The sequence below is a fragment of the Stenomitos frigidus ULC18 genome (assembly GCF_003003795.1).
Lineage (GTDB): Bacteria > Cyanobacteriota > Cyanobacteriia > Leptolyngbyales > Leptolyngbyaceae > Stenomitos > Stenomitos frigidus_A.
In genome coordinates this window covers 115,343-173,013 of the sequence record NZ_PVWK01000084.1, presented here as the reverse complement: position 1 = coordinate 173,013, position 57,671 = coordinate 115,343, and the positions used below count along the sequence as shown (strand labels likewise).

Genomic DNA, 57,671 nt, shown 5'->3' with positions numbered 1-57,671 from the left:
ACGGAATCATTGTTGGCATCGTAGATACGGCCAAAAATATCCGCGTTGACGACAGGCTTGCCAGATTTGTTTTCAGTTTTACCAGTCACGATAAAGCAGTGAGGGAAAATGCTGGCAACCCCGCTTCTGACAGGCTCATCTACGAGTTCGGCCGGGCAGTCGTGATAAGAAAGGTCAAACAGTCTAATTTGAGTCAGTGCCAGAGCAGGTGGAGTACTCCAGGTCGTGAGAAGCCACAGCAACCCTGTAGCAAGAATCGTGGCAAACGCTCGGAAAGGCATAAAGTGTGAGTCGCTAGAAGCAGTGGGCGCATGACTTCGTTGCAGCGCTCAGAAGTCATGACTCAGCTTAGCCCGAATTGAGAATAAATAAGCTGGAGGATGCTTTTTGAAAGTTTTGTCATAATAAGAAATTAATTTTCAGTTAACGATCGCTACGATCGATTAACCTTCTTACTTACCACAACTAGACATCCTCTAGCCTGATTTCGTCTACGACTTGACACCTAGTGCATGACTCACTCTGAGATCGAAGCAGCTCTAACCGCGGCATTTAAGCAATGTGAAGCCGCTTTACATCCGCTGAGTGATCGCCAAAAGCAAATCTTGCTTCAAGCGGTACGGGCCGCGATGCAGTTTGAGCAGAATGGCAAACTAGGTCACGATCGTAGTTTTAAGGCCGCTGTCGGAAACGCTGAATTAGGCTTAAGCAATCCTCTAGAGCAGTTAACGCCTGAAGAACGGCAGACGTTTCTAGCTTTTGTGGAATTACAAGAACGCCAGAACCAACCCTGGAAGATCACACTGCTAAATGATTGGTTGAGCGGTAGAAGCTCTGGAGCAGTGCAGTTCATCCGGGAGCGCTACGGGATTCAATGGGTCGAGCAAATTACGCCGTTACATCTTGCAGACTATATCGATTTAGAGAACGATGATGGACCGCGGCTGAAAGTGGGCGATCGCATTGAGGTCACCAATGGGTTGTGGGAGTGGGTCCAAGAAACGGGACCGTGTAGTCGAGAATGGTTTCCCTGTACAGTGGTCAGTGTCAACCCAGCGCTGGAGGCTAGTGGGATTGACCCAGCCTCCACTGAAAATGCGAGCGAAGGTGTAGACAAGGCTAAAGGTTCAGGCAGCAGTGAGATCAGCTGCATCATCCGCTTCGAAGACGGCACTGAATACGAGATTCAGGGAGTATATGACTGGAATCGACCCAACTGGCGCTGGTTAGACCCATAAACCATTGCACATCACAGGTCTTAAACGTGTGTGCGATCGGTCAAAATCTCGTACCCGTCGTCGGTCACTAAAACAGTGTGCTCAAATTGGGCAGAGAGGGAGTTATCAACCGTTACCGCTGTCCAGCGATCGGCAAGGGTGCGCGTAAAGCGTGACCCAGCGTTGAGAATCGGTTCGATCGCTAACGTCATGCCTGCACGCAACTTGACATTAGGCATGCTGTGAGTGCGGAAGTTAAACACCGAAGGCTCTTCGTGGAGATTGCGGCCGACCCCGTGCCCGGTAAAATCTTCCACAACTGTAAAGCCATTTGCCTTGACATGATCTTCGATCGCGCCTGCCAGATCCAGCAAATGAGCCCCCGCTTTTACCTGCTCAATGCCTTTGTAAAGCGCCTCTTCAGCCACACGAATCAAAGTTGCCGCAGCAGGAGTAACGTCACCCACTGCAATGGTGATGCAAGAATCGCCGTGGAAGCCCTGGTAGTAAGCACCTGTATCGACCTTCAGCACATCGCCAGTGCGAATTACTTTCTTGCGACTGGGAATGCCGTGTACCACTTCGTTATTGATCGACGAGCAAATCGAAGCGGGGAAGCCGTGATAGCCCTTAAAGCTAGGAGTGGCACCCATTTCACGAATACGCTTTTCGGCATGAGCATCCAGATCAGCCGTCGTCATGCCAGGTTCAACCAGCTCTGAGATTTCTTTCAGCACCGTGGCAACAATGTGGGCAGCCTCTCGCATGATATCGACTTCACGAGGCGATTTGAGCTCAATGCCGCGGCGCTGTTTGTTGGGCGAGGGCAGAGCAGGTTGGTTGAGCAGTTGGCTAAAAATATTCATGCGATCGCAACAGAATGTGCAGGCAAAACGAATCGGATTAGGAGGTGAAAATAAAGCGTTGTTTGCGGTCAGTGCACCAAAGTCTATGTGGCTGACCTCTTTTAAGGTAACTCAAATTGTCAGTCTAGTTGGTGCTGATTTAGTTCCACTAGATAGCGCGATCGTGACAGTTCCATAGGGCGACTAGCATGGCTATGTCCCTACGTTCGATCGGACAATGAGCGTTCCCGTCATTCCCGCCTCAGCGTGGCCGGGAATCACACAACGGAGGGGATACGTGCCTGGTTTAATGGGAACAAAGACCCATTCGGCTTGAGCACCGGGTTTTAGCTCCAGTTCGTGAATGGCGCCCTTTACTTCCACCTTGCCCGCATCTACTTTCTGTGACCAGATGCTATCGGCAAAGTCTTTAGCGGTGAAGTAGTGCTTCTGGCTGCTAGGATTGCTCAACACTAGCTTGTAACGCTTGCCAGGAGAAAACTCTAGGCTGTTAGGGATAAATTTTAATGCGTTTGCGGCACTCCCCAAACTGACATTAATTTCAATCGCTGTCTGCTTTGTCATATCCCCAATAGGGGGCGTTAGCGGCACAGCAAAGACGGGTAAGCTCCATAAAAGCCACCCTAAAATGAATAGACCTAAGAGATAACGTATGAATTGCCTCATCAGCTTGCGAAGCGAATTAATTTCTAACCTAGCAAATTATGCTGTAGAAATTCGATCACTTGTCGAACGTATTCTTATTCTATAGCTGCTGTAAAAAGGTGACTGAGCAACTTATTACAGCAGCTATAGGCGGTCTAAAGCATTTAGTAAGACGGCACTATGCCTCACCTGCTGCCTACTTTTGAGATGCTGCTGCCTTGCCGGGTCCAGCCGTAACGACAACAACGCGGTCAGCATAGAGCAGGCTCTGAATTGCCTGGTTGACTTGTGCCAGAGTGACCGCATTGAGCTTGTCGGTGTATTCGCGAATCTCATTGGTACCCAATCCGTACACAGCATCCATCAAAATCGTGCTGGCAAGGCTGTCGGGATCGGCAAGCTCCACTGGATAACTGCTGGTGAGCGATCGTTTCGCAGCGGTGACTTCAACTTCGGTCACGCCTTTTTCACGGAATTGCTTCAAAAGGCTGAGTGTGCTGGCGATCGCTTTGTCTGCATCCTCAGGAGCGGTCTGCATCGTGATGAGAAAAGGACCAGAGGTAATGCCTGCTTGAAAGGTACTATAAATGCCGTAAGTGAGCCCTTGGCGATCGCGAATTTCGGTACCTAAACGACTAGACAGCGTATCACCACCCAAAATTTGGTTCATGACAAGCGCTGCATAGTAGCGAGGATCTTTGCGATCAATCCCGTTGTAGCCAATATAGGTAATGGATTGTGTCTTACCAGGCAAGACAGGATTCACGCGCGTCACTGTTTGAGGCAAGGGCACTTTTGGGAATGCAAGCGTCGCGTCTTGGGTTGGGTCTTGCCAGGAACCAAGTTCCTGGTTCAGCAGCGCTCGTACCTGACTGGAGTCAAAATCACCGACCAGAGATAACACGGTGCTATCGGGATGATAGTGCTGCTGGTAAAACTGCACTACATTGTCACGAGTAATCTGCTTCAGGCTGGCTTCGGTCGGAAAGGTGTGGAAGGGATGATTTTCTGGATAGATGGTCTGCTGGAAAACACGCCGCGCTAGTCGAGCAGGATTGTCGAGTTCTAACTTGAGGCTACTCAGTGCTCGTTGACGGCTCAGTCCCAATTCGTCGTCTGGGAAACTAGCGTTCTGCAAGACAGCGCCCAACACTCGTACCAGCGTTGGTAGATCGGCTGCCAGAGCATTACCACCGATCGCCACACCCTCTCGATTGGCGCTGAAACTCAAACTAGCGCCCCGGTTTTCGAGCCTTTTGGCGATCGCCAGCGCATCGTTTGTCTTGGTGCCATTCATCAAGTTTGCAGCCGTCAAGCTTGCCAATCCCGCCGTGCCTGCTTTATCAAAGGCTGTACCCGCTTTGACGTACCCGCTGAGAGTAAGGGTGGGCGTACTGCGATCGGGCAGCAGCAACACGCTCAGTCCATTCGCTAAATTCAGCTTTTCGGGCAATGCTTGCGTTCCTTTTTTGTCGCTAGCCGTCGTTTTCGGCAGATATTTCGCTACTTCTGCGGGGTCAACTGGCGCACCGGGGCTGAAGTTTTCCGCCGTCTGTGAGAAGTTGCTGCTAGTACCTGGTTTGCCGTTTAGTTGAGTCGGTTCAAAGAAACCAACCGTACGGTTCGCAGGCGTGAGGTAGGTTTTCGCTACACGTTGGACATCTGCAGGTGTGACGGTCGCGATCGCAGCTTGCAGACGATCGCTAAATTGGTAGTCACCTGTAGAGGTTTGATCATCACCCAACTGCTGTGCCTGACTGGTGATATCCCGATTTCGCAGCGCGATCGACGCTTTGAACTGCGTTTTGGCGCGATCCAATTCTTCTTGGGTGACACTTTGGTCGCGTAGATCAGCAAGCGTTTTCTGGAGCACCGTATCAATCTGCGATAGTTCCTTGCCCGGAGCCGCCGTCACAGAAAATTCATACCATCCAGCACCAATGAGATTGGCGGCATAGCCACCTGCATCGCTTGCTAAACCAGACTCCACAAGTGCCTGATAGAGGCGTGAGCTACGCCCCCCTGTCAGGATGTAGTCCATAATCTGCAACGCTGGTACATCAGGATTCCCAATCGGGGGTAAGGGATACACTTCGTTGAGTAGTGCAGCGCTGCCCGGCTCTTTTAACACGATCGGTTTTTTGGTTGCACCGACTGCTGGCTGTGGGGCGGCTGGTTGTAGGGCTGCTGGCTGTTTAGCGGCTAACGATGGCTTTGATGGCTTCGAGCCAGGTACTGCCCCTGCGCCTTTAGGTACCTTGCCAAACGTTTCCTTCACTGCTGCCAGGGTTTGATCAGTCTTAAAACTACCCACAATGACCAGCGTTGCATTATCCGGCCTGTAGAACTTGCGGTAGTAGTCTCGCACTTGCTTCACGGTAAACTTCTGGACATCTGCCTTCGTGCCACCAACAGGCAGTCCGTAGGGGAGATTCGGAAAGGCCGCCTTCATCACCGATCGTCCTAAGCGGTAGCTGGGATTATTTTCATACCCCTGCAGTTCCGAAATCACCACTCGTTTTTCACTGTTTAACTGCTGTTCGTCAATCAGCGCATTGGTCATCCGGTCTGCTTCCAGCACCAGCAGTGCCTTCAACTTATCTTGCTCAACGGTACCGAAGTAAGCAGTTTCGTCGTAACTCGTAAAAGCGTTGGATTCACTACCCAATGCACTGAAAAAGCGCCCAAACTGAATCGGACGCTCCTTCGTACCCTTAAACATCAAATGCTCTAACTGGTGAGCAATACCACTGATACCAGGAGTTTCATTGCGTGACCCAACACGATACCAAACCTGTACCGTGACGACTGGAGCGGTATTGACTTCTTTAATCAAAACAGTCAACCCATTCTCTAAGACCGTTTTGCGGACAGTGGCAGCCAACGCGTCCGAGGGCAGTTTCGCGGTTGGCTGTGGTTTCGGCGTCAGTTTGGTTTGAGCAGCAACATTGCTGGGGATCGCCGTCTGACTCATGACAGGCATGCCCGACAGCAAAACTAGACCGAAGCAAAGACCAAACAGCAGGCTAGGAAGACCGTAGCGACGGAGGAGTGTAGGAAGAGGCATAAGTGTGCGGACAATACTCTGAAAAACTTATGGTAGCAAGTGCAGCGAAGCGACTAACTTGCCTACTCTCAATCTAATCCATCCGCCATTGCAGTCAGGTGACAGCGATGTAAGGCTCACTAGAAGCTGCTAGTGACAGTTGGCCTAGTGTATAAGCATTTTTTCGTGAGCGAACACTAAGCAACTCGCTTCTGTGTCCAGCCACCGACCACTAACAACCAATCACTTTATCTAAACTGCTGGCGCGTGATCAAGCTGGCAGTAAGGACGGCTATAGCTTAATGGTAGTTCCAACGCATGTCTTTCTAATAGCTGAGAGTCACCAAGAATACGCTCGGTAGGACCATCAAAAACAATACTGCCTTCACTGAGCACAACGGTGCGATCGCACAACTCCAGCGCCAGATCTAAATCATGCGTCGCAATCAGCTGTGTTAAAGGCAGGCTATCGAGTAGATGAATTAACTCGCGGCGACAGCGGGGATCGAGTTGAGCAGAGGGTTCATCAAGGATCAGTACTTGGGGCTGCATCGCGAGCACACCCGCGATCGCCACTCGCTTCTTCTCCCCACCCGATAGGTTATTAGCGTTCCGAGGTCCATAGTGACTTGGATCTAAGCAAACAGCTTTCATTGCCGCTGCTGCACGATGTTCCAACTCATGCCCCTTGACACCCTGATTGAGCGGCCCAAACGTCACGTCCTCCCAAACCGTTGGCATAAACAACTGATCATCTGGGTTCTGAAAAACCAGCCCGACAAAGTTACGAATGGCTTTCAAATTTTGAGGTTCCATTGTTAATTCACCGACCACGATCGATCCCGTTTGGGGAATCAGAAGACCATTAAAGTGCAGCAGCAACGTCGATTTACCAGACCCATTTGCCCCTACAAGAGCGACTCGTTCAGTGGCCTTAATTGAGAGATTGATCGCTTTCAATGCCTGCGTACCGTCAGGGTACTCATAGTTCAGGTTGCGAATATCAATGGGATTATGGTGCATGAAGGCCGCAGACTAAACGATTGAAAAGAGATAAATACCTTGTCCAAGCACCGTTAAGACAGCCGTGAGGGTTAAAGCAATAACATCACGCCGATTGCCAGACTTCGAGACCGTTACAGGCGGCAAGCCCTCATAGCCACGAGATAACATCGCTTGATGCACGCGCTCGCCTCGTTCAAGAGTACGGATAAACAACGACCCAAACATATTGCCAATGACCAGTCGCTGCCAGTGCTGACTACCCATCAAATTGCGAGACAGTGCCGCTCGCTGCATCGATTGAAACTCACTGATCAAAACAGCAATGTAACGATACATTGAAGCCAAAATTGCCACCAATAGCGGTGGCATGCGCAACACAGTTAGCGCGTGGAGCAATTCTGGAACAGAAGTCGTCAAGACCAAAACATTAGCTAGCAAGAGCGAGAGCAACGCTTTAATCGTCACGCTACCCAGAACCCAGAGCCCCTCTGTTGTAATCTGTAACCAACCCCAATGCCATAGCACCACGCCACCGCCACGAAAGAGAGTGCCCAGCAAAACAACGCTGATAAAAACTGATTCAACCACGACCCGTTTGAACAAAACTGATAGGGTGGCGCGGCTTAACAAGACGATCGCCCCAACACCAATCGCATAGATTGTCCAAGTCCACCAACGACCGTTTGGCGTCAGCGCGATCGCAAACAGCAGGAGCAGCGTACACAAAACGCGAGTCTTAGGAACAAGGTGGTGCCAGGGTGATGCCTGCTTACTGTCAACATCAAGATGAAAGGCACCAATGTGTAGTAACATCCATGCCATCCTTTAGGTAAAAAAGCACCAACAGTAGAAAATTATTTGTCCGAAACTGAATCTTCAGGGGGCACACCAGGTCTACGTACCAGTAGCTTACCCGCTCCCCAGGCAAGCCCAAACGTCACCAACGTTCCTGCCAAACCCGCAAGCGGTGTAGCAATCTGCTCAGGCACATTTCTAACAGCGTACTCGTCAAAAATAGCGTAAAAAGGCAGTTTGTGAGCAGGCTTGTCTGTCAACTCTTTCTCGCCAAACTTAAGATCTTCAGACACCCGATCCAAGCCGTCTGGATATTTACTTGCAAACGGCGATAGAAAAATTGCAATCAGCAGCGCAATACCCAGACCAGTAACCATAAGAGCGCGATTGCGCTGCTGATAAAGACGGTTATTCATAGCGACAATCTTTGAATGTGAGCATCTAGCAGGTCAATATCTAGCAGGTCAATTAACGCGGTACGAGCGGTTCTGAGGCCAATGATCGTGTTTTGCGTGGCGGATCGTAGAGTAGGTCAGGACGCGATCGCCAAATAAAACTGATGGTGGTCACAGAAATGATTGCCTCACCAATGCCAATCAAGATATGCCAGGAGGTCATCGCCGTCAGAGCTACTGCTAATGGCACTGTTCCAGATAAGGCGAGCTCGATCGCGCAAATCATAGAGGCGAAAACGACACTCACCCAGGCGGCGATCGCGACACCAATAAGTGTGCCTCTGAGTGCATTGCGTCCCAGCACAAAGCGAATTGATCGATACAGGTAGTAACCGCCAAAAGTGCCGATGAGCCCCATGTTAAAAACATTTGCCCCTAAAACGGTCAACCCACCATCCTGAAACAAAGCCCCTTGCACGATAAACACGACCGCCATAACGAGCGATCCTGCCCACGGCCCCAAGAGAACACCTGCTAGCGTACCGCCCAACAGATGACCCGACGTTCCACCTGGAATGGGAAAATTAATCATCTGTGCAGCAAAAATGAACGCAGCACAAACACCCATCAAGGGCACCGTTCGATCCTTATATTCAGATTCCACGCGCTTCAGCGACACCGCAATCAAGGCAATCGCCACCACCCAGGTGATCAAGCTGATGGGCAAGCTAAGAAACCCATCTGGAATGTGCATTGCCAACTGAGAAGGCATTACCCATCGCCACAGCTGGATAGATGAGAGATAAGGCACAGCAGCCTCAACTGTAATCAAAACAATCTCCTCTTAATTAGTAGAAAAATTGAAGCACCGCAAAGATTACTGAAGCACTGCAAAGAGTAAAGTAGCCTGGTCAGCAGACGCCGTCCGTCACACAGGCAACGTAATCTAATAAATTACTCTCTAACAAACACAGCTAAGAATTCAATCCTCCACGGGGGGATTTATAAGGCGGCGGCAGCAATCATTTAGCCATAAAGCGCCTTTATAGCGTTTTATAGACCTCAAAAATTTATTCCAGCCATTCTAGAAAGCAGCGTCTGGTTTGGTGCAGCTTCGGTAACCAGACCAATTTGGTCAGGCCTCTAGACTTAAACAATTCTTATGGTCTATGATTGTAGGCTGTGAGTTTTCACCAAATCTATGCACGCCCAAGAAATAATCCGCTCCATTGAAGCGGAGCAAATGAAGTCAAATTTACCGACTCTCTACATTGGCGACACCGTTAAAGTTGGCGTCATCATTCAAGAAGGCGGCAAAGAGCGGACACAGCCCTATGAAGGGGTTATCATCGCTCGTCGCGGAGCCGGTATCAATCAAAACATCACGGTTCGCAAAACCTTTCAGGGCGTGGGCGTAGAACGGGTCTTCCTGATTCACTCTCCTCGCATCGACAGCATCAAAGTGCTACGTAGGGCTAAAGTCCGCCGTGCCAAGCTTTACTACCTCCGCGATCGTATTGGTAAGGCAACTCGCCTCAAGCAGCGGTTCGATCGACCCCTTCAATAAGCTGCTAGCCCTTAGTTGTTAGTTGTTGGCAGCGAGTTTATGTCACAACCAACTGTTTAACAGCTAGCAACTAAGAACGCACAGCCGAACTGATAGACTAAAGGTGTTGATGCAAAAGCTTGAGTACGAGCGCTCTTAGTTCAGTTGGTAGAACGCAGGTCTCCAAAACCTGATGTCGGGGGTTCAAGTCCTCCAGGGCGCGCTCATTCAGTAGCATGATCGCCGTCAAAAAGGGATAGTATCGGCAACATTTCTATGTGATTCTAGTAATCGTTGCGATGTTGCTCTATAAGAGCTTCCCGAGAGGCTTCCGACGTAGAGCAATTTCATTGGCGCGAACCAGTCGCTAAACTGGGTTACATTAGTGGTACGATTGCCGCCTTTCCAGTCTGGTGCAATCGCAGACTTAGTTGGAAGTAAGGTGGTATGGTCAAACCTGCACTGTAAGAGAGAGGAAGAGGCCGTGGCAAAAAAGGACGAAGTTGAGGTGCAGGAAGCGAAATCAGGATTCGCGATTTCAGCATTTCTGCAAGAAACAAAGGACGAGCTTGACAAGGTTGTTTGGCCTAGCCGCCAGCAGCTGATCAGCGAGTCTATTGCTGTCATCTTGATGGTGATCCTTTCTGCAACTCTAATTTATCTCATTGACAATTTCTTCGCTTGGGGAGCCAAGCAGGTGTTTGGATGACTTTTGCAGCAGACGAATTTCAACAAAACTTGGCACAAATCGACACTGATGATGCTTCTGACGAAGCGCCCTCTCAAGGTGGTCGTTGGTATGCCGTTCAGGTTGCTTCTGGCTGCGAGAAACGCGTTAAAGCAAACCTGGAGCAGCGCATCGAAACGTTGGATGTTGCCAATCGCATCTTTCAGATCGAAATTCCTCAAACCCCTGCGATCAAGCTACGTAAAGATGGCAGTCGCCAAAATACAGAAGAGAAAGTCTTCCCCGGCTACGTGCTTGTCAATATGCTCATGGATGATGACACCTGGCAGGTTGTCAAAAACACACCCAATGTGATCAATTTCGTCGGTGCTGAGCAGAAACGGCGGTACGGTCGTGGACGAGGGCATGTGAAGCCCCTGCCATTGGGTAACGCTGAAGTTGAGCGTATTTTCAAGCAAGCTCAAGAGCAGGAACCTGTAGTCAAGATCGATATGGCTCCTGGAGACAAAATCCTGGTGCTTTCTGGTCCCTTTAAGGACTTTGAAGGTGAGGTCATTGAGGTTAGTCCTGAACGCAGTAAGCTAAAAGCACTGCTTTCCATCTTTGGGCGAGACACACCAGTGGAATTGGAGTTTAATCAGATTCAGAAAGAGAGCTAGTAGAGTCAATGGCAAAGAAAGTTGTTGCAGTCATTAAATTGGCAATCACCGCTGGGAAAGCAAACCCAGCACCTCCAATTGGTCCCGCGTTGGGTCAGCATGGGGTCAACATCATGATGTTCTGCAAAGAATATAATGGTAGAACCGCTGATCAGGCAGGGATGGTCGTGCCGGTTGAAATCTCAGTTTACGAAGACCGCAGTTTTACGTTTATTCTCAAGACCCCTCCTGCGTCAAAGCTAATTGCCAAGGCTGCCGGGATTGAGCGTGGGTCTGGCGAAGCAAATCGCAAGAAAGTGGGTTCCATCACTCGCTCTCAACTTCAGGAAATTGCTCAGGCTAAATTGCCTGACCTCAATGCAAATGATATCGAAGCAGCAATGCGGATTGTTGAAGGTACTGCCCGTAACATGGGTGTTACTGTCAAAGAATAGTCTGAAGTAGCAAAGCCTGGAACCTCAAATTGAGATCCCACCTTTGTTTGCTCTCATCTAAAATGTTCCAACGTGTAAACCAATAGTGGGGGAGAGGCAACGCTTCGTTAGTACCCCAGGAGAATCTTAATGGCGAAAGTATCTCGAAGACTGCAAGAACTTCAAAAGAAAGTCGAGGAGCGTGCTTACGAACCTCTGGAAGCGCTAAATCTGCTCAAAGAGACGGCAACGGCTAAATTCTCCGAGTCAGCAGAAGCGCACATCCGCTTGGGGATCGATCCAAAATACGCTGACCAACAGCTGCGAACAACTGTCGCTCTCCCAAAGGGTACAGGGCAAACCGTTCGCGTTGCGGTGATTGCTCGTGGTGAGAAAGTCACTGAGGCAAGCAATGCAGGCGCTGATTTGGCTGGCTCGGAAGAGCTCATTGCCGAGATTCAGAAAGGAGCGATTGACTTTGACCTGTTGATTGCGACGCCAGACATGATGCCCCAGGTGGCAAAGCTGGGTAAGCTTTTGGGTCCCCGTGGTTTGATGCCATCGCCTAAAGGTGGTACAGTTACCTTTGATTTACCCCAAGCGATCGCCGAATTTAAAGCAGGAAAATTAGAGTTTCGAGCAGACAAAACAGGCATCGTTCACGTGATGTTTGGCAAAGCTGCTTTTCCGACTGAAGACTTGCTGGTCAATTTGAAGGCATTGCAGGAAACCATCGATCGGAACCGACCCTCTGGTGCGAAGGGTCGCTACTGGCGTAGCGTTTACGTTGCGTCTACAATGGGTCCTTCCATCGAAGTTGATATCAGCTTGCTCCGTGACTTGAAATTTGGAGACGCGGCATAAAGCTCTCGCTGTTGACTGTTAGTTGTTAAACTAGAGGTTAATTAACAGTCGACTCTCCGTTAAACAGTAATCAAGAGTAAGCTGACTAGACGTTACTATTTGCAGTCAACAACTGAATAGCAAAGCCAGAGACAGCAGGTGCTTAACGCTTAATTCCCTGCTTAGGTTTTCGTTTTGTATTTTCTAATGTCAATGTTGCTCCGTTCAACATGACATGAGGATACGGCGCAACCCCGGCTTTTTAACCGGGGTTTTTTGATCTGGCTTTGTTTTTTAAGACTGATACGCAACGTTGAATGACACCAACACCCAGATAAAGGAGGTGAGACACATGGGTAGAACATACGAGGGTAAAAAAGCAATTGTCGCTGAGCTCAAAGAATCGTTGAGCTCGTCCCAGCTAGCCGTGGTGATTAATTACCAGGGGCTAACAGTTGCAGAAATTACAGACTTGCGGAAGCGGCTTTTGCCAACCGGTGCAACCTGTAAAGTGACTAAAAATACACTGATGCGGATTGCCGTCGAAGGTGATGCAACGTGGGAACCAATGACAACGTTGCTGTCAGAGTCAAATGCGTTTTTGCTCATCAAAGATGATGTTGGCGGGGCGCTGAAAGCGTACCAAGATTTCCAGAAGGCAACCAAGAAGACAGAACTTCGCGGTGGCGTCATGGAAGGGCGTGCATTGACTGAAGCCGATGTTAAAGCGATCGCCGACCTTCCATCGAAAGAACAGCTTATTGCGCAAATCGCCGGAGCGATCAACGGCGTCGCAACCAAATTGGCAGTCGGAATCAACCAAGTGCCGACGTCGTTGGCACGCGCCATTCAGGCAGTTGCCGACAAGGACAAAGAAGCCGCTTGAACCCGCTTCTAATGGTTAGTTTTAGTTCAATGCTAGAAACTAAACGCTAACGGCCAATCACTGACAATCCACAACTAACAACTCAGGAGATGACACAATGTCTGCAACAACCGATGAAATTTTGGAGAAGTTAAAAACACTGACGCTGTTGGAAGCGTCGGAACTAGTCACGCAAATTGAGGAGGCCTTTGGCGTTAGCGCAGCGGCTCCTGTCGGCGGCATGATGATGGCGGCTCCTGGTGCTGCTGCTCCAGTTGAAGAAGCCGAAGAACAGACTGAATTTGATCTCGTACTAGAAGAAGTTCCTGCTGACAAGAAGATCTCGATTCTGAAAGTCGTACGGACTTTGACTGGTCTGGGTCTGAAAGAAGCGAAAGATCTGGTGGAAGCCGCACCGAAGGCCGTTAAAGAAGGCGTTGCTAAGAGCGATGCTGAAGATGCTAAAAAGCAGTTGGAAGAAGCTGGCGCTAAAGTTTCGATCAAGTAGTCGAAGCCAATCACTTGACCTTGAAGTTAAAACTTCACATCAAAAAGGGGACGTTCTAACGTCCCCTTTTTCTGTTTTCAGTTAAGGGCTTCTAATCTCGATCGCTCAAAGAATGTAGAGCAATAAAAAGAGGAAAATCCAAACAACATCAACAAAATGCCAGTAAATTTCAGCTGCTTCGACACCAAAGTGTTTCTCGTTGCTGTAATGTCCTTGTCTGAGCGATCGCCACAGCACTGCCAAAATCAGAACCAGTCCAAACGCCACATGTAGTCCATGAAAGCCAGTCAGAACATAGAACGTACTGGCAAATAAATTGGTCTTCAGTCCAAACTCTAGATGGAAATACTCATAAAGCTGACCGGCTAAAAAGATTGCTCCCATCGCCGCTGTGAGCGCGAACCACTTCTGCAAACCCTTCACGTCATTCTTTTTAATCGCCGTATCCGCATTGTGGATGACGAAACTACTAGAAATCAAAATAATCGTGTTGAGTCCTGGCAGCAGTAGCTCTAACCTTGGGGTCCCTTCAGGAGGCCAACTTGGCGCAACCGAACGGAATGTCAAATAGGCTGTAAAAAGCCCCAAAAAGATCATCGCTTCTGCAATCAAAAAAATAGTGATGCCGAAGAGCCGATAATCGTGGTGCTCAGCGTGATGAGCGACAACCTCGGTATGGTGATGATTCAGAACCGTTTTAGTGGAATCGAGGGTGGAGCCTGTCATGATAAAAGGTATTGGGTTTTAGTTTCTAGCCGTTAGCCATTAGTCTGTGAGCCAAACTAAAGGCTCATTGACTCATGACTACGATCGATCATCAGGCGACACTGCTACAGCCGGGTCGGGATCGGCTCTCAGCACTGAATTGGGACCCGCAGCAAGAGCCGGATCTTGAGCATCCGAAAACGGAACATCCACAGGTGTGGCGCGATCGCCAAAGCCATAGTCGTATGGCCCCGTTGCCAACACTGGATCAGCTTCAAAGTTTTCGACTGGCGGCGGCGAACTGGTCATCCATTCCAGCGTTAACCCTTTCCACGGATTGTCTCCGGCTTTAGGTCCATACATCCAACTCCAGATGACGTTCACAATAAAGGGTAGCGTCGAAACGGCAAGGATATAAGCACCGATCGTGCAAATGAGGTTGAGGAAAGCAAATCTGGGTTCGTATTCGGCGATCCGGCGATTCATGCCCTCTAGACCTAATTTGTGCATTGGCAAGAAGGCCAGATTGAAGCCAATCAGGTTCAGCCAAAAGTGCACCTGTCCCCAGGTTTCGTTTAGCATCCGGCCAGTCATCTTAGGGAACCAGTGGTAAAATCCAGCGTAGATACCAAAGACACTGCCACCAAACAAGACGTAGTGGATGTGCGCCACGATGAAGTAAGTATCGTGCACATGGATGTCAAACGGCACGGCGGCAACCATCACGCCGCTAATGCCACCAATCACAAACATCGATAGAAACCCAAGCGCAAACAGCATGGCACTGTTTAGACGCAGTTTGCCGCCCCAAATTGTTGCTAGCCAACTAAACACTTTGATCCCCGTTGGCACTGCGATCACCATTGTTGTGATCATGAAAAACATCCGCAGCCAGGGTGGCGTACCGCTGGTAAACATGTGATGTGCCCAAACAATCAGCCCCAAGAAGCAGATGGCTAGACTGGAGTACGCGATCGCTTTATAGCCAAAAATCGGTTTACGGGCATGCACCGGCAAAATCTCAGAGATCATGCCAAACACCGGCAGGATCATGATGTAAACCGCTGGGTGGGAGTAAAACCAGAACATATGCTGGTAGACGATTGGATTCCCACCACCCGTTGGGTTAAAGAAGGCTGTACCGATCAGCAAGTCAAATGCCAACAAAATTAGCGCTCCGGCAAGCACAGGAGTCGCGATCAGTGCCAGCGCGGATGTTGCCAACATTGCCCAGCAAAACAACGGCATCTGGTTGAAGCCCATGCCTGCTACCCGCATCTTGAAAATGGTAGCGATGAAATTAATCGCTGCCAGAATCGATGATGTGCCAAGGATCAAGACACTCAGAATCCAGATCGCTTCACCTGCCTGGTCTGTTACCAAACTGAGGGGCGGATAGGATGTCCAGCCAGCACCAGGAGCCCCAACAAAGAAGCTGCAAAGTAACAGAATGCCCGCTGGCGGAATCATCCAAAAGGCAAGGGCATTCAGCCTGGGAAACGCCATGTCCCGCGCTCCGATCAAAAGAGGCACCAAATAGTTGCCAAAACCGCCCGTGGTGCCCGGCACAATCCACAGAAAAATCATCACCGTGGCATGCACCGTGAACAGGCTGTTGTAGACCTCTCGGCTCACAAAGTCTACTTCAGGCGTCGCTAATTCGGTGCGGACAGCAGTCGCCAAAGCGCCACCGATCAGGTAGAAAACAAACGTCGTCACCAGGTATTGAATCCCAATTACCTTGTGGTCTGTACTGAAGCTAAAGTAAGTCCGCCAATGAGTCCCGGTTGGTTCGGAACCATGAGCGGGAAGGTTGGCAGTTTCTTGTAGCTGTGCTTGGGTCATAAGAGTAAATCCATTGCGATCAGCTCATCGCTCATTGCTTTTACAGGTAAGCGCACTAGCATCTCGATCGAGGGCTAGCTTGCAGAAGAGACATGGGCAGAAGCAGAGTGCAGTTGATGCAGCAGTTCAGGACGGACACCCAAGCGATCGGCGTAAGGAGCCAGAAACTCATCCGGCGCTTGATCAGTAGGGTTGACCGCGATCGTCTGTTCCAGCCCATTCGCACTAGCGACTTTCTGTTCTTGAACCCAGGCAGCAAAATCGGCAGGTGACTCCGCAATCACTTTTGTGCGCATGGCACCGTGATAGGGACCACAGAGTTCAGCACAAATGACGGGATATTCACCGATTCGATTGGGCGTAAACCGGAGTTCAGTAGGCTGACCAGGGACTGCATCCTGCTTTAACCGAAATTCAGGTACCCAAAACGCATGCAAAACATCGCTTGCAGAGATGTCCAGCAGCACTTCGCGCCCAACCGGAACATGGAGTTCGCCGGCAACAACGCCACTATCAGGATAGGTAAAAATCCAGGCATACTGTAAGCCATTTGCCTGAATCACAAATTCTTTCGACGGGTTTTCCTTCCCAGGCATTGAGCCCACACCGGGAGTGATTGATGTTTCAGAGCCACCTTCTTTTTGAATTACTCCACCAGGAATGGCTCCTTCAGCCTGGGGGTTGGCATCTGACGACGCCTCCGCTAACAGGTTTGGCATTCCTTCATCTTGACTGGCCGGGAGTGGTGCGGCGATCGCCGCACCAGGCATGTTTGCCATCTGATGTGTTGGCTGCCCATGCGCGACTGAGTGTTCCATTGGATTTAAGCCGCCGATCTGGCTGTAAACCTCGAAGCTATAGATTGCCAGACCCAGGACGATCACCGCCGGAATCGATGTCCAAAGAATCTCTAGAGGAATGTTGCCATGAACAGGCGACCCATCTGTCTCATCACCAGGTTGACGGCGGAACTTAAACACCGCCACAAAAATAACGCCTGTAACAAGCAAAAACAGACCAGTACCGATCATCATCATTGTGTCAAACAGCCCGTCAATCAGAGGTGCTGCTTCGGACGCTTCGACAGGCATCAAACCGTGGTTTTGACCAACCCAGACGCTAATCAGGGTCAGCAGAATGCCAGCTAGCATCGTGGTAATAGAGCTTGGGATATTCACAATACAAGTCCGTCTAAACAATGTCGATCGTTTAGAGACACGACGCAGAGCAACAGAATGAATCTTGAGGAGAATCAAACGTTGGAAGGTGCAGCGCGTTCTCTATGCGATCCTCAGATTTGTCCTACCTACAAGGTAAGGCAGTGGTCTCAGAAACGGAGCGATTATTGATTATCCTTATAGATTTCTTCAGGATCGCTGTTGGTCAGCGACTCACTCTTCAGTAAAGCGCGCTAGAGGCGCAATTCACGATTGCGGCCTGCGTCGATCTAGGCACACTCTAGGGTGCCATCCAAGCCTTAAGCTCCTTTTTGCAAAACGTGATACTGCAAAAACTGCATAATCCGAAGAAATTCCAAAGGGGCGGGGACAAATGCAACCACGTCATTAAAGTGATAACAAGTACGTGAAGCGTAAGCGTTGTGAGTGTGACAAAACCCGCTTTCAGAAATGTAGTGCTAGGTTTGGAGTACATGATTACTCCTGAATTTCGCTTCGCCACGTTTAATTTTGTGAGTTTTTTAATTTTGTGAGTTTAAGGATAAGCCGATGGCTGATGCTATCTTCCATCAATCCCCTGCTGAATCATCTCGCCCTCGATCGCGAGTGAGTCGCTTTGCTTTCGCAATGGCTGCAGAAACGCTGTTTCTCATGGCGTTGGGTAGCGCTACCCGTGTGATGAACGCGGGTCTTGCCTGCCCCGATTGGCCCCTCTGCTATGGTGAATTGGTGCCCCGACAGCAAATGAATTTCCAGGTTTTTCTAGAGTTGTTTCACCGCTTAACGGCATCATCGATGGGCTTCTTCGCGATCGCCCTCGCTGCTACTGCGTGGTGGTACCGTCGCTCACTGCCTCGCTGGACACCCTGGGCAACCACGTTTGCTTTAGTTCTCGTTGTGGTTCAAGGTCTTCTCGGTGCGCTCACCGTGACTGAATTGCTCCGCTTTGATATCGTCACCGCACACCTGGGGACAGCGCTACTATTTTTTGTGACGCTACTGGCGATCGGGGTTGCTCTGATGCCTCACAAAGGCATAGGGACGGCTGAAAAGCTTCCCTGGGTCGGGCTTCTAGCAGCAGTTTTAGTCTATGTACAAAGTATTCTCGGTGCGCTAGTTGCCTCCCAATGGGCGTTACATCAATGCCTTAACGATTCTGGACTTTGCCTGGTGATGCATAGCCATGTTGCGGGTGTCGTACCACCCACGCTGGCAACGCTGGCGCTAGTGATTTTGGCGTGGCGGACTCCAGCCCTACACCCCACCTTGCGAAGGTTAGCAAGCATCGCCAGTGGTCTAATAATGCTTCAGATTCTTTTGGGAGTGGCGACGTTCAAGCTAAGGCTACAAGTGGAACCGCTAACGGTGTCGCATCAGGCGATCGGCGCAGCTTTGCTAGGAGCGTTAGTAGCATTTACTGTACTGGCACTGCGTGATGGCTCCCCCGCAACGGTTGATGAATCAGTCGAACCATTCTCTGCAGCTGTACAGTCGGCGGCGACTAGTAGCTTTCCTGGTGATCGCGCAAACGGTCAACCTGCTTGACCGCTGCCAATCGAGTTCGATGACATCAAGCTGATGGCGTACGGCCAAGCAAACGAGGTTTAGTTAAGTCTCGCAGCTGAACAGCTTCCAGCGATCGCTCCTCCAAAGTTACAACTCCAGTGCCGGTTTGTTTTTTAAAGGTCTGTCTTCTTTTAGGAAAGAGCGAATGCAAGAAACTCTCTTAACTGGTATCTCCCGCCAACACGAAAACGTTTTACAGGTCATTCAAAGCTATTACCAGCTCACCAAACCTCGCATCATTTTACTACTGCTGATTACAACGGCTGGCGGCATGTGGATTGCAGCCAATGGCGAGGTGAGTCCTGTCCTTTTGCTGGTGACATTGTTTAGCGGTGCTTGCGCTGCTGGTGCTGCCAATACCATCAATTGCTTCTACGATCGCGATATCGATTACATCATGGAGCGGACTCGTCATCGTCCCCTGCCGTCAGGACGGATACAGCCGCGTGATGCGCTGATTTTTGCCATTACCCTTGCAACGCTTTCGTTCACGCTGCTGGCTGTTTTTGCCAATCTTTTAAGCGCTTGCCTAGCCATGTCCGGCATCGTCTTCTACGTGCTGATCTATACCCATTGGTTGAAGCGGCACAGCACGCTCAACATTGTCATCGGGGGCGCTGCTGGTGCAATTCCGCCGCTGGTTGGCTGGGCTGCGGTGACGGGTGATTTAAGCTGGGCAGCGTGGGTACTGTTTGCCATTATCTTTCTTTGGACACCACCCCACTTTTGGGCGCTGGCAGTCTTGATTCGGGACGATTATGCCAAAGTCGGTGTGCCCATGTTGCCTGTGGTCGTTGGCAATGAGCCAACTGCCCGCCAAATTTTTTATTACACGCTGGCATTGATACCTGTCACCCTGCTGCTGGTTTACCCATTACATGTGATGGGTGCTGTCTATGCTGGTATTGCCTTGCTGCTGGGAGGCGTTTTCGTGCAAAAGGCATGGCAGCTGCTGCAAACACCGTCAGATTTAACCGTTGCGCGATCGGTCTTCAAGTATTCCATTCTGTACCTTATGTTCCTCTGTGCGGGTATGGGACTCGATAGTTTGCCCATCACTCACCACGTTACCGATGTTGTTGCTGCAAACGTACAGACTTTCATCAGTTCGTTCCAAGCTTAGGCGTGACAGCCTGGACGATCTTCAAGCAAACCGTTACCGTCTTTCCACTGTCGCTCAACGCTGGAAGGATGTGAAGCTAACGCCCTCAGACCTTAGGAAACTCAAGTTTCCTCCCGTAGACATATGCCATGAAATGTTTCTACGGGGATTGAACCGTTGATCAAGACACGATCGCAGTGCTTTGATCGCATCTCTCTACACAAGTTCGCGATGGCTTCAACTACGATAAGATGAGGGTATGTTGAGATTTGTATAGCTTGGGGGGAGTAGTATATGGCTCCTGCGGTGTTGATTGAAAACCTGAAGAAGTGTTATGGCTCTGTAGAAGCTGTGAAAGGTGTCTCGCTTCAGGTTGAGCCAGGAGAAATCTTTGGTCTCTTGGGTCCCAACGGTGCGGGTAAAACAACCACTCTACGCTGCCTATGTACGTTGGCTGAACCTGACTCTGGCAGAGTGGAAATCTGCGGTATCTCTGTCATTGATCAGCCTCGCCTGGCTCGACAATACTTAGGCTACATTGCTCAGGAAGTGGCTTTAGACCCGGTGTTGACAGGACGCGAACTGCTTCAACTTCAGGCAGCGCTTTACCACCTTCCTCGCGCGATCGCTAAAGAACGTATCGCACTGGTTCTCAAATTGCTGGACTTAGAACGTTACGCCGATCAAAAGACTGGCACTTATTCAGGTGGGTTGAAGAAGCGGTTAGATTTGGCGGCGGGCTTACTCCATCAGCCTCAGGTACTGGTTCTGGATGAGCCGACCGTTGGGCTTGATATCGAAAGTCGGCTGGCTGTTTGGAATTTTCTTCGTGGGTTGCGGGCAGACGGTACGACTGTTCTAATCACCAGCCATTATCTTGAGGAAGTGGATGCACTTGCCGATCGTGTTGCCATTATTGACCAGGGTACGGTGATTGCAACGGGCAAGCCCTCAGCGCTCAAAGACGATGTCGGGGGCGATCGAATTACGCTTCGGATCCGTGAATTCTCGCCGCTTGAAGAAGCGGAACAAGCAAAAGTACTGCTTCAGTCGTTGCCATCCGTTCAAGAAATTATCATCAACAGCGCTCAGGGTAATTCGCTGAACCTGGTTGTTCACCCTCAGAGCGACGCCCTTGCTGCGATCCAGCAAGCCCTGCAAACGGCTGGCTTACCCACCTTTGGTATTGCTCAGTCCCGTCCCAGCCTGGATGATGTTTACTTGGCAGCGACTGGGCGCACTTTACTGGACGCCGAAATTGCAGCCACTGGCAGTCGCGATCCGAAAGCAGAGCGGAAGCAGAGTATGCGCTAATGGAGACGGGTGAACCAATGCAACCGGAGAGCGGCTTTAACAGTATGGCCGCCAGCCGCGCGACACCGTTGGGAAACCGTCCCTGCATAATCCCTGGATTTAATTTCACTGCTTAGTATGCAGCCCTTAGTGCCAACCTCACTTTCAAGGTTCAACTTATGAGCACAACGTTTACACCATCTAAAACTGAACTGAACAAACGCACTGAAATTCAACCCAACTCAGCGTTGAGTGATTTTCTGCAGGAGACTGGGGCGCTGACCCGTCGTCTCTTCATTCAGCTCCAACGTCGTCCATCGACCCTGATTGCAGGTATTATTCAGCCGATCATGTGGCTGGTATTGTTCGGAGCGCTGTTCCAAAATGCGCCACAGGGTCTCTTTGGGACAGATGTTACCTACGGACAGTTTCTGGGTGCAGGCGTAATCGTCTTCACGGCGTTTGGTGGTGCTCTCAATGCGGGGCTACCAGTGATGTTTGATCGCGAGTTTGGTTTCCTTAATCGGCTGCTGGTAGCGCCATTGGCATCTCGCTTTTCGATCGTCGTGGCATCCGCCATTTTTATCACCACGCTGAGCTTCATTCAGACAGTGGCGATCGTCACCATGAGTGCCCTGCTGGGAGCAGGTTTGCCAAATACGCTGGGGTTAGGTTTGGTTGGCCTGATCGTGTTGCTGCTGGTGTTGGGCGTTACCGCCTTGAGCTTAGGGCTTTCCTTCTCTCTGCCCGGTCACATCGAGCTTATTGCAGTTATTTTTGTCACGAACCTGCCGTTACTGTTTGCCAGCACTGCATTGGTTCCCCTGTCATTTATGCCGCTCTGGCTGCAGTGGGTGGCAACGCTCAATCCCTTGAGCTACGCGATCGAACCCATCCGCTATGTTTACCTGCATAGTGACTGGTCGTTAAGCAGTATCGTCATGCAGGCACCTTGGGGTTCTGTCACACTGGGGGCCGCCCTGCTATTGCTACTCAGCTTTGACGTAGTGGCGTTGCTTATTATTCAGCCAAAGCTGCGTCGAACATTGGCTTAACGTCTTGGTAGAGGTGAAGAGCACACGCAGGAATGCTTTTTGGGTTGATGCTAAAATATCTTTGGGGTTAGGGAGCATTCTGCTGCTGTACGGCGTCTTATTAAGAGACTGATGCAGTGAGTTCTCAGGTAACTATTTCAGGTAAAGGACGTTTTATGGCTAGAACAACAAAAGTTTCAACGCTGCTTGCATGTCACCCAGCCAGAGTCACGCTGGGCTTTGTGGCAGCGATCGGGCTGATAGCTAGCTTTTCTCACTCAGCGTCAGCGCAACAAGCAAATGTGGCTCAACCCCAGCAAATTTTCCAAGATCAGCAAAACCGAGATCCCTTTTCGAGTCGAGGCAACGATCAGGCTGGTGGTGTGATGGATTTGGTGCACCGAGCCATGCAGGCAGGTTCTCTCAGCAACGAAGACTTTTACAACCAGCAAACAGAGAATCTTGATTCAGCAACGGCTGATTTTCGGGCAGCGCAGCAACAGCGTTTGAAGGGTGCCCCAGCCGTACCCGCAACGCCTTCAGCGACAGCAACACCCACAAAATAGCTCACGATAGAGTTCATGGTCTGGACCTACGTCGCTTTGGCATGAACGAAGTCGCTCTTTTTACTCTGCTTGCCGAAGGCTTACTTTCCAGACTTTCCAGACAATAGCTTAAACTCGTAGACTGTACGGCTACCAGCAGTGACTGAACCGATTGTCATCAGGAGAATGTGGCTTTGGCGATCGCCTGACGGTAGAAAGTGGATTGGTTCAGTTGCACCTGTTGCCGTAAACGTGGGTTGCGAGAGCACTCTTCTGACGCCCGCACGGCTAGGATCGCTACGCATGGCTGTTACTAGAGCCTGAGTTGCGTCATAGGCCAGAGCAGTGCGCCAATTGATTGAGGCTTGTTGCCCCCAAAGTTGCTTTGACTGCTGCTGGAAGGGCGATCGAGTGACATCAGCAGGAACAGCTACGACCAGCCCTGTCGCATCCTGACCAGCGACCTTGAGTACCTTCGCGGTTGAGATACTGTCGCCAGCCAGCACCTTAAGACGACGGCGGTTGAGTTGCACAATCTGGATCGCCTGATCAGAAACGGTGCTGTCTGGTGCCAGCATGATCACTTCTGCACCTTTTGCGATCGCCGTTTCAACGCTATCAGCCGCATCAAAATCGGGACGAGAGAAGTCGAACTCGCTCATCAATTCTACGCCGTTGTAGAACAGAGCATTCTTGAACTCGGTTTTAAGCGACATGCTATAAGCACTAGCAGCATTGAAGAAGATAACCACCTTGCGCTTCTTCAGGTTATTCAGCATGTAGTTACTCAGTGCCTTAGCAGTCAGGCGATCGCTCGGCATGGTACGGAAGATATAGCTACCGAAGTTGGATAACTGCACGGCCGAACTAAGCGGTGACACCATCACCAGCTGATTCGCCTGGTAAACAGCGGCAGCAGACAATGTTGTGTCGCTAATACCATGCCCAACCACGCCTAAAATCTCTGGTTGGCTGGCCAAGAGGGTTGCTAACTGTTGAGCCGTATCAAGCTTGTTGTCATCGTTAGCAATCACAACCTTCAAACGAATGCCGTTAATGCCACCACCCCGATTCAGGTCATCCTGAGCCTTGGCAACCCCTCTCAAAATTTCGAGCGCCGACCCAAAGGTATCGCCCAAGGGGACAGCAACCGCGATTTTGTAGGACGTTTCAGCACCAATACGTGCGTTGTTGAGGTAGATCAAGGTTTCAGGATCACCCTGACTGCTCTGACGTGCTGACTCCAGAGCCACAACTGCCTTCGTATATTCTCCAGCAGCAAACCGCTCAACGCCTTCTTGCTTTTTGGGGTTGACCTGCCATTGGCTCAGCAGCTTTTCGCCCGCGCTGATACGATCGTTGGTTGCGTTCCGCACTGAATTCGATACAGGCTCATGCGATGCCAACGGCACCCATTTAGAAAGCGATGAACCACGCATCAGGGCAGTCAGACCAAACGCCGCAATGACCACGCCGCCTGTGATCGCCAGCGCTTTAGTCACGTTGAACCGATGGCTAACTGGGCGGTGCTCTGAGCGTTCTCCTTGAAACCGGGTCTGGAGTGGCGGGGTGATAGTGAGAGGGCTTGCTGCCGTACGACCGAGAAAATTAGCCGTACTGAGAGTAGCGGGTGCTCCACCACTACCAACCTGCTGTAGCGCTTGCCTCGCCTCTAACGCGGACTGATAGCGGTGGATGTAGTGGTAGCAGATCATTCTTTCTAGAAATGCTGCCAGCGACTCACTCACCTGCGCCTGGTCTCGCCAAACAATCTCAGACGTATTGAAGTCTTGCGGCAGTTGAGAGGGACGCATCCCCGTCAATGTCTGGATGGCAACCATGCCCAGTGAGTAGAGGTCGCTACTAAACTGCGGTCTACCCAAACATTGCTCACTAGCACCGTACCCAGAGGTGTAAATCGGGATGCTCAAGCTAGTCTCGCCTGTTGCTTCAGCGATCGTGTTGCCCAAGGTTTTTACCGCACCGAAGTCGATCAGGACAAATTTGCCATCGCGATCGCGACGAATCAAATTTTCGGGCTTGATGTCTCGATGAATGACTCCTTGAGCATGGACAAACTCCAAAACACTCAAGATATCGTCTAACAACGCAATCACCTGCTGCTCAGAAAAGTGAACACCTTCAGTGAGTTCGTCACTGAGCGGATGACCCTCCACAAATTCCTGTACCAGATAAAACTCTTGATTCTCTTCAAAATATGCCAGCAATTGCGGAATCTGGTCGTGCCGACCTAACCGCTCTAAAGCCTCTGCCTCTTGGTGAAAAAGTCGCCGCACCTGCTGAAGCACTGCTGCATTAGGGCTGGCGAACGTAAGATGTTTCAGCACACAGCGTGGGTTCCCAGGACGCTGCGTATCTTCAGCAATATAGGTATGACCAAAACCTCCTGCTCCCAAGACGTTGATAATTTTGTAGCGCGCACCGATGAGTTCGCCCAGCATTACATCCACAGCTAGCGGTAAACTCGCCCCGTTTAAAGGGCGAAATCACTTTCTATTGACTCTACCGTGATGCTGATGATCCTGCCAGAGGAAATATAAGCATGCGGAGTACTAAATTCAGCAGGCACCCAATAGCGAGCTCCCCCTGCCGCACTGTTTATGTAGAATGATTAAGCAATGAGAGCAGTACACCTAAGCACCGTAAAACGAGATCGCGATAACGCGATCGGCGATGAGTGTAGATTGGGCTACGAATGACTGCCAGCTAAGGTTTGCCGCTCAGTAAGATTCAGCTGATCGCTCCCCAAAGTATGAATTGAGCTTTTAACAAGTCCTGACAACCCCTTGCGCCGTTCAGCTAGAGCCAAAGGTCTTGTTTTGTCTAATTGATTAAAGACTATTTAAGTAGCTAAGCAAGTCCGCCATTTCTTGAGGAGTTGGCTGAAACTGAGGCATTGGAGGTGTTTTGCCACTGATCACTTGATGGATAATGCTGACTCTAGATTTTCGGTTAGAAACATCTCGTAGACTCGGTCCAACCCGTCCATCCGCTTCCGTCCCATGACAGCCAGCACAGTTCATCAGAAAAATTGCATGCCCCTGCACTGAGTCACCTTCGAGTGCAATCACATCGCGCACGTAGGGTGAGGAGGCGCTCAACTGATAGATCCCTAAAACAGCTAAGAGCGCCACAAAGAGGACTGCTAGAACCGTCAAAGCAATCCGCTGAATTGAACTTTCGTTATTGAGAAACTGGTTATCCAAAAGCTGTGCAAAAAAGCGCCTAGAACAGAAGTCATCAGGTCGAAAGCCTCGATCTGATCACCTCCCTACTTTAAAGCCTCTTTAGATAACTTTGCAATTCTCTCAGGCTTTGTGAGAGGCATAGAGTGAAATGAATGGAACTATGTCAGCCATCTTGGTAAACGGCTCTTTGGCTGTACGCAGAGGTACCCTATCGTCTCAAGCATTGACGCTCTAAGTGCCTCTCTCCCTGCCAAACCCTATCACTGGCTGCGTTTTGTCGTTGAACCTAGTACCATGATGATAGAACGTATTGTCTACGTCAGAGTTGCTGACTCAAAAGGAGATTTAACTTGGTAGAACCACTTCTTTCAGGCATCGTGCTTGGGCTCATTCCGATCACTTTAGCTGGGCTCTTCGTTGCTGCCTATTTGCAGTACAAACGTGGTAATCAGCTCGGTCTTTAGGACTTTAAACCGTTCTCACCATTGGAAAAGCCCATTAGAGCGAAAAAGGCCTAGCAAGTTGCTGGGCTTTTTTAATGCCACACTGCTCAGTGATATTAGGAGCAAATGTTCTGTAGCTCGAAGATCTATCTAGAGCAAGATGCCTTCGCATTTATCTTTTTTGTACAGTCAGCAGAAATTACTTCACGCTCTAGCAGCACAGAGCCATAAAAGCGTTCTTCAGTAAACCTTTTACTGACCAGAGCTTATTGACTAGAGCAATACAAAGGAGGAGTAGCTGTGGATCCGTTGGTGCATTCTCCCAGTTTTACAAGTGGTTCGATTGATGATCGAGAAGCCAAGGCAATGTCTACGGAGCCACCTTCGTTTTTCCGTTTATTACCACCAGAGCGAGTTGGACTGAATGGAGAGTATGACCACCGTGGCTTAGCAAAGCGAGTCGATCGTGCCCTGCGTCAAGCTTTTCCACCCCAAGCACTGGAGCAGTTAACCGTTGTTCAGCGTGGACGTGTCGTTGTCTTTACAGGTCGTGTTCCTAAAGCTTGCTTGCTACACCAATTTGCTGCTGTCGCAGCCAGTGTCAGCGGTGCTACAGCTGTGGAGGCTCATGGTGTTCGAGTGACCGCGCGATCGTAAATTGACTGCTGATCAATTGCCATCAAACAATCTCGAACTCGACACCGTAGTGTTCCAACAAATTGCACGTATCGTAATCAACCAGGTTGGTATCGCTCAGTTCAAGGTTATAGAAATCTATACAACTATCGTCGAAGTAGGGCCCAGCATGCCAGGTGCCCACCTCTAGCTTAATAAAGCAATTGCCTGGAATGCAAAAGACCACAATCTGTTCCCAGGCGGTGAGTGCTGTGGCATCGGGCGGCGCCACACCAAGCAGCCATTCTTTGCCACCTAAAGAACCTAGGCATTGAGTACAACGTTGATGACGCGTAATTTGATGAAATTTACGTCCACGCTGATGCAACCGCATGATGTAAAAGCGAGGGATGCCGTTTTGAAGCTGTAATTGGGCATCAGCCCCACCAAAGGGCGTGTGGTCATCAGAGGCGACAATCACCTGCCCAAACGGACGGAACGCTTCTGGGCTGAGCGGCTGGGCAGGAATTTTTCTCAGCAGATGTGTTTCCATGATCAAATTTGAGCGATTCGAGTCTTGATGCAAAAATTCCGCTAGCAAAAATCAACAGCCCCGTTGGATACGAGACGCTGCATCGACGTCATCAGCCTTCAACTACGGCTGAGTGGGTAGAAGCGAAGGATCGGTGCAGCGAATAGCAATGGTAGTGGTTTTAGGCTGTGCTCTCAGTAGTGCAAAAAATGTCTTGTCACTAAAGCTGCGTGGATCAATGCGCGATCGAGAGCGATCGACCCCTTTGTGTGTGGTGATGCGTCCTTCAGCAACGCCTGTGTTAGCGACCAACCAGGCAAGCGACTGATACTGGGCTTGCGTGTAGCCACTGTGGGTGTAACCGTTGTGATTGCCATCGTAGGGCGTTTCGAGGGAAATGTGGTAAGCAAAGTTATTCACTGAGGCTGACAAGGCAGAACTGGTTCTCACCGCTTCAAGACCATTGACGCCCACAAAAGAAGAATTGCCTGCGCCAAACGCCCTCTTATCCGGTGGCACCAGATAAACAACCGTACCATTCCGCTTGACCAGAGTGTGATAGCTCACCTGATCGTCATCATTGAGATGAAATGCTTTGAAGAGGTTGATGGCGCTGCTCGCAGAACCAACGGTTTCGTGTAAAACGACTAACGGCTCCAAATTGGCAGGATTACCATTGATATCGTTGAGAAAGCGATCGCCATAGTTGGTCGGATCAATCAGCGCCATTTCTTCTCTGGGCACATAGTCTGTCGTCGCTTTTGCACCACCTTCAGCGCTTTGAGACGCAACATCTAGCTCTTGCCGAAAGCGTGAGAGAGACACAGAACCACTGGAAAGCAATCTGGCACGCCGCTCCAGCATTGCTTTTTGACGCATCTTAACGCTGCCTTTGTCAGGCTGTACAGCACAGGCATTAGAGGCCAAACCGGGTGAAGACACTGCAGGCTTTACTAGCGGTGCCATTGTCGGTTGTGTGAGCGTCTCTACCCCTTGCGCTGCGACCAGTCGATCGCGAACGATCACCAGCATAAAAGTCGTCAAGCACAGCACAGTTGTCACAATAGCCGTCAAAAGTCTTCGGTTCATTTTTGTTCGTTATGAGCAACCTTTTGTTCTGCAAAACCCTAGATCAAATCCTACAGGATCATTGGCGTGGGACTGTTGTACCTGGCATAGAAGCATCAGCAGCCTGTTCGATCGCCCCCAGTAGCTTCAGCGTGCCTTTTTGAGCCGCTGTCAACCCTGTCACACCTGTGATATTAGCGTTCTCATACGGTCGTTGTACCCTCAAGGTTTCCAGACAGTCAAACGACGATACTCCAACGGAGGTGAGACTTTCTCGCTCATCGATGGCTTCAGGTATAAACTCACTCTGTCTTCCTTGCAGGCTGTTTGCGCTGCCAGTCGTCTGAGCATGCGCTGAGCGCGAACATATGTCCCACAGCTTGACGGTACCATCCTGGCTGCAGCTCGCCAACAACGCCCCGTCAGGACTATAAGCAAGGAAGCGTACCCAGTTTTGATGCCCGTGTAGGGTCTGAAGGAGTGGAGGGAAGACGAGGGGAGCAAGGGGGGGTAGGGACGCAGGAGAAGAAGAGGGGCAGGAAAGGTTTTGAGTGCCGTTTGTCGTTTGTTTCTTCATGCCTGAAAGATCCCAGAGCTTGATGATGCCGTCTCCACCGCTACTGGCAAGCACTGGCTCGTTGGGACTGAAGGCAACAGTCAGCACCAGGCTAGAGTGAGCCTGAAAGGTATGCAGCCGATCGCCCGTCTCAGGTTCCCATAAAATCACCATACCGTCCGAACTGCCGCTTGCCAGCAAACTACCGTCTGGACTAAACGCAATGCATCGAATCCAATCAGCATGCCCCCTGAGCGTCTTCAAGTGCTGTACTGCGACCATAGAAGATGGCTCTGAGCTATCCTTCAGCGGCAAAACGTGAGTGGTGAGTGCCCAAAGCCGAACGGTCTGATCTTGACTACCGCTGGCAAAGATCTGGTGCAGGGGCGATCGGGGTGCAAAGGCGACGGCACAGACACCACCCTCATGCCCCTTGATAACCTGCGGCTCATCATCAAAGGTCTGCTGCCAGAGACGAATCGTACCATCCAGGCTACCGCTGGCAATGATTTGACCATCCAGGCTAAAGGCAACTGACCAGACTGCATGGGTGTGTCCGGTCAGGGTGAGGGGGTGAGGGGGTGAAGGGGTGAGGGGTGAGACAGGAGAAGTTTTGAGTAGCGCTAGCTCCGAAGGAGCCACTGTGTGTTTCTTGTATGCCGAAGGCTTTACGCGCCGCTGCGCTAGAGAGTTTTGAGTTGATGCCGACTGCTGGCTACTGACGGCTGACGGCTGACGGCTGACGGCTGACTCCTGATTCCCCAAAGTGGACACATCCCACAGGCGAACCGTCCCATCTTCACTGCCGCTGGCAACCGTTTGACCATCCGGACTAAACGCAACCGACCAAACCCAACTGGTGTGACCGGGGAGCGTGTAGGGTGTGGGGCATGGGGTGTGGGGTGGGAGTAAGTTTTGAGTTTTGAGTTTTGAGTTTTGAGTAGCGCTTTGCGCCGCTACGCTAGAGAGTTTTGAGTTTTGGGTGACGGCTGACGGCTGACGGCTGAGTGCTGAGACACCCCAAAGGCGAATAGCTCGATCTTGTCCGCCGCTGACCAAGGTTTTGCCATCAGGGCTGAAGGCGATCGACCAGACGCCGCTATTGTAGCCCTGGAGTAACCGTAAACATTGATTGGTACTGCTATCCCATAGTCTTATAGACTGATCTTCACTGCCACTGGCCACCAGGCAACCATCAGGGCTGAACGCTACCGCGGAGATCCAACTTGTGTGACCTTGCAAGACGCGCAGGCAGTCTCCGTTGTCATGCCATAGCCTGACGGTGCGATCGTCGCTCCCACTAACGAGACAAGCGCCATCTGAGTTACCAGTAGAGGCAGCAAACGCAATGGAGCGAACCGCCTCAGCGTGACCCAGCAACGTTTTGTAGCACCGCTGTGTTTGCACGTCCCAGAGCTTGATGGTGCGATCGCTGCTGCTGCTGGCTAACGTTTTGCCTTTGGGACTAAAGCTAACCGACCAGACCCAGTCGGTATGTCCAGTGAGAGTAAAGTGAGGTGAGAGGGTGAGAGGGTGAGAGGGTAAGGGGTCCGCTGGCTGCAGGCTGCAGGCTGCTGACCGCGTCTGCCCTAACTGAGACACATCCCAAAGCTTGATGGTGCGATCGTAGCTGCCGCTGGCGAGTAAAGCACCGTCAGGACTAAACGCAACCGAGTGGACTTCGTCTGTGTGATCTGAGAGGACAGCTGTTAGCGAACCCGTAGCGACATTCCAGATTCGGACATGGGGATCTTCGTTACCGCTAGCAAGGTAAGTGCCCGTGGGGCTAAACGCCAGTGAAAAGACGCGACTTGTATAGCCTTTTAGAGTACGCACACAGTCGCCTGTCTGCACATCCCAAAGATGAATGGTGCCGTTGGCGCTGCTGGCAAACAAGCGGTTATCTGGGCTAAAGGCAACCGACCACGCCCAACCGTCTTTGGCTTTGCAAGTTAAGAGCTTTTTGCCATCTGCAACCCGCCAAAGATGCACTTCATAGCTAATATCACTTGCTGCAAGCAGTTTGCCATCCGGACTAAAGGCAACCGCGAGAATTTGACTAAAGGTTTCGGTAAACACCGATCGACTGAGATCTGAGTGAGAAAAGTTCGTTCCATGTAGACTCACTTTTTGGAGATAGGCTTGCCAAATGGTGAGGTAGGAAAAGTCACGATCGCGCAAGGTGCAGGTGACCCGATCGGCTTGAGGAGCCGTGCCCATTGTCGGATCGAAGGGCAAACGATCGTCATTCTCCTGGTCAATCTGAAGCTGGCAGAGCAGATTAAGCACATTCCCACCCACGTAGCCAATCACGTGTGGCGGTTGTCCCCGCAAGCGGTTGATCATCTGCATGAGGTGATGATCTAACGTAGCACGACTGCTGGTGTAAAGCAGGCGATCGGCGATCGGCTTTAACAGCAAGCGAATCTGCGATTCACGAACGTAGTCCTTCGCCTGAGCCTTAATGAGCGCGTGGGAACGAAGAAGAGGCGTAAGGGGAAGGTGTGAGTGATGAGTGATGAGTTTTGCGCTGTGAGTATCGCTCTGCACCTCTATGCCAGAAAGCTTTGAGTGTTGTCTGTTGAGTTGATCTTCGACTTCCCATTTCCCATCCCCCACTCCCCACTCTCCACTCCCCGCTCCCTCAATCTCTCGACAAACCCCATCAATCAACTGCTCAATCATGTATTCCATGACGACGGGTTGCAGCGTAAAGAGATTGCCGTTCTTTTCAATCAGGGAGCGTCGCTCAAGGGCAGTCAACGTTTCGAGCAGGTGGGCAGGAGAGACAGGTGGCAGGCAATCTGACTGGAGTTCGGCAAACCGAGTGGGTTCGCGATTGATGGCTAACCAGAACATCACCTGTTGTTCCAGGTTAGACAGGCGACCAATCTGGCGTGCTAGCAAATCCCGAATGCCTCCAAAAACAGAGCCGCCTTGCTGGGAAAAGTTGAGAAACTGCGTTAAGCTACCATCAAAAAAATCGGCGATCGCGGTGGCCACAATCTTGAGCGCTAGTGGATTGCCCGCATAATAATCGACCAGCGTTTGCCATTCTGTAGCAGAACCAGAGAACGTACCTTTGACGCTCAAGAGTTCGCGTCCCACCGCAGGCGGTAAACCCGCAAGCTGAAGCGATCGCACGGGTAGTCGATCACCTTCTTTCGGAGCCAATCCTTTCGGTTTTTCCCGACTCGTAATCAGCAGACAGCTTTGGTGCGGCGTTTCACCGACACAGCGTAAGAGCTGACCGTAGCCCTCGTACCCGGGCTGATAGCTGCCATCGCGATCGCCGGGTTGCATGATCGTTTCGGCATTATCCAAAATCAGCAGGCAGCGATGGGTACGGAGATAGTTCAATAACCGCAAAATTTGCTGATCCAGCGTGTCTGTCTCCGACAGCAGCGCTTGCGTCTGCTGATTGGCAACAAATTGAATGAGATCGTTCAGCAGATTGCGAATCGGTGGTGCATTGCGGAGCGATCGCCAGATGACGTACTCAAAATTGGCCTGAAGCTGTTTTGCCAACCGCACAGACAGCGATGTTTTGCCAATGCCGCCCATCCCAAACAAACCAATCAGACGGCACTTGTCCTGCAGCACCCATGTTTCCAGAGTGGTGAGTTCACTCAAGCGGCCGTAAAAGACCGAGACATCGCTGGCTTCGCCCCAGTCTTGGTGAGGGGTGTGGGGTGTGGAGTGTGAGTTCGGAGTTCGGAGTTCGGGGTTTGGAATTGCCTCCCCTACCCCCTCTGCCCTTCCTTCCCGACTCCCGACTCCCGACTCCCGACTCCCGACTCCCCCCCGACTCGCATATCGCTTCAGTACTGCCGGCAGGTTTCCCTTCGTCACTCGTTCGCCCAACGCCTTTGAGAGTGATTGCCAAAGCTGCGATCCGGTTTGTTTGATGTAGCCAACCTCGTAACCCGATCGCCGGGCAATCTCCTGGTAGGACAGTTCCTCCCACGCCTGCCGAAACACGATCGCCTGTAGCCGTCCTAAGCATTCATCGCTTAAGGCTTGCTCAACAATTCTGAGTGCTTCATCAGCATCCATAGGTACAAGGTAGGCAGTCGCTACAAAAGTAAACAGTTGTGAAAAGGCTCATACTAGGGAAGCTTATGCTCGAAGGGCTACCATTAAAGCCTCAACCGTCATCAGGTTCGTAGTTTGTATGGTCGGGGCTACAGGCATCCGCCATAACGCGGTTCTGAATGTTCCGGCGCGGCTCGTTTGCAAAGGTGCTTACGACTGCTAAAGTGCTCATAAAAGTAGCTGAAACTCCATCTAGATTGACAACCCAGATAGTTTTGACTACTCAATCCTATGAGCTTCTCACCCGGTGCTTTGTCATAGTCATGACATTCTTCTAACTTTACACGTACCTCTAGCGCACCTTGCTGAAACCGCTAAATGTCAAATTTGGCACATTTTGAGTTTTTTTTTTCTCATAGGCTGACAGACATCTCTTTAGTGCCGCTGACCCATGCAGTGACCGTTGCAGTCCCAGATGTCACGCCCTCGCTTCACAACCCCACACTGTTTTTACCGCTAAATTGTTTCCCAGGAGAATTAGAACGTGAGTACGAGAAGACCTCTATATATCCCCCGCCGACAAATTATTCGGGGTCTGATGGCAACTGCTGCTTTTGGGGCAACGTCTAAGCTGTGGACGGGCTGTTCTTCTGCCCCCCCTGAGACCCAAGCCAGTAGTGGTGGTACAGCCAGCCCCGTTGCCGATAAGCCGATTGTGATTGGCTTTATCTATAACGCGCCCAAGGACGACTATGGCTGGAACCAGGCACAGGCAAAAGGTGCAGCCGCGATCGCCGCGATCCCTGGCATCAAAATTGTGGAGCAAGAGAGCGTTCCTGAAACCAAAGAAGTTCAGGAAGTCATGCGCAACATGATTGACCAGAATGGCGCAACCGTCATTGTTCCCACCTCCTTTGGCTACTTCGATCCACATGTTCTGGCCGTTGCAAAAGACTATCCAGAAGTGCAATTTTTCCACTCCGGTACGCTTTGGAAAGAAGGCTTACCGAAGAACGTGGGCAGCTACTTTGCACTGATCGACGAAGGGCAATACCTTGCTGGACGCATTGCCGCCCAAACGACCAAAACTGGCAAGTTGGGCTTTGTTGGCGCGAAACCCATTAACCCCGTCTTGCGTAATATCAACAGCTTCATCCTGGGTGCACGCAGCGTGAAGCCCGACCTCAAGGTGCAGGTGATCTTTACCGGCGATTGGTCACTGCCAGTCAAAGAGGCAGAAGCCACCAACTCTCTGGCAGACCAAGGCGTTGATGTTGTGGGTGTACATGTAGACAGCCCCAAAGTGGTGATCGAAACGGCTGAGAAACGGGGCATCTTTTCGAGTGGGCTCCACTCCGATCAATCAGCATTAGCTCCCAAGGGTTACCTGACTGGCACCATGTATAACTGGGCAACTATCCACAAGAAATATGTTGAGCTGCTCAAGTCAGGCAAAACCCTTATGAACGGTGGCATTCCGCACCAGGTCATTGGTGGTCTCAAGGAAGATTACATCAGCCTGGCAACGTTTGGTCCAGCGGTATCGGAAGCGGCTAAGAAAGATGATGAAGCGACGAAAGCGAAGATTGTCGACGGTTCGGTCGTGGTCTACAAAGGGGCAATTAAAGACAATACGGGCGCGGTGAAGATTCCGGCAGGTACTTCCTATAAAGTGACCGATGCTGCACCGACTCAAATCAACTGGCTGGCTGAAGGCGTTATTGGGAAGGTAAGTTGACCTATGGCACTAAGTCGTTCTAACTGGCGATCGACCGCTGAAGCAATTTGCATCCCTTTGGGTGCCTTGATCGTCGCGTTGGTCATTTTCGGTGTTTTCTGTGCCATCTGCGGCAGAAATCCATTCGCTATCTACGAGGCGATCTATAAGTCTGCGTTTGGCAACTGGCGATCGTTCCAGGGCACCCTGTTACGTGCCGCACCACTGATGCTCACAGCCCTTTGTACAGCTCTCCCAGCACGGCTAGGGCTGATGATCATTGGTAATGAGGGCGCCCTGGTGATGGGCGGCATTGGCGCAACCATCTTTGGCCTCTTCCTGTCTTACGGCACGCTGTTGCCGTCAGCTGAGCAAGCGCAAAATCTTTTAGGTCTGCCACCATTCGTTGTGCAGCTTGGGATGGCGCTCGGTGGCATTGTGTTCGGCGGAGTATGGATTGCGATCGTCGGAGCGTTGCGTCATTATCGGGCCGTTAATGAAACCATTAGCAGCTTGCTGATGAACTACATCGCGATCGCCCTCTTGAATCATCTGGTCGAAGGGCCGATGAAAGACCCCTCATCGCTCAACAAGCCGTCTAGCTTCCCGATTCCAGACCTCTATAAAATCGGGAACATCTTCTCAACTCGCATCCACTACGGCTTGATTTATGGCATTATCGCCTGCGTGATTGCCTACTTCTTGATTCAGCACACCACCTTTGGGTTTGCGGCTCGTACCGCTGGTGGCAACATCAAAGCCGCTCGGATTGCGGGGCTGCCGGTTGGAAAGCTCACCATCATCATCTGTTTCCTGGCAGGCTCGTGTGCCGGGCTAGCAGGCATGATTGAGGTCGCTGCCGTTCAAGGTCAGGCAAACGCATCGATCATTGCAGGCTATGGCTATGCAGGCATCCTGGTTGCCTTCGTTGCTCGCTACAATCCTCTCGCGGCGGCTCTCGTTGCCATTCTCCTCGGTGGCATTATTGCCAGCGGTGGTGCACTGCAACGTGTCTTTAACATGCCGGATGCCACGGTTCTGGTGTTTCAGGGCATCGTCTTCATTGTCGTTCTGTACAGCGAGTCTCTTTATGGACGCTTGAAGATCTTTAAGGAGCCGGAGCTGAAAGCTCCACCACCGTCGGCAGTTACCGCTGCAACAGTCTAGAAGGAAAGTATGAAGGCTAAGGGCTAAAGGCTAAATTTCTCTTTAGCCTTTACCGTTCATCCTTTAGCCTTTCTTCCATTCACACTTGTTTAGAGGCACGTTATGGCAACAGAAGCATTAGGCGCATGGGGTGTTGTATTGGGGATTTTTGCTGGCACGCTGCGCGGCAGTGCACCCTTTTTGTTCGTAAGTTTGGGTGAGTGCCTGACAGAAAAAAGCGGCAAGATCAATCTGGGACTAGAAGGCACGCTGCTGACGGGAGCAATGAGTGCCTACGCAGTATCGTACCTGTTGCAAGATAAGGTCGGTCCGGCGATCTCTCCCTGGATTGGAGTACTGGTGGCAGGTGTGGCAGGGATGGCATTGGGCTTTATCCACGCTTGGCTGTCGCAGCAGCCCAAGGTCAATGACATTGCGGTTGGTATTGCCATGATTATTTTTGGCAGTGGTATTGCATTCTTCCTGGGCAAACCATTCATTCAACCCAAAGCACCACCCTTACCCACGATCGACCTCGGTAACTGGAGTTCGATTCCCGCTGTGCAGTCGGCACTCAAGATTAGCCCGCTATTTATCTTAGGTGTGGCGATCGCGCCCCTCATGTTCTGGTTCTTCAAATCGACCCGCTGGGGTTTGTTTATCCGTGCCGTTGGCGACAGTCCCGATGCCGCTCTGGCAATGGGCATGTCCGTTCCCAAAGTACGGATGCTCTGTATTGTGGCAGGTAGCTTCTTAGCAGGCATTGGGGGGGCATGCTTATCCCTTTACTATCCCGGTCTTTGGTCTGAAAGCATTTCTAGCGGTCAAGGCTTAATGGCGGTTGCGCTAGTGATTTTTGCCCGTTGGAACCCCATTCAGTGTTTGTGGGCATCACTCTTTTTTGGTGGCGCTCAAGCGGTTGGTCCCGCTTTACAATCGGTTGGTATTGAGCAAGGGCGCTATCTATTCAATGCGGCACCCTATGTTTTGACGTTACTGATCATGATCATCACGTGCTCACCCAAGAAAACGCTTTCTGGTGCACCCGGCGCATTGGGAACCATCAGCGGCTAAGCGGAGATTTTAGAGTTTAGAGTTTGGATTTTAGAGTGAATCGGGGATTGCTAGACCCAACGCACTGATTCAGCCAATGGCAGCCCGTCCCAAGGCTCAATCTGAAATCCGAAATCAACGACATCCTTGCCAGCTTAAAACCGAATCGCCCATCTAAAATCACTCATCTAAAATCTAAAATCCCCTCAGGAGGCAGCATGACGGAAGTTGCAGACTCTTTAACCCACCAATCAACCAATAATGCCCATGCGTTACTTGGCCCTCCCGATTTAGAAGTGGTCAATATGACCAAGCGGTTTGGCACCTTCACTGCTCTGGAAAACGTCTCTTTGAAGCTAAAACCAGGCACCTTTCACGCCCTGCTGGGGGAAAATGGCGCTGGTAAGAGCACACTGGTCAAATGCATCATGGGCTTCTATACGCCCACGTCTGGTGAAGTGCTGATTAATGGCCAGGTAGAGTCGATCGGTAGCCCTCGCGATGCCCATACACATGGCATTGGGATGGTTTATCAGCATTTTACCTCCGTCCCAGCGATGACCGTGGCAGAGAACCTCGTGCTGTCCCGCTTTGACAACACCAACCTCATTAACTGGAAAAAAGAATTCGAAGATTTGTCAGCTTTCATGGAGACTGCACCCTTCAAAGTGCCTCTGGATATGACGATCGCCCAACTTGCGGCTGGACAAAAGCAAAAACTGGAAATCCTTAAGCAGCTCTACCTGCAAAGCAAAATCCTGATTCTGGACGAACCCACGTCTGTGCTCACACCTGCGGAAGCTGATGAAGTCCTGGGCTTAATTCGCGAGCAGGTGACGGATAGCAAGCTCAGCGTGTTGATGATCAGCCACAAGTTTCGCGAAATTACTGCCTTCGCCGACGAAATTACGGTACTGCGTAAAGGTCAGTTTGCGGGTAACGGCAGGGTCAAAGAGATGACCGTCTCCGAAATGGCGGAGATGATGATGGGCGAAAAGCGGGAGCCGCAGAAAGTTGAGAAGACGCTTCACGGCGAACCCAAAGCTGTCCTGGAAATTAAAGACATCCATGCCAACAAAGACAACGGCTTGGAAGCCGTAGGTGGTGTTAATCTCACGGTGCACAGTGGCGAAGTCGTCGGCATTGCTGGCATTTCGGGCAACGGACAGCGCGAACTGGTTGAAGTACTGGCCGGTCAGCGCCCTGCGACGGCTGGTGAAGTGCTAGTCGATGGTCAAGTCTACACGATGACCCGCGCCGAAATGTTTAAAAATCGCGTGTTTGTTCTGCCAGAGGAACCCCTTCGCAATGCCTGTGTCGCCCACATGAGCGTGGCTGAAAATTTGGCGTTGCGGACGTTCGATCGTCCACCCCAGGCAAAAGGCATTCTGTTGATCTTCAAAGCCATCCGCGAGATGGCAGTGGGCCTCATTAGCTCGTTCAAGATCAAAACCCCATCGCCCGATACGCCCGTCGGCAATCTCTCTGGAGGCAACGTTCAGAGAACCGTTCTGGCACGCGAACTTTCAGAAGACCACATTAAGTTGCTGATTGCCGCCAATCCCTGCTTTGGTCTGGACTTTGCGATGGTGGACTACATTCACGGCCAAATTCTCGAAGCCCGTAACCGTGGTGTTGCTGTGTTGCTGGTTAGTGAGGATCTGGATGAGCTGCTGAAACTCTCCGATCGCATCTTCGTCATCAGCGGCGGCACGTTTGCCTACGAAAGCAAAATCGAAGAAGCAGACTTTGCCGCGATCGGTCAAAGCATGGCGGGACATTAGACGCTAATTATGAGTTTTGAGTGCTGAGTTTTGAGTTAGTTGCGAAACTCAATCAGTTTTTGCTGCAAACTTTTGACCCAAAACATACAAAACTCACTGAATATATTCTTCAATTCAAAACTCAAACCTCTTAACTCAAACCTCATCCTATGGTTACCATTTCTGCCCTACCTTACGATTACGAATTGCCTGCTTCTGGGAATGTAGCGTTGATTGTGATTGACATGCAGCGTGACTTTATGGAACTCGGTGGTTTTGGCGATATTTTGGGAAATAATGTTGGTTTACTACGAGCGATCGTCCCCACGCTCAAGCAACTGATCGACGGCTTCCGCGCGTTAGATCTACCCATCTTTCACACGATCGAGTGTCATCAACCTGATCTTTCCGATTGCCCACCCTCTAAAATTAAGCGCGGTAAAGGTGAGTTGACGATCGGTAGCGAAGGGCCAATGGGACGCATTTTAGTGAAGGGCGAACCCGGCAATGGCATCATTCCCGAACTTGCTCCGCTGCCAAACGAAACGGTGATTTACAAGCCTGGAAAAGGAGCCTTCTATGCCACTGAACTGGAATCGATGCTGAAAGCACAAGGCATCACCCATCTATTTATTACTGGTGTCACCACTGAGGTATGTGTGCAGACAACCATGCGTGAAGCCAACGATCGCGGCTACGAATGCGTCATGGTCGAAGACTGCACCGAAAGCTACTTCCCCGAATTTAAACAATCAACGTTAGAAATGGTGCGTGCCCAAGGCGGCATCGTCGGCTGGACTGCCACAGCCGCTGAAGTCCTCAAAGGTCTAGAAGCCTGGAAACCTTCGGAAGCACTGGTCTAGGGCGGAAGGCAGAGGGGATGACGGATAAGGGATGACGGATGAGGGCTAAAGGTAAGTGAGAGGGATCAGAATCAACTCAAGCCTTAGAACTTGAGCAACCAAAACCTCGGAGGTTTGAGCGTTGAGTTTAGCCATGAGGTTCAATGCTTGGCTAAAACTTCCGAGGTTTGCTTACAAAACTCAAAACGCTCCCTCTTCCCCATTCCCTTTATGATGGGCTAGATCTGCTTATCGTTTTGCCGCTCACATTGAAATGCCCAAATGGATGCTGAAGGATCGGAGCCTGTTGCTACAATGGCTTACGCCTTACCTTTTTTTGTTGCCTGCTCTGCTTGTCCTTAGTCTGACGGTGTTTTATCCAGCCCTACAGGCGTTTTACCTGAGCTTTACCCGTTATGACTTTGACCTGACGCAGCCGCCTGTGTGGATTGGGCTGAAGAATTTTCGGCGGCTGTGGAGCGATCGCGTCTTCTGGGAAACCTTTCGCAATACGGTGCTTTATTTGGTCGGTGTCGTGCCGATTTTGGTGACGCTACCATTAGGATTGGCAATTCTGGTTAACCAAAAGCTACGTGGCATCCGCTGGTTTCGGGTGGCGTACTACACGCCAGTCATTATTTCAATGGTCGTCGCTGGCATTGCCTGGAAGTGGCTCTACGCGGATAACGGTTTGCTGAATCAACTCCTCAAGCTGGCAAATCTGTCAACCAGTGGCATTCCCTGGCTGACCAGTCCTAGCTGGGCCATTTTTAGCGTGATGGTCGTCACGGTCTGGAAAGGCCTGGGCTACTACATGGTGATCTACCTGGCAGGCTTACAGGCTATTCCAGAAGATTTGTATGAAGCAGCCGCGATCGATGGTTCCGATGGCATCAAGAAGCATTGGGATATCACCGTCCCACTCATGCAACCCTATTTGTTACTGGTTGCCGTGATTTCGGCGATTTCGGCCACGAAAGTCTTCGAAGAGGTCTACATCATGACTCAGGGAGGGCCGCGCAACAGTTCCAAGACCATCGTGTATTACGTCTATGAGCAAGCCTTTCAAGACCTGGAGATGAGCTACGCCTGCACGATCGGGCTGGTGATGTTTTTGATCATTCTCGGTCTGTCATTGCTGCGGCTCAGCTTTGAACGGCTGACCGTGAAGGAGCATTAGGTACGAGTGAAGTTCAATGCTCCCTTAAAAAGCTCATCCTTGCTGAGCGCGATCAGTGATTAGCAATTAATCCGGAGCTAAATGCTGATTGCTGACCGCTGCCTAACAACTTCTAAACGGTCGGCTCATCGCCCAAAGGCTCATCCAAAACGCTTTCTGATTTTTGGAAAAACCAGCGTTTGGCAGGTTTTGGGAGTGGCAACCCGTGGGTTTGGTGAAAATCTTCTAAGACCTTGCGCGTAAGGCGATTGGATACCTGACGTACAATTTGGCGCAGCAGCCGATCGCCTGTGTTTTGAACTAGGCTTTTGGGCAGCGCGTGAATAAACCGTGGAAACTGAATCGATACCGTTAGATCTAACTGCCACTCTACGCGCGTCGTTTTAGCGGAGGGTGTTCCAGGGCGATCGAGCAAACTGGAAGCTGACTCTGCACCCGCTTCCACCAGAGTCATCGCAGCCCGAAAGTCAACGTCGTAACCCGGCATCACGTATCCAGGGATAGCAATGGTCTCAATGCGGTAGACGCCATGATCTTGGGGCAGCAGATGCAAACCAATCTTTGGCTCAATCTGGTAGCCATACGAGCCAAAGCGGCCAATCACCAAGGCATAGCCGTTATCTCCTAGCGGCTCGACGACCATTGGCTGAGCGCAATTGTGAAACCAGACTGAGTGAGCATCGAGATACGCAGCCACCGTAGGCAGATCTGCAGACATTTCCATGCAGTCTACAAAATGGCTACGAAACTGAGTCGGCTCAAGCAGATTTTGGTCAGAGTCCTCTGTCATCAGGTAGTTCATATCTGGAATGACCGACGCGGTGTGCAGCAAGCCTTCAGGAAGCTCAGTCGATTGGGATTCAGTGGAGTGTGACTGCATGATAGACGGCTCGACGTTAGTTGCTAGTTGCATAGGTCTATAGTGCCTCTTTCGCTCTTCACGTCCTCACCGAGGTTTTACGGATTTCTGCAAAACCAGCGGAATCAACATCAGCGCATGCAACAGTAATTTGTTACCACAAAGATTAGCGACTGCAAATCAAAGGCTTCAGGGCTACTGCTTGCAATATCTTACATCCAGTGAAGGCGGCAACTTAACATTCATTAACATACCAACTATACAAGCAGGCTGCAAATCAATCCGAAATCACGACTCTATCCATACGGTAGGTTTGTTTGCATAGAGAATTCGATAAAGTCTAGGTAAAGATGCTTGCCTTGCAGCATCAGAAGCTTTGGGTTCAGGTGCTTGAGCCTTTTGCAAACTGTTGCACTGGCTTTAGTGATGTTCTTCCATCCAACTGGCATCTATTGCCCATCCTAACCACCCCTTTGTCCATAGACACAATCAGGAGCAGAATTATGAAAGCGTTTGTAGCTGGAGCCACAGGACAAACTGGTCAACGCATCGTTAAGGAGCTTGTAGAGCGAGGCATCCCCGTGCGTGCTCTGGTCCGTGACCGGGCAAAAGCTCAAGCCGTTTTGCCGCCCGAAGCAGAACTAGTTGAGGGTGATGTTTTAGACACCAAACGTTTAGCGAGTGTGCTGGGCGACAGCACGGTCATACTCTGTGCCACTGGCGCAAAACCTGGCTTTGACCCAACAGCTCCCTATAAGGTTGATTATGAAGGCACCAAAAATTTGGTTGAGGCGGCAAAAGCGCACGGCATTGAGCACTTTGTTTTTGTCTCGTCTCTGTGCACCTCGCAATTATTTCATCCCTTAAATCTTTTCTTTCTGATTTTGGTCTGGAAGAAGCAGGCTGAAGAGTACCTTCAAAAGAGCGGTTTGACTTACACGATCGTCCGTCCAGGTGGCTTGAAAAACGAAGATAACGCCGATGCGGTGGTTATGTCATCTGCTGATACGCTCTTCGAGGGCAGTATTCCCCGCACGAAAGTAGCGCAGACCTGCGTTGAAGCGCTTTTCTTACCCTCTGCTCGCAACAAGATTGTCGAGATCGTAGCGAAAGCCGATGCACCCGCTAAGAGCTTCGATGACCTTTTTGTCGCAGTTGCTTGAAGAGACGGACGCAATCAATAACTAACAACCAACAACTGCAGCGGCGGCTGTTTGCAAAACAGGCACTAGCTTGAGCCCAAACTCGGTTTCAAAGCTGGCTTTTTTGTAGTCGAGGCTCCAAAGTTCTAGAGCGCAGTCATCGTCAGGCTTGGCTGGCTGAATGAGGAGCCTGAATTCCTGGGATTGGGGACGCACTTCGCAAACCACTTGCTTAACGGCACCAATTTGGCGACGATCGAGGGCAACCGCCAAACGCAGTAGAGCGCTCAGTTGATCTACAACATGTCGATGGCGCTTACTGGTCAGACTGCGATAGCTTTCGTGCTTCTTTTTGGGAGCGCTTTTGCGGTGATAGCGGGCGAGGTTGGCGATCGTTTCAATTTCAGTTTCGGTATAGCCCAGCAGATCGCTATGACGGATCAGGTAGTAGGAGTGCTTGTGATGGGAGGAATGGCTCACGTGGTGCCCGCAGTTGTGCAAAATAGCGGCCGCCCATAGCAGTTCGCGCTCTTCTTCGCCCCAATTGTGCAGACTACCTTGAGTTTGGTCGAACAGGCTGAGCGCAAAAGTTGCCACATGCTCGCTGTAGTCTAGCTTGACTCGGTACTTGTTCGCAGTGTCGAGCACGCTACGCTGGCGCACAGACCCTTGATAGCGCAGGCGATCTTCAATCAAACCGTGGGTCAGCATCCAATCGACAATGACTCCTTCTCGTAGCGATCGCTCACAAATTACGATCGACTCCATACCCAATAGCGTCATCGCTTCCTGAAGAATGAGCGCTCCCGCCAGAATAATTTCGGCGCGTCGATCGTTAACACCAGGAATCTCCGTTCGGCCTGCCACCGAAAGGCGACGAAGATACGCCACGGTTTCTCGTAAATCTTTCAGGCTAAACTCGTAGCCATTCAGCGGTGATGGCACTGCGCCTGTTTTTTCCCGCGCATGGATCATCGCTAAGGTTTCGATCGTGCCAGATGTTCCGACCAAACGCGGTTTTTCGCCTAGCTGCAGACCGGCTTTCAGCTCTTCAACTGGGCGCTCTAGCATCCCTCGAATGTAGGCTTGAAGCGCCTGAAATTCGACATTGCTGATGGGGTCAGTCGTAATATGCTCAACGGTCAAACGAACAGCGCCGATTTTAGTGCTGCTTAGGGTGCGCGGTTCATGCCCATCACCCAGTACTAATTCCGTGGAGCCACCACCAATGTCGATGATGACGTGGGGCTGACCATTAAGTTCCATCCCGGACAGCACACCCAGGTAGATACGACGGGCTTCTTCGGGACCCGAAATCAGATTAATCCACAGCCCTACCTCTGCTTCGATGCGCTGCAAAAAATCACGTCCATTCGGGGCTTCCCGCGTGGCGCTAGTAGCCACCGCGATCGTCTGCTCAGCGTTCAGGCTTTTGGCAATTTCTTGACAGCGCTTGAGGGTATCGATCGCCCGCTCCATTGCTTCGTCGGTGAGATTGCCGTTTTGCCGATTGCGATCGCCCAGCCGAACCGTCGTCTTTTCTCTAGCAATAATTGTGAAAGCAGGGAGCGCAGGCTGAATGCGAACCACAACCATGTGGATGGAGTTTGTACCCACATCGATCGCAGCTAGAATGCGTTCATGCGCCATTGTCATCGCGGGGATGCTCACCAACTTCTTTTTAATCTTAGGAACTGCGCTGACCATCTTGATATACCTAAGGGCTCAATCGACTGAGCCGAAATGATTGATACTGATTACTGCTACTTACGCTGCACAGACAAATTAATCAGGACACTTAGGCAAGCCAAGACCTTACTCAAGCTAAGCCTGTACCCAAATTAAGACTTCACCTAGGAGGTATGTCCGGGTTCATTTAATCACCTTTTCAGAGCATTCTGATGGGTATTAGAAGACTCTTTAAATTTCGTTGAATCGGTGCGGTTGAACAGCGCTATCAAGGCTTCAAACCAAGAAGATTGACCTGACCGCTAAAGTGATACTCCAGCGCCACCGTAAAGGCACAGAGGCATACAAACAAGATTTGTAACATAATGTTAAGGTGTTGGTAGGGTTAATGCTTTGCTGACAACGGCTGATTAACGTACCGACTGCTCACTTGCATTCAGAGTTGCTCTATGTCTTCGCTGCCAAACAACGAGCCCTCCCTTGCTCCAGCAAGTCAAGCCACCATTGTGTCTGAAGCAGGAGACGATCGCTTGCTGCAGGCGCTCTTAGAAAACCAATCGCTTAAAGAGCAAATTGCTCAGCAAACGCAACTCATGCACTTGCTGACTCACCAGTTGGCAACCCCATTAACGGCATTGGGTGGCTCTGTTTCGTTGCTAGCAGAACCTAGTTTGGGCGCAGAACACCGCCAAGAATTTTTGGATGTTGTGCACCAACAAGTGCATCGCTTAAGACAACTGCTGCAGGATTTAATGGCGCTGCGTAACTTGGAAACGGGGGCGCTTAAGACCCAGGCAGTGGGCTTTTGTGCAAAGAGCTTAGTAGAAGAGGTCATGATGGGCTTTCATGACGTTGAGGCAACGCATCAGTTTGAACCCGACCTAGCGCATATCTGGAGCGATCGCTGGCAACTGTCGCAGGTGTTGGTCAATCTCATATCGAATGCGATTAAATACTCTCCCAACGGTGCCCCGATCGAAATCGGTGCCGCAGTACAGCAAGCTGGCTGGGTAACGATTTGGGTCCGTGATCATGGCTTAGGGATTCCTGTAGCAGATCAACCCCATCTCTTTGAGCGGTTTTACCGAGTACAGCACCGCGATCGGCACGCTATCAAGGGCACTGGGTTGGGGCTCTCTCTTTGCAAGCTGCTGGTCGAAAATCAAGGCGGAAAGCTTTACTTTGAATCCGTGCATGGCGAAGGTAGCTGCTTTTCATTCACCGTGCCAACCGTCGATGGTCAAAGCCTTGCTACTTTTATGCAGTGATAGATTATGCAGTGATAGACACACTCAAAAGTGCATCCGCTACTTCTTTCGCAGTTGCGTAACGGTCTTCTGGCTGGGGGCTAGTCAATCGACGGATGATCGTCACCAGTTCCGTTGCTAGTCCAGGCACATACTCTGGATAAAAGCGAAACCCTTGCTCTCGTTGGGCATAGAATGCGTCGGGCGCTTGACCGGTGAGCAGAAAAACCAGGATCGGACCGAGAGCGAACAGATCTGCCGCAACCGTCTTTTGGCCCTGCGCTTGTTCGGGAGCCATATACAATGACGGCTCGGAGCGTTCGGCAACGAATGAGCGGAGAGAAACAAACCCAACCAGCGTGATGTTACCAGCCGGGACGGTTTGTTGGATCAAATTCTCAGGCCTCAGATCCTCATGTAGCAAGGCTGGGGACTGTTGATGCAGATAGTCCAGTGTGTCGCAGACTTGCACGATCGTGGCGATCGCCTCGGTTTGCGTCAAGAGTCCCTGTCGGCCAACCCGTTGCTGAAAGCTTTGCCCATAAACTCGTCGCCGCACCAGATGAGGCTTTCCTTCATTCACAAAGAAATCAACAAAATGAGGTAAACCTGGATGATCGAGCGTCAGCAGTTGCGTTGCTTGCTGGGTGAAAGCTTCTAAGATATCTGGCTGCTGCCATTCTGGATTGACCGTTCTTAAGACTAAACTCTGACCGTTGCGCCAGACTAGCTGAGTCATGCCAACCGGGTCTTGACGAACCGTCTTAACCACCTGATAGTCGCCCACTGTTTGCGTTACCTGCAGCGGTTCACCACAGTCTGGACAAAACAGCACGTTTCCTTGAGCGCGGGGATGCGTACAGCTCACCAGATCCGCAGGCGGTACCACGGCAGGCAACCCATTGACACCACTCATGTCAGTGGCTTGCTGCCTACGATCGCCAGAGGGATGATTGAGAGGCGATGAGTCGTCCTCTGGCTGTTTGGTTACGGGTATCTCCAGATTGGGAATGAGCGACATGCCACCTGGCTGCACAGATCTGCCTACATCAGCAGGTAGAACGTCGCTCAGACTAGGTTTCACTCGTTGCGCTCTGGTTTGATCGCCCTGTAATGCTTTACCACTGTCAGGAGGTAAAGAGCCCACATGAATTTGAATGTTAGGGCCTGATCGCGCCAGCCGAATCACAAGACTGTCCACGATCGGCATCTGCGTAATGCGCTTGCTGTCTACGTAGGTGCCGTTTGCACCTAAGCTGATAACTTCCCACCGCGAATCGACTTCGCGCAGCTCGACATGATGACGAGAAACGACTGCGCTGTAGAGAATAACGTGATTATCGGTTGATCGTCCAATTCGAATAACAGATTCGTGTTCAAAGGTCCAACTTTGAACCGGAATCGACTGAATCGGATGCAAAAGGGTGAGGGTAATCACACTGGCGGTATAAAGTCTGAGTAATAACTTGTGGCAAAGACTGCTACCGTCCGAAAACGTGCTTCCATCCTACGCCGCTTTTGCTGCTGTAGAACCGAAAATTTTCGTAATCGATCGTGGCAAGTTTTCTAACGATACACGACTATCTGAAGGAACGTATGAGACAGACATCGTACTCATAACTTACGCAGTGACGAGTCAGTGTGACGGGCTGACTTCACCTTGCCAACAAAGCTCACGTCTAACGTCAGGAAAGCTGGAACAAAAATGTTACCTTGTCGCCCTTGCCTAGAGCAATGCGATCGCCCTGCCGTAGACGGTGACGGTTACCCATCGGTAGTGGCACATTGTTGATGTAAGTGCCGTTAGAACTACCCACATCCTCTAGGTAGTAAGCGTCCCCTTCAAGTCGGATATCAGCATGAATGCGAGACACAATTTCAGAGTCGGGGAAGCCAGACACATCAATATCGGGGGGAATGCGATCGTTAGGTTTGCCAATGTGAATAACGGTCAGACTCTGCGGCAATTCTAACGAAGCACTGGTTTGCAGATGTAAGAGACGTGCCGTTTGCTGTTGCAGTTGAGTGGTCGAGCTGCTCTGTGCTGGCGGCGATACAGCAACAGCTTCCCCGTTCGCAGACGGTTGGCTGATGACGGGGATAGGGGAAGCCGCAGGCATCGGATCAGGAGCCTCAAGCGCAACCGGGGTGTCAGGAAGCGCCATTGGTGGTGCAACAAGCGGATCGGGCGGCACAAGTGGATCCAGCGGGAGCAATTCTGGCATAACTGGTACAGCCTCCGGTGCTGCTGCTGAATGCACCACGCTTTCGGCAGGTTGGTTGCTGGCAGCAGTGCGGAGGTTATAGCCACACTGGCCACAGAAACTGGCATCTGCCTGAACCGTGGTGCCACAGTTTGGGCAGCTCATGGTCGCAGGTAAGGGTGTATAACAGGCTTCACACTGAACTGCGCCATCAGGATTTTGATGATTGCAATTCGGACAAACAATCATGGACTCTTTCCCCTATATCAATTCCATCATAGAGAATCCGCTGCCAAGACGACGAGTGCTACTTAGAGCACAGGCGATGCTAAACAGCCCTTTTAGCTGCCAGTTTACAGCGGATTGCCTGTTATTCCAGTTCTACTTTGAAATCAGGCTCGCTGTCATCTAGCTTTTCAGAGGGATATAGTGAAAGGCTTGGTCAGTGGTTACCCCTCAGTCTTCAGTCGCTCACCCTTTTCTCATAGCTCGTCACTAAGGAACAAGAATTTAATCACTCTGACATTTCCCGTAGGGGAAAACGGGCCGTGCGCCCCTACCTGCAAATAATTTGTCGATTTCATTTAATCCACGATCCTGAGAACTCATTGCTGGGCAACCCGTTAGGAGCTTTATACCAATGCTTGTTGAAGAGGCATAGAATCATGCAGTGTCGGTTGGGTTAAACAGCGTGAAACCCCTAGTGCAGGTATGCCAGAGGCGTTACGTTAGCAATCGCTTGGTTGGGTTGAGTCTGACGAAACCCAACCTGCAGTTCTGTGCAGATTCAGACGGAATTGGCATTACAAGCAGAAATTTACCGTTGGGTACAGCAGGTTTTGCCAGAGTCATGCCCTCTAGCCGTTTACCTTGTGATCAAACCTGTCGCTACGGGTCCTTTGTTTGCTAGAAAGCTCTTTACCCTTGACTAAAGCAGCTGCAAGCAGGCTTGCATCAGTTCACGTTAAGTTCCTGCCCTGCAGGCTGATCTAGCAGCCACACAAGTTCTCCCTCAGGCTGGATCAGGCGCGCAGGGTAAATCGCCGCATCAGCAACAGGTGCAAAGATCTGAGCCAGCGCAGGCCGCTTACTGGCACCAGCTACCATAAAAAGGACGGTGCGAGCATGATTGATCAAGGGTACGGTGAAAGTAATTCGAGGCTGCCCGTCTTTATTACCAACCGTAATAAGGCGATCGCGCACCTGTAATGCATCTGTATGAGGGAAGAGAGATGCCGTATGTCCGTCATCGCCAATGCCCAGCAGAATCAGATCGAAGCGTGGATAGGCTCCTGGCTGAAGCTGAAAGAATTGCTGTAGCTCCATCTCATGCTGGCTGGCAGACACCGCTGGTTCAGCATTTGCCGTGGTCATCGGGTGAACATTAGTGAGCGGGAACGCGACTTGATCGAGCCAAGCATGGCGCGCCATCCCTTCGTTACTGTCGGGATGATCCGATGGCACGTAGCGTTCATCGCCCCAGAAAATGTGAAGCTTTTCCCAGGCAAGGTTTTGCGTTGCAAGCTGTTCGTACAACGGTTTAGGTGTGCTGCCGCCTGCAAGGGCGATCGTGCAACGTCCCCGTGCCGCGATCGCTGCCTGGATTTTGTCTACAACGATCGCTAGTGATCGCTGAATCAGTGCGTCCTTATCTGGAAGCACCTCTACAATTTTGTTCATGCTTTCAGCCGCTCAATTTCTTCAAGAGATCCAACTCCGTAGTCTACTATAAGAGGTTGCTAGAGCAGTTTCAGTCAATTGCCATCCCATTTATAGAAGTCGATGAAAACACTTAATGCCTCCCCTCTTACTGCCCTTATCCTTAAAGTCGTTGGGCTCGTACTGATCGTGCTCTACCTACTGGATTGCGTGGTGGTACTCTCGTCCGCTAAGTTCCAGGATAGTCAATGGCTGTTCACAACGACGACTCAATTGGTCGATCGCGGTTTCATTCCTATGATGGGCTTTGGCTTTTTGTTCATCGGCTTCTGGGTCGAAAGTGCGCTCGATACGCCCACCAATGTGGAACGATCACGCGGTTTGAAACTAGGTTCTGCCCTACTATCCAGCTTGCTTGGCTTAGTTTTTCTGCTGCTGATTCCCCTCAGCGTCAATGCTACCAATACAGCCGCAGACGAACAGATGAAGCAAATTACGCAAGATGCCAGCCGGGCTGAAAGTCAGATTGATAGCCAGGTGCAGCAGCTAAAAGGGCAGATTGATGCCCAGTCGAGTCAAATCGACCAGCTGATTCAAAGTGGTCAGCTTCAGGGAGCACAACTAGCGCAAGCAAAGCAGAAACTGGATCAACTGCAAAAATTCAAGGCTGACCCCAAGGCGTTGGAAGCTCAAATCGCTCCTGAACGCGACCAAAAATTGACGCAGATTCGTGACAATAAGCGCAAGCTGGAAACCCAGATTAACGATAACAAGTTGCGATCAGGGATGCGAAGTGGTGTGGCAAGTCTGGTGCTGGCGATCGGCTATGCCGTGATCGGCTGGACAGGACTACGGTATCTTCTGTCGACCCAGAATCAACGCAATAATCCCTCGTCTTAGACTGCTACTTAGGCGCTTTCTAGCAAACAAAAGACCTGTAGGGCAGGCACCAAAGCGATGGGCTAGAGGCAAAGATGCTGGCAAAACCTGCCCCTACCCAGCAGTACATTTTTTCTCGGAAATCACTTTAAGACTGTTTAAGACTGGAAAAGAGCTCTGAGGGTCGTCACTGTCAGCTTGCCATCGCTCTAGAGAACCGTGAGCCTTTCTTTTCAAGCACAAAATTAACAGTCGCGTGTGATACCGAATCACCGTAGGGTATCCTGAGGATGATCTCACATCATGCAGATCAGTTTGAGACCGGTCAACGAATGGTGTCGGCATCCTGAGTGCCGCCCAGCCTCGATTGACTGGCAACGCGCATGGCACCAACGCACCGCACGAAGTCGGAAACGTAACACTCCTTTACATTATTCGTTACAATTCTTGAAGACGCTTGTAAGCAACTGAGTAACAAAGCGTCCTTCGCTCAAGTAGTCATGATGGGGTTAGTAAAATTCGCGATATGCAGTCAATCAAAATGAGTTCAACTCATTTCTCAGGCTGAACACCGCAGAGATTTTGGTCTTTTTGAATCGTCAGTGTTGCTACAGTTTCCGCCGCAATTACAGGAGAGTGGGTGCCCGTGATTCAACGCCTCAAGCAAGACCTCAAAAATGACCTGATCGCAGGGCTGCTAGTCGTCATTCCTCTAGCAACCACTATTTGGCTCACCATCACGATCGCAAACTGGGTTGTCAATTTTCTGACTCGCATTCCGAAGCAAGTAAATCCCTTTGATGGTCTGAATCCGATTCTGGTAAATCTGCTGAACTTGGTAGTGGGCTTGACCGTACCACTGCTCTGCATCTTACTAATTGGCTTGATGGCGCGGAACATTGCCGGTCGCTGGTTGCTGGATTTTGGTGAGCGCGTACTGCAAGCCATTCCGCTGGCGGGTTCGGTTTATAAAACGCTCAAACAGCTTCTAGAAACCCTGCTGAAGGATTCGAGTGGAAAGTTCCGACGAGTGGTACTAGTGGAATATCCCCGTCAGGGTGTCTGGTCACTTGGTTTTGTGACTGGGGTCTTAAGCAGCGAGTTTCAGTCGCGCTTTACCAGCCCGATGTTAGGCGTGTTTATTCCGACAACGCCAAACCCTACTACAGGTTGGTATGCAGTAGTGCCCGAAAATGCTGTGATTGACCTTTCCATGCCGATCGAAGACGCATTCAAAGTCGTGATTTCTGGTGGCATCGTCGCTCCAGATGCCTCGATGGTGTCTTCTTCATCGGCGTCTAATACGTCGTTGCCAGCGTCTAGCGCTCGAACATTTGATTTATTTCCAGAGCAGAGTCGACAAGCGATCACTCTGGAAGAAGACCTCTGGGAAAGCTAGAGAAACGGGATGAAGGCTTAAGCGTATAAAGATGAAACCGTGCGGCATTTCCCGTGATGTACCTTAAAAACGTTATCCTTAAGCCTATTGCTTCTCCAAAGCAGGCTACATCCTTTATCTTTTCTTATGCAAGCTCGTCGAATCGCTCGTGAACTGGCGCTGTTGAGTATCAGCCAGCTACCCGCTAAACAAGAACGGTTGGAGATGCAGCAACTCCAAAGCGTGGTTGTGGCAGCCGTGCGGACGCTGACCAGTGAAGCACAAGATGCGCTGGAAACGGCAGCGGCTGAACTGCAGCAGGGCAGTGCCCGTTTGCTGACCAGTGAAACGCGGGCAGCCGATGTGCAGAGCGCCAGGGCAATGGTTGAGGATGCGATCGCGCTGACTCAAACTGCGATCAATCGGTTGGGGGTCGCGATCGACGTCCCTGAATTTATCCAACTGGCCAATCAACAGGATGTGCGCCATTACACCCTTGAAATTATCGGTAAGCTGAACGCGAATCGGGACCAGATCGACCAAATTTTGTCTACATCGCTGGTTGATTGGCAGCTCTCTCGTCTTGCCTGGATCGATCGTGATATTCTTCGCATCGCTGTCACAGAGATTCTTTTTTTGGGTATACCCGATCGCATCGCTGCAAATGAAGCGGTCGAGCTGGCAAAGCGTTATAGCGGCGAAGACGGACATCGCTTTATCAATGGTGTCTTGCGTCGGGTGATGGATCAGCTCAAAGCAGAAAAGCAGGCAACAGGAGGGCTGGGGTGAAATGACGTTTGATTGGTTTCGTCGGCAATACGACCAGGACGCTGAGGGCGTTCCAACAGCAGAAACTGATCTGGCGGCACCGGAGGCAGCGACATCAGAGGCAACGCTACAGGACGAGGCTGCCCCTGACGTTGCCGAGGATTACCTGAGCTGGGCCAAGGTTGCTTACCAAAACATTCAAAAGCGACAACAAACTGAAGCGATCGCCGATGTCGAAGCGCCCACTCCAACCACACCGGAAGTGGACACGGCAAATGAGGACACGATCGATGCTGTAGAGTTAGCTTCCTCTGCTGTTATAGAACGAACAGCGCCAGAAGTTGCGGAGACCCCAACAACACCACTGCCGTTTTGGGCACAATCTGAAGCCGATCGACAACAGCGTCTAGAGCGCTTGAAAGAAAACGCCATTGTCGAGCCGGAACCAGCGATCGCGCCAGTCACTGCTGCATCTACCACAGCTATACCGGCTACAACGCCTCTAGACAGCACTGAGCTGGTGCTTGATGAAGGGTTTCTCTGGTCATCCGAAATTCTCGCCGCACAGGGGCGACGACCCGACCAGATTTCACTAGAAGAAATCACCTGGCTAAATCGGCTGCGTCAAGGGTTAGATAAAACACGACGTGGCTTGATCAATCAACTGCGGTCGATCGTTGGGCAGGGGCCGCTGAACGATGATGCTGTCGACGAAATTGAGTCAGTGTTGCTGCAAGCTGATGTGGGTGTCGCCGCAACCGATGCCATTATTCATGCCCTGCAGAGCAAGTTGCGCGAAGAAGTGCTGCCACCTGATGCGGCACTGAGCTACCTGAAGCAAATTCTGCGCGATATCCTGGATGCCCCCTTGGAGAACGCCAAGAGCCGTTTTTTTGCGCCTGAAGACGAGACACTCAATATCTGGCTCATCACGGGCGTCAATGGTGCGGGCAAAACAACCACGATCGGCAAGCTGGCCCACATCGCCCAAAAGTCTGGCTACAACTGCCTGATTGCAGCAGCGGACACGTTCAGAGCGGCAGCAGTCGAGCAAGTCAAAGTATGGGGCAGTCGCAGTGGCGTCGAAGTGATCGCCAATCCAGGGCAAAATACCGATCCTGCAGCGGTGGTTTTTGACGCGATCGCGGCGGCTCAGTCACGCGGTACCGATTTGCTGCTGGTTGATACGGCTGGTCGCTTGCAAAACAAGAAAAATTTGATGGACGAACTCAGTAAGATTCGTCGCATTATTGACAAAAAATCTGAAAATGCAGTCGTTGAATCTCTGCTGGTTCTGGATGCCACCCTCGGACAAAACGGCCTACGACAGGCTGAAGTCTTTTCAGAAGCGGCTCAACTTAGCGGCGTTATCCTCACCAAGCTAGACGGCACTGCGAAAGGCGGCATCGCGCTAGCGATCGTCCAACAACTGGGTTTACCTATCCGCTTCATCGGTGCTGGAGAAGGTATTGAAGATCTCCGCCCCTTTTCTAGCTATGAGTTTGTTGAAGCGTTGCTGAATGGGTAGAGAGGGACAAAGGATAAAAGATAAGCTCGATCGCTGCTCAGCAGGCGCGGTTCACTACAGCGGAAGGCTTACTAAAACGCAAGCATAGGACGTATTAGGTTAATGGTTAGCCCCTTGCAACAACGTATCAATCAATTCCGCTTACTGAATGAACTACGGTTGAAATTACTGCGCTTGCATAAGCTTTTACTAGAAGCAGAGCGCGTTGCCTACGAACAAGTGCAGGGACAGGTATCTAGAGGGCAACTGCTGCAGTTAGTCATTTCCCACGAGCAATTTGCCTGGTTACATCAGCTCTCTCAGCGCATCGTGCAAATTGATGAGCTACAGCAGGCGGATGAACCCATTACGTTAGAAGTGATTGAAACCTTCTTGGCTGATGTTCGGACACTGCTAACACCAGCGGAGTCGGGTGATGAATTCGCTACAAAATACGATGCAGCATTACAGCAAAATCCTGATGTTGTGTTGGCACACGCAGACGTTGTAACACTGCTTAGCACTACGTCTCAAGGTTAATTGCATCAATTCAAGGGTGACTGCATCAATTCAAAGCTTATCTGCTAACGTTGGTAAACTAAGCCCGGGTTTGGGCACTCTCCCATAAAATTAGTCCAACCAACGGTGATTCTACGGGCACATCCGCTAGAATCGATTGCACTACGCATCAGCCTGCTTCACAGTAATTGTTCGTTTACCTTGATCTCAATGACTGCTGTGCCTCTTCCTCGACAGCCATCGCAACGACCGGACGCGGGAACGGTTTCACCGTCTGCAGCCAATGCTCCCGGTGCGGAGATACGCGATCGTCTGAGTGCTCGTACCCCCAGTAGTGCGACTAGTGGTGCTGCGCCTGAAATTACACCTGTCTTTGCCCTGAAGGAACTGGTGGCGCGGTTGAATCGAGAGCAGCACAAAATTCAAGACTTGCTGAGTTCGCTCGGTTTTGCACTGCGAAGCTTTAACAACCTCAATCAGTTTCTAGAGCTAATCCCGCTGATGGCGAGTCGAGTCACGGATAGTGATGGTGGTGCACTGTTGTTGTTCAAGCCGAATGGTCAGGTGCGCTTAGAGCGGCTTCACTGTCAGGACAGCCGCTGGTGTCAAGATATTCGTAAGGCACTGGAAACCGCTACCCGCCAAGTGACCGCTTCGCTATCCCCAACCCCTGCTGGAGAGTCGATCGCTCTTACTCCCAGCGCGATCGCTACGCTCGATCATCAGGTCAGTCATTACTTGGGCGCCGATGTCCAGCTCTTTGGGACGGCCATTCTGGTCAAAAATACAGAGCGGGGACGGCTTTACGTTTTTAGCCGCGATCCGCAGTATGGCTGGACAGAAACTCGTCAAAAGCTAGTGCGCTTGGTTGCCGACCAGACGGCGGTAGCGATCGAAAACGACGAGTTAACAGTGGAACTGCGTAAAAAAGAGCGACTGGATCGGGAGCTTGAGATTGGAGCCGAGATTCAACTGCGCTTGTTGCCGCGACAGTGCCCCAAGATTCAAGGCATTGAACTAGCCGCGCGCTGTCAATCAGCCAATCGAGTCGGTGGTGATTTTTACGACTTTATTCCCGCGAGCTATGACCAGATTCGCTCTAAGAAAGATGGTGGCAGCGAGTGGGGACGCTGGAGTTTGGCGATCGGCGATGTCATGGGCAAAGGCGTACCTGCTGGTTTGATCATGACCATGACGCGAGGCATGTTGCGAGCAGAAGTGCTGAACGGACACTCACCCGCCCGGATTTTGCAGCACCTCAATCGTGTCATGTACGCCGATCTAGAGAACTCTAATCGATTCGTCACGCTGTTTTACTCGGAATACGATCCAAAAACGCGAATCTTGTCTTATAGCAATGCTGCCCACAATCCACCTCTGCTCTGGCAAGCAGCAACCAACACGATTCGGCGGCTGGATACACTGGGCATGCTGATTGGGCTCGATGCCGATACACACTATCAAGATGCTCAGATCCAACTTCAGGCTGGCGATACGCTCATCTACTACACCGATGGGTTTACAGATGCTGCCAACCAGAGTGGTGAGCGTTTTGATGAAGAAAATCTGACACAAGCGTTTCAACAGGCTTGCCAACAGTGCGATCATCCCCAAACCATCTTGGAAGCGTTGTTTAGTCAGGTGCAGAAATTTACCGGCACCGCGCACCGCAACGCTGATGATATGACGTTGATTGTGATGCAGGTTCAAGCAACTGAACTCTAGCCGATGGTGGTCAGCCAGCTGCTAATGAAGGCGGGCTCTGTGTAAGCAAGGCGACAACGTCGAGCGCTGGGTTACCGTTAAACACACAACTCTCTGTCTGAGCAGCACGATCGCTCAGATAGTTTTCTGGTATCCTTTCAGTTCTGTAAGATAAATATGCGCGCTTGCATTCATTTAGAGAGGGAGAGAGGAGCGATGGTCATTGGCGTAATACCAGATGTAACAATCGGGTTCATTGATCCAACCTATTGGTTTGACACGACGTACTGGCTGGATCTATTGCAGCCATCTCACTGGCATTTGCCGATCGACCTGGCGGCGCTGGGCGACAAGAAAATTGAAGTAGACTTGGCCGGTGATGTGCAGAAAGCCTTCAACAACTTTGTCAAGACAGGTCAGGTTTGGGCCTTTTTAATCGGCATCATTTTTGGCTACTTTGTGAAAACATTTACATCCTTTGGCTAACGCAGAAGTTCAGCCTTTTTAGATGGAAAGTCAGTCTTGAGCTAACGCAGAAATTTGGTGTTGTGCGTGGAATTCACCCTACTGGTAACAGTTTAAGACTGCCTTTCGTGATACTTAGTGGAGTGGATTTTGGTTGCCTTCAGGGTTTGCCAATGTTGGGTTAAAAACTCTGCAACTCTAAATGGAAATCTAACCTCTCTAGCACAGTGAGAATTGCTTTGAATCAAGACCTCTCTCAAGCATCGGCAGCAAGTCAGCCCTCCACCTGGAGCCAGCGCTTCGAGTCCGCACTCCATCCTGCGATCGCCCAATTTAACGCCAGCATCGGCTTCGACATTCAGCTGATTGAGTATGATCTGACTGGCTCTCAGGCTCATGCGCAGATGCTAGCGCATACAGGCATTATCGCCGCTGCAGAGGGAGAGCAGTTGGTCAACGGGTTAGAGCAAATTCGTCAAGAATACCGCCAGGGGCTTTTCGTTCCGGGTGTTGAGGCGGAAGATGTTCATTTTGCGGTCGAACGTCGCCTGACAGAAATTGTTGGTGATGTGGGCAAAAAGCTGCACACTGCGCGATCGCGCAACGATCAGGTGGGTACCGATACGCGCCTTTACCTGCGCGACCAGATTCAGCACATACGGCAGCGAGTGCGATCGTTCCAAGCCATACTCCTGACGCTTGCAGAGCAGCACGTCGAAACCCTCATTCCCGG

Annotated in this window: 53 protein-coding genes, 1 tRNA gene and 1 other annotated feature (2 of these 55 running past the window's edge); of the genes, 33 read left to right on the top strand and 21 right to left on the bottom strand. The window is 50.9% G+C overall.

Annotated elements, in window-relative coordinates; translation table 11 throughout:
* Positions 1-281: the 5' portion of a hypothetical protein gene (locus C7B82_RS15965; RefSeq protein WP_106257277.1), read on the bottom strand. 154 nt of this gene lie to the left of the window's left edge; only the first 281 of its 435 coding nucleotides appear in the window; its start codon is at positions 279-281; the stop codon falls past the left edge of the window.
* Between the two features lie 231 nt (positions 282-512).
* Here C7B82_RS15965 and C7B82_RS15960 point away from each other — a divergent pair, with 231 nt between their 5' ends.
* Positions 513-1,238 (top strand): hypothetical protein, encoded by a 726-nt coding sequence (locus C7B82_RS15960; RefSeq protein WP_106257276.1) that lies wholly within the window; start codon positions 513-515, stop codon positions 1,236-1,238.
* 20 nt (positions 1,239-1,258) lie between these two features.
* Here C7B82_RS15960 and map read toward each other — a convergent pair whose 3' ends face one another.
* The 7 genes from map to cbiM all read right to left on the bottom strand — a co-directional run bounded on the left by map (position 1,259) and on the right by cbiM (position 8,801).
* Positions 1,259-2,083, bottom strand: a complete 825-nt coding sequence (gene map / locus C7B82_RS15955; protein ID WP_106257275.1) for a type I methionyl aminopeptidase — start codon at positions 2,081-2,083, stop codon at positions 1,259-1,261.
* Positions 2,084-2,275: 192 nt separating this feature from the next.
* Positions 2,276-2,647 carry a sulfocyanin-like copper-binding protein gene (locus tag C7B82_RS15945; protein ID WP_245939928.1) on the bottom strand — a complete coding sequence of 124 codons (372 nt, stop codon included), beginning with the start codon at positions 2,645-2,647 and terminating at the stop codon, positions 2,276-2,278.
* A gap of 277 nt (positions 2,648-2,924) precedes the next feature.
* Positions 2,925-5,795 (bottom strand): M16 family metallopeptidase, encoded by a 2,871-nt coding sequence (locus tag C7B82_RS15940; RefSeq protein WP_106257272.1) that lies wholly within the window; start codon positions 5,793-5,795, stop codon positions 2,925-2,927.
* Positions 5,796-6,026: 231 nt separating this feature from the next.
* The gene (locus tag C7B82_RS15935; protein ID WP_106257271.1) at positions 6,027-6,797 is read right to left on the bottom strand and encodes an energy-coupling factor ABC transporter ATP-binding protein; all 771 of its coding nucleotides are present in this window, start codon (positions 6,795-6,797) and stop codon (positions 6,027-6,029) included.
* A 12-nt stretch (positions 6,798-6,809) separates the two neighbouring features.
* Positions 6,810-7,592, bottom strand: a complete 783-nt coding sequence (cbiQ, locus tag C7B82_RS15930) for a cobalt ECF transporter T component CbiQ (protein WP_106257270.1) — start codon at positions 7,590-7,592, stop codon at positions 6,810-6,812.
* A gap of 41 nt (positions 7,593-7,633) precedes the next feature.
* The gene (locus C7B82_RS15925) at positions 7,634-7,990 is read right to left on the bottom strand and encodes a PDGLE domain-containing protein (protein ID WP_106257269.1); all 357 of its coding nucleotides are present in this window, start codon (positions 7,988-7,990) and stop codon (positions 7,634-7,636) included.
* A gap of 52 nt (positions 7,991-8,042) precedes the next feature.
* Positions 8,043-8,801 carry a cobalt transporter CbiM gene (cbiM, locus tag C7B82_RS15920; protein ID WP_245939927.1) on the bottom strand — a complete coding sequence of 253 codons (759 nt, stop codon included), beginning with the start codon at positions 8,799-8,801 and terminating at the stop codon, positions 8,043-8,045.
* Between the two features lie 369 nt (positions 8,802-9,170).
* Here cbiM and rplS point away from each other — a divergent pair, with 369 nt between their 5' ends.
* From rplS to rplL, 8 genes are all read left to right on the top strand, one after another.
* A complete protein-coding gene (gene rplS / locus C7B82_RS15915; protein ID WP_106257267.1) occupies positions 9,171-9,536 on the top strand; it encodes a 50S ribosomal protein L19 in 366 nt (121 codons plus the stop codon).
* 129 nt (positions 9,537-9,665) lie between these two features.
* Positions 9,666-9,738 (top strand) — tRNA-Trp (locus C7B82_RS15910).
* A gap of 261 nt (positions 9,739-9,999) precedes the next feature.
* Positions 10,000-10,224, top strand: a complete 225-nt coding sequence (secE, locus tag C7B82_RS15905; protein WP_106257266.1) for a preprotein translocase subunit SecE — start codon at positions 10,000-10,002, stop codon at positions 10,222-10,224.
* Entirely contained in the window at positions 10,221-10,862 is a 642-nt protein-coding gene (gene nusG / locus C7B82_RS15900; RefSeq protein ID WP_106257265.1) for a transcription termination/antitermination protein NusG, read from the top strand. The genes secE and nusG overlap by 4 nt, the downstream gene beginning before the upstream one ends.
* 8 nt (positions 10,863-10,870) lie before the next feature.
* Positions 10,871-11,296 (top strand): 50S ribosomal protein L11, encoded by a 426-nt coding sequence (gene rplK, locus C7B82_RS15895; protein WP_106257264.1) that lies wholly within the window; start codon positions 10,871-10,873, stop codon positions 11,294-11,296.
* A 129-nt stretch (positions 11,297-11,425) separates the two neighbouring features.
* Positions 11,426-12,139: a 50S ribosomal protein L1 gene (rplA, locus tag C7B82_RS15890; protein WP_106257263.1), complete on the top strand. Its 714-nt coding sequence runs from the start codon at positions 11,426-11,428 to the stop codon at positions 12,137-12,139.
* A gap of 107 nt (positions 12,140-12,246) precedes the next feature.
* Positions 12,247-12,406, top strand: a sequence feature (ribosomal protein L10 leader region).
* A 64-nt stretch (positions 12,407-12,470) separates the two neighbouring features.
* Positions 12,471-13,004, top strand: a complete 534-nt coding sequence (gene rplJ / locus C7B82_RS15885) for a 50S ribosomal protein L10 (protein ID WP_106257262.1) — start codon at positions 12,471-12,473, stop codon at positions 13,002-13,004.
* Between the two features lie 97 nt (positions 13,005-13,101).
* Positions 13,102-13,491 carry a 50S ribosomal protein L7/L12 gene (gene rplL / locus C7B82_RS15880; RefSeq protein ID WP_106257261.1) on the top strand — a complete coding sequence of 130 codons (390 nt, stop codon included), beginning with the start codon at positions 13,102-13,104 and terminating at the stop codon, positions 13,489-13,491.
* 105 nt (positions 13,492-13,596) lie between these two features.
* Here the strand turns inward: rplL and C7B82_RS15875 are convergent, their stop codons facing one another.
* From C7B82_RS15875 to C7B82_RS15865, 3 genes are all read right to left on the bottom strand, one after another.
* The gene (locus C7B82_RS15875; protein WP_106257260.1) at positions 13,597-14,217 is read right to left on the bottom strand and encodes a cytochrome c oxidase subunit 3; all 621 of its coding nucleotides are present in this window, start codon (positions 14,215-14,217) and stop codon (positions 13,597-13,599) included.
* Between the two features lie 78 nt (positions 14,218-14,295).
* On the bottom strand, positions 14,296-16,041 hold the full coding sequence (gene ctaD, locus C7B82_RS15870; RefSeq protein WP_106257259.1) for a cytochrome c oxidase subunit I: 1,746 nt from the start codon (positions 16,039-16,041) through the stop codon (positions 14,296-14,298).
* A gap of 74 nt (positions 16,042-16,115) precedes the next feature.
* On the bottom strand, positions 16,116-17,219 hold the full coding sequence (locus C7B82_RS15865) for a cytochrome c oxidase subunit II (protein WP_181357519.1): 1,104 nt from the start codon (positions 17,217-17,219) through the stop codon (positions 16,116-16,118).
* 549 nt (positions 17,220-17,768) lie between these two features.
* Here C7B82_RS15865 and C7B82_RS15860 point away from each other — a divergent pair.
* From C7B82_RS15860 to C7B82_RS15840, 5 genes are all read left to right on the top strand, one after another.
* Positions 17,769-18,764 (top strand): COX15/CtaA family protein, encoded by a 996-nt coding sequence (locus tag C7B82_RS15860; protein ID WP_106257257.1) that lies wholly within the window; start codon positions 17,769-17,771, stop codon positions 18,762-18,764.
* A 166-nt stretch (positions 18,765-18,930) separates the two neighbouring features.
* Entirely contained in the window at positions 18,931-19,908 is a 978-nt protein-coding gene (locus tag C7B82_RS15855; protein WP_106257256.1) for a heme o synthase, read from the top strand.
* A gap of 273 nt (positions 19,909-20,181) precedes the next feature.
* Positions 20,182-21,201 (top strand): ABC transporter ATP-binding protein, encoded by a 1,020-nt coding sequence (locus tag C7B82_RS15850; RefSeq protein WP_106257255.1) that lies wholly within the window; start codon positions 20,182-20,184, stop codon positions 21,199-21,201.
* 158 nt (positions 21,202-21,359) lie between these two features.
* On the top strand, positions 21,360-22,235 hold the full coding sequence (locus tag C7B82_RS15845; RefSeq protein WP_106257254.1) for an ABC transporter permease: 876 nt from the start codon (positions 21,360-21,362) through the stop codon (positions 22,233-22,235).
* A 155-nt stretch (positions 22,236-22,390) separates the two neighbouring features.
* The gene (locus tag C7B82_RS15840; RefSeq protein ID WP_106257253.1) at positions 22,391-22,780 is read left to right on the top strand and encodes a hypothetical protein; all 390 of its coding nucleotides are present in this window, start codon (positions 22,391-22,393) and stop codon (positions 22,778-22,780) included.
* Positions 22,781-22,860: 80 nt separating this feature from the next.
* Here the strand turns inward: C7B82_RS15840 and C7B82_RS32385 are convergent, their stop codons facing one another.
* Positions 22,861-25,221: a bifunctional serine/threonine-protein kinase/ABC transporter substrate-binding protein gene (locus tag C7B82_RS32385; RefSeq protein WP_181357518.1), complete on the bottom strand. Its 2,361-nt coding sequence runs from the start codon at positions 25,219-25,221 to the stop codon at positions 22,861-22,863.
* Positions 25,222-25,611: 390 nt separating this feature from the next.
* Positions 25,612-25,986, bottom strand: a complete 375-nt coding sequence (locus tag C7B82_RS15830) for a c-type cytochrome (RefSeq protein ID WP_106257252.1) — start codon at positions 25,984-25,986, stop codon at positions 25,612-25,614.
* Positions 25,987-26,318: 332 nt separating this feature from the next.
* On the opposite strand from C7B82_RS15830, the gene petG reads away from it, so the two are divergent.
* Both petG and C7B82_RS15820 read left to right on the top strand, forming a co-directional pair.
* A complete protein-coding gene (petG, locus tag C7B82_RS15825; RefSeq protein WP_075600448.1) occupies positions 26,319-26,432 on the top strand; it encodes a cytochrome b6-f complex subunit V in 114 nt (37 codons plus the stop codon).
* A 279-nt stretch (positions 26,433-26,711) separates the two neighbouring features.
* Positions 26,712-27,068: a phospholipid-binding protein gene (locus C7B82_RS15820; protein WP_106257251.1), complete on the top strand. Its 357-nt coding sequence runs from the start codon at positions 26,712-26,714 to the stop codon at positions 27,066-27,068.
* Positions 27,069-27,090: 22 nt separating this feature from the next.
* On the opposite strand, the gene C7B82_RS15815 is transcribed toward C7B82_RS15820, so the two are convergent.
* The 3 genes from C7B82_RS15815 to C7B82_RS15805 form a co-directional block, all read right to left on the bottom strand.
* Positions 27,091-27,579, bottom strand: coding sequence for an ureidoglycolate lyase (locus C7B82_RS15815; protein WP_106257250.1), 489 nt, complete (start codon positions 27,577-27,579; stop codon positions 27,091-27,093).
* Positions 27,580-27,681: 102 nt separating this feature from the next.
* A complete protein-coding gene (locus C7B82_RS15810; protein WP_106257249.1) occupies positions 27,682-28,647 on the bottom strand; it encodes a peptidoglycan recognition protein family protein in 966 nt (321 codons plus the stop codon).
* A gap of 58 nt (positions 28,648-28,705) precedes the next feature.
* A complete protein-coding gene (locus tag C7B82_RS15805; protein WP_106257248.1) occupies positions 28,706-33,238 on the bottom strand; it encodes a WD40 domain-containing protein in 4,533 nt (1,510 codons plus the stop codon).
* A gap of 523 nt (positions 33,239-33,761) precedes the next feature.
* Between C7B82_RS15805 and C7B82_RS15800 the strand changes: the two genes are divergently transcribed.
* The 6 genes from C7B82_RS15800 (at position 33,762) to C7B82_RS15775 (ending at position 40,918) form a co-directional block, all read left to right on the top strand.
* Complete coding sequence (locus C7B82_RS15800) at positions 33,762-34,955, top strand: BMP family ABC transporter substrate-binding protein (protein WP_245939926.1); 1,194 nt, start codon at positions 33,762-33,764, stop codon at positions 34,953-34,955.
* Positions 34,956-34,958: 3 nt separating this feature from the next.
* Positions 34,959-36,101 (top strand): ABC transporter permease, encoded by a 1,143-nt coding sequence (locus tag C7B82_RS15795; RefSeq protein ID WP_106257246.1) that lies wholly within the window; start codon positions 34,959-34,961, stop codon positions 36,099-36,101.
* 102 nt (positions 36,102-36,203) lie between these two features.
* Positions 36,204-37,154 carry an ABC transporter permease gene (locus C7B82_RS15790; protein WP_106257245.1) on the top strand — a complete coding sequence of 317 codons (951 nt, stop codon included), beginning with the start codon at positions 36,204-36,206 and terminating at the stop codon, positions 37,152-37,154.
* 197 nt (positions 37,155-37,351) lie between these two features.
* Positions 37,352-38,917 (top strand): ABC transporter ATP-binding protein, encoded by a 1,566-nt coding sequence (locus C7B82_RS15785; protein ID WP_106257244.1) that lies wholly within the window; start codon positions 37,352-37,354, stop codon positions 38,915-38,917.
* A 149-nt stretch (positions 38,918-39,066) separates the two neighbouring features.
* Positions 39,067-39,759, top strand: coding sequence for a cysteine hydrolase family protein (locus C7B82_RS15780; RefSeq protein ID WP_106257243.1), 693 nt, complete (start codon positions 39,067-39,069; stop codon positions 39,757-39,759).
* 253 nt (positions 39,760-40,012) lie between these two features.
* Positions 40,013-40,918 carry a carbohydrate ABC transporter permease gene (locus tag C7B82_RS15775; RefSeq protein ID WP_106257242.1) on the top strand — a complete coding sequence of 302 codons (906 nt, stop codon included), beginning with the start codon at positions 40,013-40,015 and terminating at the stop codon, positions 40,916-40,918.
* A 112-nt stretch (positions 40,919-41,030) separates the two neighbouring features.
* Here C7B82_RS15775 and C7B82_RS15770 read toward each other — a convergent pair whose 3' ends face one another.
* Positions 41,031-41,831: a DUF1997 domain-containing protein gene (locus C7B82_RS15770; RefSeq protein WP_245939925.1), complete on the bottom strand. Its 801-nt coding sequence runs from the start codon at positions 41,829-41,831 to the stop codon at positions 41,031-41,033.
* Between the two features lie 449 nt (positions 41,832-42,280).
* Here C7B82_RS15770 and C7B82_RS15765 point away from each other — a divergent pair, with 449 nt between their 5' ends.
* Positions 42,281-42,940: an NAD(P)H-binding protein gene (locus C7B82_RS15765; protein ID WP_106257241.1), complete on the top strand. Its 660-nt coding sequence runs from the start codon at positions 42,281-42,283 to the stop codon at positions 42,938-42,940.
* A gap of 21 nt (positions 42,941-42,961) precedes the next feature.
* On the opposite strand, the gene C7B82_RS15760 is transcribed toward C7B82_RS15765, so the two are convergent.
* Positions 42,962-44,626 carry a Ppx/GppA phosphatase family protein gene (locus C7B82_RS15760; RefSeq protein ID WP_106257240.1) on the bottom strand — a complete coding sequence of 555 codons (1,665 nt, stop codon included), beginning with the start codon at positions 44,624-44,626 and terminating at the stop codon, positions 42,962-42,964.
* 431 nt (positions 44,627-45,057) lie between these two features.
* On the opposite strand from C7B82_RS15760, the gene C7B82_RS15755 reads away from it, so the two are divergent.
* Positions 45,058-45,876, top strand: coding sequence for a sensor histidine kinase (locus C7B82_RS15755; protein ID WP_106257239.1), 819 nt, complete (start codon positions 45,058-45,060; stop codon positions 45,874-45,876).
* A gap of 4 nt (positions 45,877-45,880) precedes the next feature.
* On the opposite strand, the gene C7B82_RS15750 is transcribed toward C7B82_RS15755, so the two are convergent.
* Both C7B82_RS15750 and C7B82_RS15745 read right to left on the bottom strand, forming a co-directional pair.
* Entirely contained in the window at positions 45,881-47,275 is a 1,395-nt protein-coding gene (locus tag C7B82_RS15750) for a protein kinase domain-containing protein (RefSeq protein WP_245939924.1), read from the bottom strand.
* A 265-nt stretch (positions 47,276-47,540) separates the two neighbouring features.
* Positions 47,541-48,308, bottom strand: coding sequence for a double zinc ribbon and FHA domain-containing protein (locus C7B82_RS15745; RefSeq protein ID WP_106257237.1), 768 nt, complete (start codon positions 48,306-48,308; stop codon positions 47,541-47,543).
* A 530-nt stretch (positions 48,309-48,838) separates the two neighbouring features.
* On the opposite strand from C7B82_RS15745, the gene C7B82_RS32380 reads away from it, so the two are divergent.
* Positions 48,839-48,991 carry a hypothetical protein gene (locus C7B82_RS32380; RefSeq protein WP_181357517.1) on the top strand — a complete coding sequence of 51 codons (153 nt, stop codon included), beginning with the start codon at positions 48,839-48,841 and terminating at the stop codon, positions 48,989-48,991.
* A gap of 22 nt (positions 48,992-49,013) precedes the next feature.
* Here C7B82_RS32380 and pgl read toward each other — a convergent pair whose 3' ends face one another.
* On the bottom strand, positions 49,014-49,739 hold the full coding sequence (gene pgl / locus C7B82_RS15740; protein WP_106257236.1) for a 6-phosphogluconolactonase: 726 nt from the start codon (positions 49,737-49,739) through the stop codon (positions 49,014-49,016).
* A gap of 102 nt (positions 49,740-49,841) precedes the next feature.
* On the opposite strand from pgl, the gene C7B82_RS15735 reads away from it, so the two are divergent.
* The 8 genes from C7B82_RS15735 to argH form a co-directional block, all read left to right on the top strand.
* Positions 49,842-50,618, top strand: coding sequence for an HpsJ family protein (locus C7B82_RS15735; protein ID WP_106257235.1), 777 nt, complete (start codon positions 49,842-49,844; stop codon positions 50,616-50,618).
* Positions 50,619-51,243: 625 nt separating this feature from the next.
* Positions 51,244-51,996 carry a DUF502 domain-containing protein gene (locus C7B82_RS15730; RefSeq protein ID WP_181357516.1) on the top strand — a complete coding sequence of 251 codons (753 nt, stop codon included), beginning with the start codon at positions 51,244-51,246 and terminating at the stop codon, positions 51,994-51,996.
* A 126-nt stretch (positions 51,997-52,122) separates the two neighbouring features.
* On the top strand, positions 52,123-52,764 hold the full coding sequence (gene nusB, locus C7B82_RS15725; protein WP_106257233.1) for a transcription antitermination factor NusB: 642 nt from the start codon (positions 52,123-52,125) through the stop codon (positions 52,762-52,764).
* A 1-nt stretch (position 52,765) separates the two neighbouring features.
* On the top strand, positions 52,766-54,271 hold the full coding sequence (gene ftsY, locus C7B82_RS15720) for a signal recognition particle-docking protein FtsY (protein WP_106257232.1): 1,506 nt from the start codon (positions 52,766-52,768) through the stop codon (positions 54,269-54,271).
* Between the two features lie 102 nt (positions 54,272-54,373).
* Positions 54,374-54,790, top strand: a complete 417-nt coding sequence (locus C7B82_RS15715; RefSeq protein ID WP_106257231.1) for a hypothetical protein — start codon at positions 54,374-54,376, stop codon at positions 54,788-54,790.
* A 189-nt stretch (positions 54,791-54,979) separates the two neighbouring features.
* Positions 54,980-56,494, top strand: coding sequence for a PP2C family protein-serine/threonine phosphatase (locus C7B82_RS15710; protein WP_106257324.1), 1,515 nt, complete (start codon positions 54,980-54,982; stop codon positions 56,492-56,494).
* Between the two features lie 195 nt (positions 56,495-56,689).
* The gene (locus C7B82_RS15705; RefSeq protein ID WP_219904462.1) at positions 56,690-56,959 is read left to right on the top strand and encodes a hypothetical protein; all 270 of its coding nucleotides are present in this window, start codon (positions 56,690-56,692) and stop codon (positions 56,957-56,959) included.
* A 206-nt stretch (positions 56,960-57,165) separates the two neighbouring features.
* A protein-coding gene (gene argH, locus C7B82_RS15700) for an argininosuccinate lyase (protein WP_245939923.1) crosses the window boundary here: on the top strand, positions 57,166-57,671 show its 5' end (the start). The gene runs 919 nt beyond the window's last position; only the first 506 of its 1,425 coding nucleotides appear in the window; the start codon lies at positions 57,166-57,168; the stop codon falls past the right edge of the window.

Excerpts from the sequence above, each read along its gene's own strand:
- nusB (WP_106257233.1), top strand. The coding sequence starts at position 52,123 with ATGCAAGCTCGTCGAATCGCTCGTGAACTGGCGCTGTTGAGTATCAGC.
- pgl (WP_106257236.1), bottom strand. The coding sequence starts at position 49,739 with ATGAACAAAATTGTAGAGGTGCTTCCAGATAAGGACGCACTGATTCAG.
- rplS (WP_106257267.1), top strand. The coding sequence starts at position 9,171 with ATGCACGCCCAAGAAATAATCCGCTCCATTGAAGCGGAGCAAATGAAG.
- rplA (WP_106257263.1), top strand. The coding sequence starts at position 11,426 with ATGGCGAAAGTATCTCGAAGACTGCAAGAACTTCAAAAGAAAGTCGAG.
- C7B82_RS15790 (WP_106257245.1), top strand. The coding sequence starts at position 36,204 with ATGGCAACAGAAGCATTAGGCGCATGGGGTGTTGTATTGGGGATTTTT.
- C7B82_RS15710 (WP_106257324.1), top strand. The coding sequence starts at position 54,980 with ATGACTGCTGTGCCTCTTCCTCGACAGCCATCGCAACGACCGGACGCG.
- C7B82_RS15815 (WP_106257250.1), bottom strand. The coding sequence starts at position 27,579 with ATGGAAACACATCTGCTGAGAAAAATTCCTGCCCAGCCGCTCAGCCCA.
- C7B82_RS15845 (WP_106257254.1), top strand. The coding sequence starts at position 21,360 with ATGAGCACAACGTTTACACCATCTAAAACTGAACTGAACAAACGCACT.
- C7B82_RS15755 (WP_106257239.1), top strand. The coding sequence starts at position 45,058 with ATGTCTTCGCTGCCAAACAACGAGCCCTCCCTTGCTCCAGCAAGTCAA.
- C7B82_RS15960 (WP_106257276.1), top strand. The coding sequence starts at position 513 with ATGACTCACTCTGAGATCGAAGCAGCTCTAACCGCGGCATTTAAGCAA.
- C7B82_RS15715 (WP_106257231.1), top strand. The coding sequence starts at position 54,374 with ATGGTTAGCCCCTTGCAACAACGTATCAATCAATTCCGCTTACTGAAT.
- C7B82_RS15810 (WP_106257249.1), bottom strand. The coding sequence starts at position 28,647 with ATGAACCGAAGACTTTTGACGGCTATTGTGACAACTGTGCTGTGCTTG.
- C7B82_RS15735 (WP_106257235.1), top strand. The coding sequence starts at position 49,842 with ATGAAAACACTTAATGCCTCCCCTCTTACTGCCCTTATCCTTAAAGTC.
- C7B82_RS15840 (WP_106257253.1), top strand. The coding sequence starts at position 22,391 with ATGGCTAGAACAACAAAAGTTTCAACGCTGCTTGCATGTCACCCAGCC.
- cbiQ (WP_106257270.1), bottom strand. The coding sequence starts at position 7,592 with ATGTTACTACACATTGGTGCCTTTCATCTTGATGTTGACAGTAAGCAG.
- nusG (WP_106257265.1), top strand. The coding sequence starts at position 10,221 with ATGACTTTTGCAGCAGACGAATTTCAACAAAACTTGGCACAAATCGAC.
- C7B82_RS15785 (WP_106257244.1), top strand. The coding sequence starts at position 37,352 with ATGACGGAAGTTGCAGACTCTTTAACCCACCAATCAACCAATAATGCC.
- C7B82_RS15775 (WP_106257242.1), top strand. The coding sequence starts at position 40,013 with ATGCCCAAATGGATGCTGAAGGATCGGAGCCTGTTGCTACAATGGCTT.
- C7B82_RS15745 (WP_106257237.1), bottom strand. The coding sequence starts at position 48,308 with ATGATTGTTTGTCCGAATTGCAATCATCAAAATCCTGATGGCGCAGTT.
- C7B82_RS32385 (WP_181357518.1), bottom strand. The coding sequence starts at position 25,221 with ATGCTGGGCGAACTCATCGGTGCGCGCTACAAAATTATCAACGTCTTG.
- C7B82_RS15705 (WP_219904462.1), top strand. The coding sequence starts at position 56,690 with ATGGTCATTGGCGTAATACCAGATGTAACAATCGGGTTCATTGATCCA.
- C7B82_RS15760 (WP_106257240.1), bottom strand. The coding sequence starts at position 44,626 with ATGGTCAGCGCAGTTCCTAAGATTAAAAAGAAGTTGGTGAGCATCCCC.
- C7B82_RS15875 (WP_106257260.1), bottom strand. The coding sequence starts at position 14,217 with ATGACAGGCTCCACCCTCGATTCCACTAAAACGGTTCTGAATCATCAC.
- C7B82_RS15945 (WP_245939928.1), bottom strand. The coding sequence starts at position 2,647 with ATGACAAAGCAGACAGCGATTGAAATTAATGTCAGTTTGGGGAGTGCC.
- C7B82_RS15765 (WP_106257241.1), top strand. The coding sequence starts at position 42,281 with ATGAAAGCGTTTGTAGCTGGAGCCACAGGACAAACTGGTCAACGCATC.
- C7B82_RS15860 (WP_106257257.1), top strand. The coding sequence starts at position 17,769 with ATGGCTGATGCTATCTTCCATCAATCCCCTGCTGAATCATCTCGCCCT.
- ftsY (WP_106257232.1), top strand. The coding sequence starts at position 52,766 with ATGACGTTTGATTGGTTTCGTCGGCAATACGACCAGGACGCTGAGGGC.
- map (WP_106257275.1), bottom strand. The coding sequence starts at position 2,083 with ATGAATATTTTTAGCCAACTGCTCAACCAACCTGCTCTGCCCTCGCCC.
- C7B82_RS15770 (WP_245939925.1), bottom strand. The coding sequence starts at position 41,831 with ATGCAACTAGCAACTAACGTCGAGCCGTCTATCATGCAGTCACACTCC.
- C7B82_RS15925 (WP_106257269.1), bottom strand. The coding sequence starts at position 7,990 with ATGAATAACCGTCTTTATCAGCAGCGCAATCGCGCTCTTATGGTTACT.
- C7B82_RS15805 (WP_106257248.1), bottom strand. The coding sequence starts at position 33,238 with ATGGATGCTGATGAAGCACTCAGAATTGTTGAGCAAGCCTTAAGCGAT.
- C7B82_RS15795 (WP_106257246.1), top strand. The coding sequence starts at position 34,959 with ATGGCACTAAGTCGTTCTAACTGGCGATCGACCGCTGAAGCAATTTGC.
- ctaD (WP_106257259.1), bottom strand. The coding sequence starts at position 16,041 with ATGACCCAAGCACAGCTACAAGAAACTGCCAACCTTCCCGCTCATGGT.
- C7B82_RS15780 (WP_106257243.1), top strand. The coding sequence starts at position 39,067 with ATGGTTACCATTTCTGCCCTACCTTACGATTACGAATTGCCTGCTTCT.
- C7B82_RS15935 (WP_106257271.1), bottom strand. The coding sequence starts at position 6,797 with ATGCACCATAATCCCATTGATATTCGCAACCTGAACTATGAGTACCCT.
- rplL (WP_106257261.1), top strand. The coding sequence starts at position 13,102 with ATGTCTGCAACAACCGATGAAATTTTGGAGAAGTTAAAAACACTGACG.
- rplK (WP_106257264.1), top strand. The coding sequence starts at position 10,871 with ATGGCAAAGAAAGTTGTTGCAGTCATTAAATTGGCAATCACCGCTGGG.
- C7B82_RS15940 (WP_106257272.1), bottom strand. The coding sequence starts at position 5,795 with ATGCCTCTTCCTACACTCCTCCGTCGCTACGGTCTTCCTAGCCTGCTG.
- rplJ (WP_106257262.1), top strand. The coding sequence starts at position 12,471 with ATGGGTAGAACATACGAGGGTAAAAAAGCAATTGTCGCTGAGCTCAAA.
- C7B82_RS15855 (WP_106257256.1), top strand. The coding sequence starts at position 18,931 with ATGCAAGAAACTCTCTTAACTGGTATCTCCCGCCAACACGAAAACGTT.
- C7B82_RS15850 (WP_106257255.1), top strand. The coding sequence starts at position 20,182 with ATGGCTCCTGCGGTGTTGATTGAAAACCTGAAGAAGTGTTATGGCTCT.